This is a genomic window from Sphingobacterium arenae (assembly GCF_014692505.1).
In the GTDB taxonomy this organism is placed as follows: Bacteria; Bacteroidota; Bacteroidia; order Sphingobacteriales; family Sphingobacteriaceae; genus Sphingobacterium; species Sphingobacterium arenae.
The window spans coordinates 173,014-230,684 of the sequence record NZ_JACNYK010000006.1 but is presented as its reverse complement, the minus strand read 5'-3'; the positions used below and the strand labels follow the sequence as shown (position 1 = coordinate 230,684).

46 protein-coding genes and 3 tRNA genes (2 of these 49 only partly in view) are annotated in these 57,671 nt (G+C 42.7%); 12 read left to right on the top strand and 37 right to left on the bottom strand.

Features of this window, described 5'->3' with window-relative positions; translation table 11 throughout:
* From H8B17_RS17885 to nagA, 21 genes are all read right to left on the bottom strand, one after another.
* Positions 1–1,259: the 5' portion of a PKD domain-containing protein gene (locus tag H8B17_RS17885; protein WP_190310601.1), read on the bottom strand. The gene continues 244 nt to the left of window position 1, outside the view; only the first 1,259 of its 1,503 coding nucleotides appear in the window; its start codon is at positions 1,257–1,259; the stop codon falls past the left edge of the window.
* Between the two features lie 28 nt (positions 1,260–1,287).
* Positions 1,288–2,484: a sialidase family protein gene (locus tag H8B17_RS17880; protein ID WP_190310600.1), complete on the bottom strand. Its 1,197-nt coding sequence runs from the start codon at positions 2,482–2,484 to the stop codon at positions 1,288–1,290.
* 12 nt (positions 2,485–2,496) lie between these two features.
* Positions 2,497–3,942, bottom strand: coding sequence for a RagB/SusD family nutrient uptake outer membrane protein (locus tag H8B17_RS17875; RefSeq protein ID WP_190310599.1), 1,446 nt, complete (start codon positions 3,940–3,942; stop codon positions 2,497–2,499).
* A gap of 26 nt (positions 3,943–3,968) precedes the next feature.
* Positions 3,969–7,208, bottom strand: a complete 3,240-nt coding sequence (locus tag H8B17_RS17870; protein ID WP_190310598.1) for a SusC/RagA family TonB-linked outer membrane protein — start codon at positions 7,206–7,208, stop codon at positions 3,969–3,971.
* Between the two features lie 125 nt (positions 7,209–7,333).
* Positions 7,334–8,026: a FadR/GntR family transcriptional regulator gene (locus tag H8B17_RS17865; protein WP_190310597.1), complete on the bottom strand. Its 693-nt coding sequence runs from the start codon at positions 8,024–8,026 to the stop codon at positions 7,334–7,336.
* Positions 8,027–8,248: 222 nt separating this feature from the next.
* Positions 8,249–8,323: transfer RNA gene (locus H8B17_RS17860), tRNA-Val, on the bottom strand.
* Between the two features lie 10 nt (positions 8,324–8,333).
* Positions 8,334–8,411, bottom strand: a tRNA-Val gene (locus H8B17_RS17855).
* 128 nt (positions 8,412–8,539) lie between these two features.
* Positions 8,540–10,540 (bottom strand): putative porin, encoded by a 2,001-nt coding sequence (locus H8B17_RS17850; RefSeq protein ID WP_190310596.1) that lies wholly within the window; start codon positions 10,538–10,540, stop codon positions 8,540–8,542.
* A 184-nt stretch (positions 10,541–10,724) separates the two neighbouring features.
* Positions 10,725–10,799 (bottom strand) — tRNA-Val (locus tag H8B17_RS17845).
* Between the two features lie 55 nt (positions 10,800–10,854).
* Positions 10,855–12,342, bottom strand: a complete 1,488-nt coding sequence (locus H8B17_RS17840) for a sodium:solute symporter (RefSeq protein ID WP_190310595.1) — start codon at positions 12,340–12,342, stop codon at positions 10,855–10,857.
* 10 nt (positions 12,343–12,352) lie between these two features.
* The gene (gene murQ, locus H8B17_RS17835; protein WP_190310594.1) at positions 12,353–13,171 is read right to left on the bottom strand and encodes an N-acetylmuramic acid 6-phosphate etherase; all 819 of its coding nucleotides are present in this window, start codon (positions 13,169–13,171) and stop codon (positions 12,353–12,355) included.
* A 101-nt stretch (positions 13,172–13,272) separates the two neighbouring features.
* A complete protein-coding gene (locus tag H8B17_RS17830) occupies positions 13,273–15,138 on the bottom strand; it encodes an outer membrane protein assembly factor BamB family protein (RefSeq protein WP_190310593.1) in 1,866 nt (621 codons plus the stop codon).
* A 19-nt stretch (positions 15,139–15,157) separates the two neighbouring features.
* Positions 15,158–16,627, bottom strand: a complete 1,470-nt coding sequence (locus tag H8B17_RS17825) for a glycoside hydrolase family 10 protein (RefSeq protein ID WP_190310592.1) — start codon at positions 16,625–16,627, stop codon at positions 15,158–15,160.
* Positions 16,628–16,693: 66 nt separating this feature from the next.
* The gene (locus H8B17_RS17820) at positions 16,694–18,124 is read right to left on the bottom strand and encodes a DUF4623 domain-containing protein (protein WP_190310591.1); all 1,431 of its coding nucleotides are present in this window, start codon (positions 18,122–18,124) and stop codon (positions 16,694–16,696) included.
* A 31-nt stretch (positions 18,125–18,155) separates the two neighbouring features.
* Positions 18,156–19,970 (bottom strand): RagB/SusD family nutrient uptake outer membrane protein, encoded by a 1,815-nt coding sequence (locus tag H8B17_RS17815; RefSeq protein ID WP_190310590.1) that lies wholly within the window; start codon positions 19,968–19,970, stop codon positions 18,156–18,158.
* Between the two features lie 21 nt (positions 19,971–19,991).
* Positions 19,992–23,456, bottom strand: coding sequence for a SusC/RagA family TonB-linked outer membrane protein (locus tag H8B17_RS17810; RefSeq protein WP_190310589.1), 3,465 nt, complete (start codon positions 23,454–23,456; stop codon positions 19,992–19,994).
* Positions 23,457–23,675: 219 nt separating this feature from the next.
* Positions 23,676–25,439 (bottom strand): RagB/SusD family nutrient uptake outer membrane protein, encoded by a 1,764-nt coding sequence (locus H8B17_RS17805; protein ID WP_190310588.1) that lies wholly within the window; start codon positions 25,437–25,439, stop codon positions 23,676–23,678.
* A 2-nt stretch (positions 25,440–25,441) separates the two neighbouring features.
* The gene (locus H8B17_RS17800; RefSeq protein WP_190310587.1) at positions 25,442–28,765 is read right to left on the bottom strand and encodes a SusC/RagA family TonB-linked outer membrane protein; all 3,324 of its coding nucleotides are present in this window, start codon (positions 28,763–28,765) and stop codon (positions 25,442–25,444) included.
* A gap of 57 nt (positions 28,766–28,822) precedes the next feature.
* Positions 28,823–30,049, bottom strand: coding sequence for an exo-beta-N-acetylmuramidase NamZ family protein (locus tag H8B17_RS17795; protein ID WP_190310586.1), 1,227 nt, complete (start codon positions 30,047–30,049; stop codon positions 28,823–28,825).
* A gap of 122 nt (positions 30,050–30,171) precedes the next feature.
* Entirely contained in the window at positions 30,172–31,827 is a 1,656-nt protein-coding gene (locus H8B17_RS17790) for a glycoside hydrolase family 10 protein (RefSeq protein WP_190310585.1), read from the bottom strand.
* 61 nt (positions 31,828–31,888) lie between these two features.
* Positions 31,889–33,007, bottom strand: coding sequence for an N-acetylglucosamine-6-phosphate deacetylase (gene nagA, locus H8B17_RS17785; protein WP_190310584.1), 1,119 nt, complete (start codon positions 33,005–33,007; stop codon positions 31,889–31,891).
* Positions 33,008–33,260: 253 nt separating this feature from the next.
* Between nagA and H8B17_RS17780 the strand changes: the two genes are divergently transcribed.
* The 5 genes from H8B17_RS17780 (at position 33,261) to recG (ending at position 38,052) form a co-directional block, all read left to right on the top strand.
* Complete coding sequence (locus H8B17_RS17780; protein ID WP_190310583.1) at positions 33,261–33,647, top strand: RidA family protein; 387 nt, start codon at positions 33,261–33,263, stop codon at positions 33,645–33,647.
* Between the two features lie 3 nt (positions 33,648–33,650).
* Positions 33,651–34,583, top strand: a complete 933-nt coding sequence (locus tag H8B17_RS20840) for an EamA family transporter (RefSeq protein ID WP_317171061.1) — start codon at positions 33,651–33,653, stop codon at positions 34,581–34,583.
* Positions 34,584–34,669: 86 nt separating this feature from the next.
* A complete protein-coding gene (locus tag H8B17_RS17770; protein WP_190310582.1) occupies positions 34,670–35,389 on the top strand; it encodes a hypothetical protein in 720 nt (239 codons plus the stop codon).
* A 120-nt stretch (positions 35,390–35,509) separates the two neighbouring features.
* Complete coding sequence (locus tag H8B17_RS17765) at positions 35,510–35,914, top strand: hypothetical protein (RefSeq protein WP_190310581.1); 405 nt, start codon at positions 35,510–35,512, stop codon at positions 35,912–35,914.
* Positions 35,915–35,946: 32 nt separating this feature from the next.
* Positions 35,947–38,052, top strand: coding sequence for an ATP-dependent DNA helicase RecG (gene recG / locus H8B17_RS17760; RefSeq protein ID WP_190310580.1), 2,106 nt, complete (start codon positions 35,947–35,949; stop codon positions 38,050–38,052).
* Positions 38,053–38,061: 9 nt separating this feature from the next.
* On the opposite strand, the gene H8B17_RS17755 is transcribed toward recG, so the two are convergent.
* The 3 genes from H8B17_RS17755 to H8B17_RS17745 are packed head-to-tail and all read right to left on the bottom strand — an operon-like array spanning position 38,062 to position 41,055.
* Positions 38,062–38,655: a hypothetical protein gene (locus tag H8B17_RS17755; protein ID WP_190310579.1), complete on the bottom strand. Its 594-nt coding sequence runs from the start codon at positions 38,653–38,655 to the stop codon at positions 38,062–38,064.
* A 48-nt stretch (positions 38,656–38,703) separates the two neighbouring features.
* The gene (locus tag H8B17_RS17750; RefSeq protein ID WP_190310578.1) at positions 38,704–40,428 is read right to left on the bottom strand and encodes a HEPN domain-containing protein; all 1,725 of its coding nucleotides are present in this window, start codon (positions 40,426–40,428) and stop codon (positions 38,704–38,706) included.
* Positions 40,429–40,431: 3 nt separating this feature from the next.
* Positions 40,432–41,055, bottom strand: coding sequence for a hypothetical protein (locus H8B17_RS17745; protein WP_190310577.1), 624 nt, complete (start codon positions 41,053–41,055; stop codon positions 40,432–40,434).
* Positions 41,056–41,151: 96 nt separating this feature from the next.
* On the opposite strand from H8B17_RS17745, the gene H8B17_RS17740 reads away from it, so the two are divergent.
* The 4 genes from H8B17_RS17740 to H8B17_RS17725 all read left to right on the top strand — a co-directional run bounded on the left by H8B17_RS17740 (position 41,152) and on the right by H8B17_RS17725 (position 44,104).
* On the top strand, positions 41,152–41,550 hold the full coding sequence (locus H8B17_RS17740; RefSeq protein ID WP_190310576.1) for a hypothetical protein: 399 nt from the start codon (positions 41,152–41,154) through the stop codon (positions 41,548–41,550).
* A gap of 147 nt (positions 41,551–41,697) precedes the next feature.
* Complete coding sequence (gene hflX, locus H8B17_RS17735) at positions 41,698–42,888, top strand: GTPase HflX (RefSeq protein WP_190310575.1); 1,191 nt, start codon at positions 41,698–41,700, stop codon at positions 42,886–42,888.
* Positions 42,889–42,890: 2 nt separating this feature from the next.
* Positions 42,891–43,586, top strand: a complete 696-nt coding sequence (gene lipB / locus H8B17_RS17730) for a lipoyl(octanoyl) transferase LipB (RefSeq protein ID WP_190310574.1) — start codon at positions 42,891–42,893, stop codon at positions 43,584–43,586.
* A gap of 98 nt (positions 43,587–43,684) precedes the next feature.
* Positions 43,685–44,104 carry a 6-pyruvoyl trahydropterin synthase family protein gene (locus H8B17_RS17725; protein WP_190310573.1) on the top strand — a complete coding sequence of 140 codons (420 nt, stop codon included), beginning with the start codon at positions 43,685–43,687 and terminating at the stop codon, positions 44,102–44,104.
* 1 nt (position 44,105) lies between these two features.
* On the opposite strand, the gene H8B17_RS17720 is transcribed toward H8B17_RS17725, so the two are convergent.
* The 6 genes from H8B17_RS17720 to H8B17_RS17695 are packed head-to-tail and all read right to left on the bottom strand — an operon-like array spanning position 44,106 to position 50,318.
* Positions 44,106–45,434, bottom strand: a complete 1,329-nt coding sequence (locus tag H8B17_RS17720; RefSeq protein WP_190310572.1) for a DUF58 domain-containing protein — start codon at positions 45,432–45,434, stop codon at positions 44,106–44,108.
* Positions 45,434–46,429 carry an AAA family ATPase gene (locus H8B17_RS17715; RefSeq protein ID WP_190310571.1) on the bottom strand — a complete coding sequence of 332 codons (996 nt, stop codon included), beginning with the start codon at positions 46,427–46,429 and terminating at the stop codon, positions 45,434–45,436. Before H8B17_RS17715 ends, H8B17_RS17720 begins: the two co-directional genes overlap by 1 nt.
* Entirely contained in the window at positions 46,426–47,634 is a 1,209-nt protein-coding gene (locus tag H8B17_RS17710; RefSeq protein ID WP_190310570.1) for a DUF4350 domain-containing protein, read from the bottom strand. Before H8B17_RS17710 ends, H8B17_RS17715 begins: the two co-directional genes overlap by 4 nt.
* On the bottom strand, positions 47,631–48,491 hold the full coding sequence (locus tag H8B17_RS17705) for a DUF4129 domain-containing protein (RefSeq protein ID WP_190310569.1): 861 nt from the start codon (positions 48,489–48,491) through the stop codon (positions 47,631–47,633). Before H8B17_RS17705 ends, H8B17_RS17710 begins: the two co-directional genes overlap by 4 nt.
* A complete protein-coding gene (locus H8B17_RS17700; protein WP_190310568.1) occupies positions 48,448–49,365 on the bottom strand; it encodes an ABC transporter permease in 918 nt (305 codons plus the stop codon). The genes H8B17_RS17705 and H8B17_RS17700 overlap by 44 nt, the downstream gene beginning before the upstream one ends.
* Positions 49,356–50,318, bottom strand: a complete 963-nt coding sequence (locus tag H8B17_RS17695) for a stage II sporulation protein M (protein WP_190310567.1) — start codon at positions 50,316–50,318, stop codon at positions 49,356–49,358. The genes H8B17_RS17700 and H8B17_RS17695 overlap by 10 nt, the downstream gene beginning before the upstream one ends.
* Before the next feature lie 177 nt (positions 50,319–50,495).
* Between H8B17_RS17695 and H8B17_RS17690 the strand changes: the two genes are divergently transcribed.
* Complete coding sequence (locus H8B17_RS17690; protein WP_190310566.1) at positions 50,496–51,224, top strand: RDD family protein; 729 nt, start codon at positions 50,496–50,498, stop codon at positions 51,222–51,224.
* 3 nt (positions 51,225–51,227) lie between these two features.
* Here H8B17_RS17690 and trmB read toward each other — a convergent pair whose 3' ends face one another.
* Positions 51,228–51,875 carry a tRNA (guanosine(46)-N7)-methyltransferase TrmB gene (trmB, locus tag H8B17_RS17685; protein ID WP_190310565.1) on the bottom strand — a complete coding sequence of 216 codons (648 nt, stop codon included), beginning with the start codon at positions 51,873–51,875 and terminating at the stop codon, positions 51,228–51,230.
* Between the two features lie 46 nt (positions 51,876–51,921).
* Here trmB and fcl point away from each other — a divergent pair, with 46 nt between their 5' ends.
* Positions 51,922–52,857, top strand: a complete 936-nt coding sequence (fcl, locus tag H8B17_RS17680; RefSeq protein ID WP_190310564.1) for a GDP-L-fucose synthase — start codon at positions 51,922–51,924, stop codon at positions 52,855–52,857.
* Here the strand turns inward: fcl and H8B17_RS17675 are convergent.
* The 3 genes from H8B17_RS17675 to H8B17_RS17665 are packed head-to-tail and all read right to left on the bottom strand — an operon-like array spanning position 52,854 to position 54,088.
* Positions 52,854–53,381, bottom strand: coding sequence for a hypothetical protein (locus H8B17_RS17675; protein WP_190310563.1), 528 nt, complete (start codon positions 53,379–53,381; stop codon positions 52,854–52,856). The genes fcl and H8B17_RS17675 overlap by 4 nt on opposite strands.
* Positions 53,356–53,787 (bottom strand): hypothetical protein, encoded by a 432-nt coding sequence (locus H8B17_RS17670; RefSeq protein WP_223816655.1) that lies wholly within the window; start codon positions 53,785–53,787, stop codon positions 53,356–53,358. The genes H8B17_RS17675 and H8B17_RS17670 overlap by 26 nt, the downstream gene beginning before the upstream one ends.
* Before the next feature lie 31 nt (positions 53,788–53,818).
* Complete coding sequence (locus H8B17_RS17665) at positions 53,819–54,088, bottom strand: YtxH domain-containing protein (protein WP_190310561.1); 270 nt, start codon at positions 54,086–54,088, stop codon at positions 53,819–53,821.
* A gap of 223 nt (positions 54,089–54,311) precedes the next feature.
* Here H8B17_RS17665 and H8B17_RS17660 point away from each other — a divergent pair, with 223 nt between their 5' ends.
* Entirely contained in the window at positions 54,312–55,850 is a 1,539-nt protein-coding gene (locus tag H8B17_RS17660; RefSeq protein WP_190310560.1) for a YifB family Mg chelatase-like AAA ATPase, read from the top strand.
* 6 nt (positions 55,851–55,856) lie between these two features.
* On the opposite strand, the gene H8B17_RS17655 is transcribed toward H8B17_RS17660, so the two are convergent.
* The 3 genes from H8B17_RS17655 to ftsH form a co-directional block, all read right to left on the bottom strand.
* On the bottom strand, positions 55,857–56,486 hold the full coding sequence (locus tag H8B17_RS17655) for a rhomboid family intramembrane serine protease (RefSeq protein WP_190310559.1): 630 nt from the start codon (positions 56,484–56,486) through the stop codon (positions 55,857–55,859).
* A 13-nt stretch (positions 56,487–56,499) separates the two neighbouring features.
* Positions 56,500–57,147, bottom strand: a complete 648-nt coding sequence (locus H8B17_RS17650; RefSeq protein WP_190310558.1) for a LutC/YkgG family protein — start codon at positions 57,145–57,147, stop codon at positions 56,500–56,502.
* A 69-nt stretch (positions 57,148–57,216) separates the two neighbouring features.
* Positions 57,217–57,671 carry the final stretch of an ATP-dependent zinc metalloprotease FtsH gene (ftsH, locus tag H8B17_RS17645; RefSeq protein WP_190310557.1) on the bottom strand. 1,600 nt of this gene lie beyond the right edge of the window, so only the last 455 of its 2,055 coding nucleotides appear in the window; the start codon falls outside the window, past its right edge; its stop codon occupies positions 57,217–57,219.

Here is a 57,671-nt window from a genome sequence, read left to right as displayed (position 1 = left end):
ACATTATCATAGAGTTTACCTTTCTCTGCTTCGCTCATACCGAGGAATGATCCCCCATCACTATCCTCCGTAGCAAATCCGACGAGCTGACTAGTTGTGTTTGCGCCTAGACGTAGCCACGTCTGATTATCTCCACTACCTTGATCACCACTTTCCTGCCAGATCATCATGCGCCTAGTCAACGTTGTTTTCACCCAGACAGAGACAGAATAATCATTTGTTCCAAAATTCATAGCTGCATGATCCGCCACAACCAATCCACTACTTCCATTAAACACAGCTGCATTATTCTCATATGTTTTTCTATCAATCCCGGCGCTCGTAACCGTGCCCTTTACGGTAGGGACGAACTTATGGGGTCCCACATCATTCAAATTACCTCCGAATGGGAAATAAGCAGCTAGTTGATCGCCGGGTACAACCGAAATGTATCCTTCTCTGACCTTCTCTTTCGTTACGGCGATATTCGTTCCGCTTAACTTCACTTTATATCTACCAGGCCGAGAATACGTAACGGTAGGATTTTCATCCGTACTAGTGGCTGGTGATCCGCCTTCAAACTCCCATAGCCAATTGTTTACTGACCCTACCGAAGATGCTGTAAACGTTATGCTCTGACCCTCGTAGGTGCCCGTTGCGCTCGATGTGAAATCCACACTTAAATTGCTAGCATCTAATACTTCGATAAAGTTCTCCTTAATTTCCACGTCCGAGAAATCAGGATTAGTTACCGTCAACTTTGCCTGATAGATGCCGATTTCATTAAAATGAAGTTTCGGATGCTGTTCGGTCGATGTCATTACGACACCTTCGGCCGAAGTAAATTCCCATTTCCAGTTTTCAATCAATCCGACCGATAAATCTGTAAAGCTAACCTCGTCGCCCTGTATAATTATGGTTTGATCAGCTTCAAATAGGGCCTCAATGCTGTTGTAACCAACAGCAATCTCTTTCGTAAGAAGTGAAGTCCCTCTACCATCCGATATTTCTAGCGATACCTCGTAATTCCCGGGTTGTTCGAACACCACCGTTGGGCTCGAAAGAACAGATTCTTCGATGTTACCACCTTCAAACTTCCAGTTCCACTTGGTAATTTTCCCTGTCGAGATATCTGAAAAAGTAACAGGCTCTCCCACCCGAACAACCTCCGATTCAGCAACGAAGTCCGCCTGCAATCGTTCTATATCATTTTCTTTTTTACAGGAATAAAATATTCCCAGTAATGCAATATAGATAACTAGTGAAAATTTAGTTGTCATAGTTTATAATTGTTAATTAGTACATTTATTACTTAAAATCACTTAGTACCAACAGTTTAAACGCAATTCCTTCGTATGGTCTGCCAGTACCTCCTTCATAAACGAGCGCTAGGTTACCATCTTTTGTCCCCGTCATATCCGAGTAGGCTGAAGGGCCTGCGTGGACCTGTGCCTTTTTCGCCCAGCTTGATCCACCGTCAGTACTGAGTTTTACGGTCATATTTTTCCGTTCTACACTCGCTGCATTTGCAAAAAATAAATGATGCTTATTATCGAAGAGATCGGAAAAGAGGCTTCCTTGACAAATAGCATCTACTAAAGAGTAGTCGGTTTTCATCTCACCCCAAGTTTCCCCACCATCGTCACTTATACAATATTTCCGCACATTTCCTGAACTTACTCTATGATTCATGATCAGCCGTCCATCCGACAGTTCTGCCACCGTACATTCGCCTACTTTATCCGCCGTTGTCCGAGCGCCCGGTTTCCAAGTAAGGCCGTTATCATCCGAATAAATGGCGTGAGAATAGTCCTTCCGTTGACCATCCACGCGTACGGTATAATAATTAGGCGCTACTAATCGCCCCTTGTAGGTTCCTTTTGTAATCTGGATACCATGGACTGGGCCGGTCCCGTACCAGTCCCATTCAGGAGCTTTGACACTCGATGTAATTTCTACAGGCGCGCTCCAAGTCATTCCGTCATCGTCGGAAGACGTGTAATACGCCCTTCTGGTATCCTCACCCTGCCCGGTAGTCAGGTCACCCCAATCATCATTACCATGGTTCCAAGTCATCAATAAATGGATTTTCCCCGTCACTTTGTCAACAATAGGAACCGGATTCCCACACGTATTCGTGCCATCATCCCAAATTGTGATCATACTTCCCCATGTTTTACCGTTATCCTCCGATATCTTCAAAACCATATCAATATCACCCGTATCCCCGTTGCTTCGCAACTTTCTGGCTTCGGCGAAAACCAAAAGCTTACCGCTGTTTGTTTTGACGATAGCAGGAATACGATACACCTGAAAGCCACCTGTATTCTCTTTGAAAATATAATTAAATGTATCTTCCGAATCGTCATCGTCGTCTTCCCCTTTGTTATCGCCTGGTTTGACGACAGGTTGAGGTGTTTCCGATTTACAAGCAACAAAGGCTCCGACCATCGTTAGACAAAATAATAGAATAATACTCGCTGCTAATTTTTTTCTTAAAATCATCTTTTCTCGTTTTTATTTTTCGTAACCATCCGTCTGTTTCAATTCAGGGTTCCTATCAATTTGTATTTTCGGAATAGGAGAATATAAAGGAATGGTCGTCCCGCTCAAATTAGGAATCTCCCCATATACATCGATTGTACCACCAAAATGAAATCGTAATAAATCAGGCCAACGCTTGAGCTCCAGATAGAATTCCCTAAACCGCTCCCGAAGAATAGCTCTCTCCACCGCAATCTTATCCGTTGCACCTGTATAGTCTCCAATTTTGGCCCGGGCTCTTATTTTATTCAATTCGTCTATCGCTTCGCCAGTACGATTCAAGGCCGCCAAAGCTTCAGCCTTAAATAGGATCATTTCGGCCAAACGATAAACCACGATGTCCGAATCATAGTAGCGGTTTCCTGCATTTACACTTCCTCGCATCTTGTTATCAAACCAACCGATAGATACGTCGCCGGGTGCAACAGCTTCTATAATAGACTTTGACCGACGGATATCCGAGGCATATTCTTTAAAAACGCTCTGCAATTTCGGAGACGGTGCATATTGGCTGCGGGCTCCACTTCGGGCAAAAGCAATATCACCTACATTGACAGCATTCTGTACAAACACATCTCGTGGTTTCAACTGACTACTGTAATGATCACCTTTCTCATCCCGATGCATATAGATCGAAAAGATAATCTCTCTCCCATTTTTACTCTCATTGTCAAATATTTTTTCAAAATCTTCTTCCAAACTTGTTCCAGCGCTTGCAGCATCCGCAGCCACAATTACCTCCAGTAGATCCGTATCCGTACCATTTAATACCTTCGCCTTCCACAATAGAACATCTGCTTTTAAGGCATAAGCAGCTGGTTTGGAAGCTCTGCTCTTATTTTTAAATCCGCTTTCTGGAAATAATTCAATCGCTCTGTTTATATCACTTAGCACCTGAACCATGACATCTTCCTTGGGTGCTCTGGGAAGTTGCGGCTTGCTGTCACTTTCTGTAGGTTCCAGTTCTAAAGGTACATCACCCCAGATACGCAGTAAACTAAAATAGGTATGCGCTCGCATGAAGTAAGTTTCGGCTAAAATACGATCCTTATCTGCCTGTATTCCGAAATTAATTTGTTCGGAATACTTCAATAATAAATTGCAATGTTGGATGACACCGTAAAAACTAAGCCAGTTGGGAGCATTTTGGTCGGTCAGATTTTGATTCCAAGCATTTGAAGGACCGCCCTCCATACCGGGGACGAAAGAATCCCCTCGATCCTCAAAATAATTGGTATTATTGTTCACATTTCTAAATTGATCATAGATTCCAAAGAGATAACTTTCCATATCACCTTGGCTTTGCCAATAGTCATTGTTCGTAATATCAGAGACGGTATCCACCTCTAATAAGCTATCACAGCTGGAGCACACTAAAATGCCGATAATAAGCGTGTATATGTTAATGTAATGTCTCATTTCAGTTGAATTAAATTATTTGATTTTTAAAAAGTAGCGCGCATTCCAAAGTTAATCTGTCTTGGTCTTGGATATGTACCATAATCAGCACCATCAAATATCTCCGGCATCATACCATCGTACTTCGTTATATAACCAAGATTATAAACCCCGCCAAAAACTTCTAACCCCTGCACTCTTGCTTTTTTCAAAAACTCATTTTTCATCCGGTAACTTAAAGACACTTCGCGAAAAGCGAGGTAATCTCCCTTGCCATAATAGCGACTGTTATTGCTCCCCCCACTTGTATTTCCAAGCCCATTATCCCAACGCATATGATTCCTAAAGTTATAATCGTAATCACTTTGCACCGTATATTTTGGGTACTTCGCATCATGCCCTTCTGTTTGCCAGCTTTCGGTCATCGCTTCCTTAAAAGCATTGTTATTGTTCCGGCTACTTCCCATGACGTTTCCTTTAAAGCCGTTGTCAATAACATGACCGATAGACCAGTCTAAGACGAAACGTAACGACAACCCTTTATAAGAGAAATTATTGACCATACCTCCCATTTTATCCGGGCGGATATACCCCATAAAGACCATATCGTTGTTGTCTAACACACCATCACCATCCAAATCTTCGAAAATTGCATCGCCTGCTGTTTTCGTTCTTCCCGAAGCATTTCGATCCAATGGCGCATTGGCAGCCTCGGCATCCGTTTGATAAACGCCGAGGTAATGATATGCCCATCTTCCGCCGACACGTTCCCCTTCCGCAAGACCACCTACCTTTTTATAGTCTCCTAAGACAGGATCGTAAACGAAGTTACCGTTTATCCTATTTTTATCCTCTTCATTTTCAGGCAGTTTAATTACCGAAGCGCGGTTAAAAGAGAACGTCGTGCTCAAATCCCATGTAAAATTCTCATTTCGGATCGGAGTGGCTTGCAATTCCACTTCGAAACCACGATTACGGATAGATCCATAATTACTTTTGATAGAACCAAAACCGAGCTGCGATGAAAGTGGCTTATCAAATAGTCGATGATCGGTTACTTTATTATAGTAGTCTACCAAGATCGAAACTCTGTCACCAAACAATCCTACATCCAAACCTGCGTCAAAAGATGTTGTACGCTCCCATACTAGGGTATTATTCATCAGAATAGTATTCAATATACCCACATTACCCATATAACTATATCCGGTCTGATAACGTCCACGAGAGTCTAAAGGATTGATATTATTGTTCCCTGTTCTTCCCCAACTACTGCGAAGTTTTAGACGTGACACGCCTGTATTGGAAAGGGACTGGAAGAACTCTTCACGATGCACATTCCATGCGGCTGACATGCCCGGGAAATAACCCCATAGTTTATCTTTGGCGAACCTAGAAGAGCCATCCATCCGCATACTAGCAGATAGTATATATTTCCGGTCGTAGTCATAGTTAACCCTACCATAGTAACTCAACATGGCTTCATAGCCTTTGCTTGTAGTTACACGCTGTGTCAATTCCGAAGTAGCGTTTAATGTCGGAATATGATCTGTCAATGCTTCTCGACCACTCCCACTCATACGGTAGCTGTAATCATGGTAATAACTCCCCCCTAAAATTGCACTGAAATTATGTAAACCTGCGAATTGTTTATCGTAAGATAGTAATCCATCCGCCTGAAGATGTCTGTCTAAGTTATGTCGCGCCGAAGCCGGTCTGTTTGTTACGGTCTCGTTATATGCCTCGAAGTAGTTTTCGACGCCTTCCGCGCTAAAATAATATATGGAAGGTTTAAACGAGAGTCCAGGGATGATATCCCAATTGGCACCTACTTGGAAACTCGTTCGATATACCTCGGCATCGTTATATTTCGTTTTATAGTAGATCTCGTGCAGGCGATTTCTGAACGACGAAACACCTTCTCCTGGCGCCGGCAAACCATCCTCATAATAAAGGCGATAGGTAGGCGGCATCAACACACTTCTTGACAACACCCACTCATAGTTATTAGGTGTATTGGCATCCCGCAGTTGATAAGTAAACTTCGTATTTACACTCCATTGGTCACTCAATTTAAAATCACCATTGAATAAAGCACTGTAATTTTTGTAATTGGTGCCCCGTACAATTCCGTCTTGATTTAAATACCCCAAGCCAAAATAATACCTTGCTTTCTCGGTACCCCCGCTGATATCAAAATCGACTTCTTGCTTCCCTCCTACCTGAAAAGTAGCATCTTGAAAATCGTTATTTTGAAAAATCAATTTCTTACCGGTAGCGGGATCCGTCATTGTTTCCCAGCCTTGATTACCTAATAAGTCAGCTACATAATCCTGACCGTAATTTTGAAGATATACGTCCAGAAACTCCAATGTATTTTTTGAATTTCTCGGATTACCTGTTGACATGCCATATCGACCACCGGTAAGATAGAAATCCGGATTTGATTTATTAAAATCCATCGTATTCTTACGCGTCAGATATACGTAGTCCCGCGCATTCAACAACGGTAAACGACTCAGCTGTTCTTCAATCCCGTGTGTATACCGTACATTAATTGCTGGCTTGCCAATTTTACCCGTTTTCGTCGTCACGATAATAATTCCATTTGCTGCCCGTGCACCGTAGATAGCCGTCGAGGCTGCATCTTTTAAGACGGTAATCGATTCAATATCATCCGGATTCAGGTCACTTATGCTACGGGTACCCTGAGAGACCAGTCCATCCACAATAAATAAAGGAACATCACTTTCAGGAGACGTCGAACTACCACCTCGTATAAAGATCTGCGGGCTAGAACCAGGTTGACCATCAGAAACTTGCAAAGACAAGCCGGCGACTTTACCCTGAAGTTGAAGCATCGGGTTTTGCCCAGGTGCTTTGTCAAACTCTTCTTCGCCGATGCGAGTCACTGAAGTAGCCACCGTTTCCCGACTCTGCACGCCATAACCGATTACTACAACCTCGTCTAAAGATTCCGATTCCGGCTCTAGAGATACATCTACCCGACTCTCCTGACTAATGGCTACTTCATAAGTATGGAAACCTACATAGCTAAAAACGAGCGCGCCGCCATCTGATGGCACATCAATCGTATATTCTCCATTGCTATCGGTCGTCGAGCTGATCGACAGGTTTTTCAACCGAACACTGACTCCAGGCAGCGCAAGTCCGTCATTCTTCGAAACAACTTTACCTGTAATCCTGAAATTAGTTTGTTGGCCAAATGCGACAGAAGAAAGCAAAAAAAACACAAGAAATAGGGTGCTTAAAACGTTTGTTTTCATCTTAATTTAGTTTATAATTTAATGTTTATATGTTCTACATATCAAATGTAGACATTTAAACTATAAACAAAAAATTTTTTTGATTAAATTTTCATTAAATAGTTAGGCAATTGGTTTTTTGAGACTTAAAAATCCTTTAAACGGTTGAAGTGTGGCGCCAGATGTTCGAGCATAGCTTTACTAAAATCTTCTTTGGTACCCCCTTTTAAAATTTCTACCAAGTCTAAATGGTTAGTTTTCCCTTGAATAGGCTGTTCTTCCATAGCCGTTACGTAGCCAAAGATAGGAAGCAACATAATTTGAAAACGCTTTAATGTTTCGTTGCCGGTCATCTCATAGAGTTTTCCATGAAAGGCTATTTCCTGCTTGATCCGAAACGTATTATCCCCCGTATCTTGTGTTTTAGCGATTCTTTCGAGTTCGATGATATCTTTTTCCGTTTTCTTTAGATAAAGTAGTTCCGAAAGTCCCATTTCTAAAACGAGCCTGAGTTCGAATATATCTTTTAGCGTGGTATCATCCATTATGATCGGATCCAAGACCTTCTCTAAAGAGCCCAGAATATCCGGATGAACAAATACCATACCTCTCTTTTTCCGTGATTCAATCAAGCCTAGCATCTTCAAACGGCTAAGTCCTTCGCGAACTACATTTCGGCTCACGCCTAAAGCCTCAGCCATCTCAAGCTCCTTTGGCAATGCATCACCTGGCTGAAAAGCCTTCTTTTTCAAAAATTCAATTAACTTAACTTCCACAATATCGGCCATTGTGGGAGTCGTTATTTTCTGCAGGTCGTTATTTAATCCTTTAATATCCATATCACAAATATATGGCAATATTTTATATTGTTTATATGTAGAACAAAATAAGCCGCCAAGAACTCGAAAATCAGCATCGCAATACGGGCATCCTAAAAAACAACATAATTTGCTTTAGATTAAATTACATATCCACTTGGAAACTTCTGTACATGATCCATGGCTTCGCTATTTTTACACAAAAAAAGTCCTTTTTTTGTGTAAAAAGGACTTTCTTATGTGTGGGAGATACTGGGTTCGAACCAGTGACCCCCTGCTTGTAAGGCAGGTGCTCTGAACCAGCTGAGCTAATCTCCCTTTGATATATTGGTGGAGAATACTGGGTTCGAACCAGTGACCCCCTGCTTGTAAGGCAGGTGCTCTGAACCAGCTGAGCTAATTCTCCAAGGCTTTTGCTTATAGCGTGTGCAAATATAGGGGTAAAATCTGATTTGCAAAATTATTTTTTTATTTTTTTAAGCACAAAACAGCAACCTGCTAATGCTCAACGATATTAAAATAAAACCCCTTTCTCTAATCATAAAACTTCCACGACACGCCGAACCGTAGGTTCGCGTCCTGCATGGGATACCGGCGCACGGTATAATACCCTTTCGGATACACAAACTGATTTACAAAATTATAGGAAATAAATAAATTTACACGATCAATATTACCCGTAAACCATAAATCCACAATGGGATAGGTCGAATATTCGATACCCACGTTATCATTGTAAAATTGCCCAACATTGATCGCATAAGACGGCGAACGAAATGGCGTGTTGAAACGTACATCCGTTCCTAACCGAAAGTCCATCACGTTATACAGCTTATTGGCATAATAGAAACTATGCCAGGTATACAATTCCGGAACAGCCAGTATATTTTTTGCATCTGTTTTCTGGTATACTGCGAGATTATCAAAATGGAAACGTCCTAAACGGAAATTTTGACCGACGGACACCTTCAATAGATTCATATTGCCCGATTGTTCCGGCGTAATCTGCCTCAAGAAAAGTTCGTCATTATCTGGATTATCGACCTCGCGAAAATAAAGGTAATTATCCATTAAAAAGTATTCTGCCTTACCCGAAAATCCGATTTTATTATTGGTATAAGCAAAAGAAAGGTTTTGGGTCTTGGTTTTTTCCCAGCTATGATCCCACTGGTGATATGTATAGTTCATCAAATTAAACACCATCTCCGGCGATTTATTTTGAGAATAAGCCCCCAAGCTTACCTTACCCGCGTTCTCGCTCAACAGAATATCGGCGTTCGCTTCATACAGAAAATCTCCTGCATTACGCCCTACAGCAATCTGGTTCACCTTACCCTGCAGCTGTATACGGTCACTGAACTGATAGCTTAACGCACCTTTTAGCATGCTATTTTGGAAGAAATCCTTCGTCAAACTATCTGTGTACCAGATCAGATCGTTCTGAAAACCCAGTTCCAGTTTAGCTTCGTTTTTGAACACACCCTTACCTCGTAGATAAAAGCTGTACGTAAACTCATTCGTTATGTTCGTTACGGAGGTGGTATCTTCAACACGGGAAAAATCACCATAAGGGAATGCGCCTTCCAGATCTTCTTCATTTTTGAAAAAAGTAAATCGTCGTTGTCGCAATGATGTATTGTGTGCGACTGTGTTTGTAGGACGAACCTCCATCTCTTGTGTCCCTGCTTGCAGGGTATCTAACCGACCTAAATAGTAAGACTGTCTTAAAAAGATGCCGTTGTCCTTCCACTTATGATGCGGGCGGTTGGCTTGCCGACCACTCAATCTGACCGGATATCCCATATTGGACATACTGGAAGTATCTTTAAACACATCCTGCATGTACACGTTCCGATCGACAACCGATCCGTTTTCGGGTGAGTTTAGATTATTGAAGGTGGCGTTCATCAACAAGTTATAACGTAAACTCTTGGATTCATACCAGGTAAAGACTGCCGCTTTCCGATCATTATAATCCTGATTCACATAATATCCATCGGTATTGGTGGCGTAATACTCCGCACCGATATTCCATTGCGGATTAATATTTTGCGCAATCCGAGCCCGAAAAACTTGATCGTTGAAAAAAAAGCCTACAGCATACAACTCCGAATAACGTGCTCTAGCACGAAAATACTGGATAGAGTCAGATTGTAATAAATACCTTTCCAGCGCGTGGAATCCGGGCTGAAAACCAATGCTCTTGTTCGGATTAAATAACAGGTCGCGGGAGGCTAAGCCATAAGAACCTAGATTAATACTGGGGTTCCAAGGTATATTTTGTTTGTTGTAATATTGAAAATTGACATGCGTTGTATCAATCTGCACAGTACGCGTGCTTTGTTTGAGCATATCCAATGTTGCGTAACGAACGTACTTCGCGGTAAAAACGACAGAGTCCTGTTTATTATCCTCTTTGGCACGCGCCGAATCCAACGCACTGCTAAATTCCTCTTCCACCTGTGCAGAAACGGACATCGTACTTACGATGGTAAAAACGAAAAAAAGTAGGAGTTGCTTCAAGTGCCTGTTCATCAATACCAGTTTGTTCTAAATTTTATGCCAAAAATAAGGCTAAAATTTTCATCCGCGTAATTATTTATGAGTATAAGTATTTATTTGAATGCTAAAATAATCGTTTTCTTTATTCATTGATACACCTAGGCTTAAAGGTAAAAAGTAAAAAACAAAAAAGAGACTATCAAAGTCTCTCTTTTTGTGGGAAATACTGGGTTCGAACCAGTGACCCCTACCTTGTCGAGGTAGTGCTCTAAACCAGCTGAGCTAATTTCCCTTTATTGTTATACTATTTGAGGAACGCACAAAGATAAAAAATATAAATATAAAAACTAGGATGATTGCATAGTTTTCGACACCTTTCCTGGCGAAGTAATCCACATCATTAAAACAGTTGTCAAGCCATTATAAACAATCAACTCAAAACCTATACGGTAACTGGTATGAGGGACAATAAAATAGGTGTTCAATACGTACCATATAATCGGCGACAAGATGCAAAAATAAGGCACCAGATTATCATTTACTTTCTTCGCAGTTAATATACCAAAGGCAAATAGTCCCAACAGCGGACCATAGGTATAACTTGCCGCCGTAAAAATAGCCGTTACAACCGAGTCATCATTTAATAGTCGGAATATCAAGATAACCACCAGCATCACAACACTAAAGGCAAAATGTACCATATTCCGTTTCCGTACCAAGCTCTTCGCATTTGGATCTTCAGCTTTATTAAAGCCTAGAAAATCCACACAATAAGAGGTAGTCAGCGCTGTAAGTGCCGAGTCGGTCGTTGCGAAGGTTGCTGCCGTCAGCCCCATCATAAAAATAACGCCCGCAGCGATGGATAGGTGGTTGAGCGCAATTTCTGGATAAAGGTAATCCGGTGTGCGGAGCATGCTGATATCAATCCCCTTTTCGGCGACATAGATGTAGAGTAACGCACCGACGGCCAAAAAGAATAGGTTAATAACAACAAATACCCCCGTAAAAGTAAGCATATTTTTCTGCGCTTCGCCGATGGTTTTCATGCTCAGGTTTTTCTGCATAAGATCTTGATCAAGTCCGGTCATGGCGATCGTTACAAAGGCTCCGCCGATCAGATGCTTCCAAAAATGATTTCGGTCGCCCAATAGATCCTCCCACACAACGATCTGCGAATACGAGCTATCTTTGACCCGCTCAAAAGCTTCCAAAACAGAGATTCCAAGTCCGTCTGCCATAAAATAAATTGACAGGACGACAGCTAGTACCAAGCAAAACGTTTGGAGCATATCTGTAATAATGATCGTCTTTAGCCCGCCTTTATTCGTATATAACCATATTAAAAGCAAACATCCGGCTACTGTTATTCCGAAGGGTACGCTCCAGGCATCAAAAATGAATTTCTGAAGAATAATCGCTACCAAATATAACCGAAAAGCGGATCCAATCGTTCTAGATATTAAAAAGATCATCGCTCCAGTCTTGTAACTTTTATGCCCTAATCGCTCTTCTAGATAGGTGTAAATGGATGTGAGATTCATCCGATAATAAAGCGGCAACAAAACGTAGGCAATCACCAAAAACCCGAGGGCATTCCCCAAAACAAATTGAAAATAGCTAAAATTTGAAACACCTACAGCCCCTGGAACAGAAATGAAAGTGACACCAGACAATGCCACGCCGATCATCCCAAAGGCTACCATGTACCATTTGGAATTTTTGTTTGCTACAAAAAACGTTGCATTATCTGCTGTTTTACGGGAGGTGAAGTAAGATACGCTCAGAAGTATGCCGAAGTATACAAATAAGAACGTCAAGAGGGTGATTGGCGACATGGGTATTTTTTTAAGATTTTGATGAAGATTGGTAATTCTCGATAGCCTTGCGCACGTTGCCATAACGCTCCAGTAAATTGGAAGCCGCTTCCTGGTCGAGTCCTGTCTCTTCCATGACCATGCGCACGCCTCTAGCAACCAACTTTATATTCGACAATTGCATATCGACCATCTTATTCCCTTTTACCCGACCGAGCTGGATCATAACGGAAGTGCTCAGCATATTGAGCACCAACTTTTGTGCTGTACCTGATTTCATTCGCGTGGAACCGGTGACAAACTCGGGGCCGACAATAACTTCTACCGGATATTGCGCTTCCTCTGCAATTGGTGAGCTGTCATTACATACTATACAGCCTGTCACCAAACCTTCGGCATTTGCTCTTCGCAACCCACCGATAACGTAAGGTGTTGTTCCAGAAGCCGCAATACCAATAATGACATCATGCTTATCTATATCATATTCTTCCATGTCCTTCCAAGCCTGCTCCATATCATCTTCGGCAAACTCCACGGCTTTACGAATCGCCGTATCTCCACCGGCTATTAATCCGATTACCCAATCAAAAGGAACACCAAAAGTCGGCGGACACTCCGAAGCATCCAAAATCCCCAAACGGCCGCTCGTTCCTGCTCCTATATAAAATAGACGTCCACCCTTTTTCATCTTTTCGACTGTGACGTTCACCAGCGCTTCCAACTGAGGGATTGCCTGCTCTACGGCTAATGGCACTGTTTTATCTTCTTTATTCATGTTGGTCAATAATTCGCTGACCGACATTTTATCTAAGTCCTGATAATTTGACTCCTTTTCCGTAACTCTTACCATTTTAATCATAAAATCTTCTTCACTACAAAGGTGCAAATTCTAAACCAAAACACGCACAAACATGCACCAATACTTTAAAAAATATCCGCCTCGTTTATATTTTATTCGCTTCCGAGGTAAAGTTTCATCATCATACCATCCATCGTTGAGATAATAACATGGTTAGAACTCAAAACAAATATAGGATTTATCATCGCATTTGAGCATTTATACTGCCATAAAACTTCTCCATCGTTGACATCGACACCGGAAATCAGACCTGAATGGCTCGGCACAAACACTTGTTTGCCATTTGTGGCTACGGCAGAGGGCGTTAATTCATAGGGTAACTGTAAGGCTGAACGCCAAGCAACATCCATACTATCCGCTGCAGTAGATACACCCAGCAAATTGCCATCCATCGTTTTTACATACACATAACGCCCATCTTCTGAGAGTCCCATCGATTCACGAACACGGATGGTATCCTGTCTCTCCCGCCAAATCACATCTCCCGTCGTCGCATCCAAGCAAGTCATGTAGCGATCTGGGGCAACAATGAAAATACGGTTGTTTGTCGCGACCGGATAACATGCAGCAGCCGAGAGCATACGGTTTTTATGTCCATTATCCCAAGACCATTGCAACTTCCCTGTCTTTTTAGACAACGCGTAGAATCCGTTGCCCCAATCACCAAATACCACTTTATCTTTATACAGTGTTGGTCTACCGGAAACATATCCTTGAAGCTGATCAAATGCCCATTTGATTTTTCCTTTTTTTATATCTATGGCGCGGAATGACCCATCGGAGCCACCGATAAAAGCGGTTCCTCCTTCGATGGCCGCACTACCCAGCACCGCCTTATCTGTTTTTATCTGCCATTGCAATTGACCGTTTCCCGCGTTCAGACCATATATTGTTCCATCGGAAGAGCCAACAACCACGGTGTTTTTCCAGACCGCAGGTGTAGCATAAACTTTACCTCCTGTTTGATGGACCCACACTTTCTTCCCTGTGTATATATCGAGTGCAAAAACTTGTCCGGCGGTATTGCCTGTCAAAATCAAGTCACGATAGCTTGCCATTCCTGCTCCCAAATCTGCATCATCTTGAAATCGCCACACCTCCTGTACCTGGTCGGCGTATTTCTCATTTATGGAGAAATCGGGTCGTTTATAGGAGGTGCTCGTTTGATCAAAGCGATGGCTTTTCAGTAGAACCTGTGTCCAACTTTCTTCTGTTTTCCATAACGGTCTACGTACGGTATAAGTAGCCTTTCCATTTTCAATAGAAATAATATTATAACCGCCAACGGAATCCTTCGCGCGCAAATTAGAACGCCCCATGACACCCGGGATTCCTTCCCAATCGTAGACGCTGTTGTTATGTCCATGTCCACACATCGCCAGTTGCACGTTTCTTTGTTTTAAACGGTCAATTGCTTCATACCAGTTATTCAAGGAAGAATCTAACGGATAATGGTTAATAAAGACTAGTGGGGTCTCCTTATCCGGATTCGCCTTAAATACCGAGTCCATCCACACTAAGTTCTCCCGGGGTATCTGTCCCGGACTCATACGCATGTTCGGCCCCGACGTCGTTCCCATAAATAGATAGCCTTTATGGCGGAAGAAGAACGTTTCATCGCCAAATACTTTTCGGAATGAATTGGCTCCGCTTTCTGACCAGTTGCTGTCATGGTTGCCGGGTAATACGTATAGCGGTAGAGACAGACTATCTAAAATCTGCTTAGCCAAGGCAAGCTCTTCGTCCGACCCAAACTCGGTTACGTCTCCCGATAGGATGACAAAATCGATATCGCTTTGTTGGTTAAGATCCCGAACAGTACGTCTTAAATCCTCGGCACCGGTTGCACCGCCTACGTGAGTATCGGTTACTTGGGCAAATTTGAAGGGTTGTTGGGCAAGGCAGTGCCCGCATACACTCCCAAATATGCAAACCAGCATAGTGATTATCGTCCTCATTGTTGGATGTTGTCGTTCTTTAATGTTCCACTGTTTCAGATGTCGCACTTTCTTTATTATCCTTGTTCAATGCCGTGACACAATAATAGCCATTCATCGATAGCGTTAAGCTGTTCTCATCAGTAACAACGACCACCCGGCCGGCTTTCTTCAGATCGTCCGTATAGTAAACGACAAAACGTTCATTATTATTTTTATCCCATTTCAATATATTACCTTCCACCTTCACATTGGCAACCATCGTTGGATCAGCAGCAGAACCCCTCCCTATAAAAGGCATCACGGCAGGATTACTGTATAAAGCGGCTATCTTATTCGTTATCCCGATTTTATTATCCATCACAGACTTTGCACTATACAATACACTCCCCACAGCTTTTGTATCTTTTCGGGTTAGTTCAAACTGCCGTTCCAGTTCGTCGGCAGACTGAAAAGCTGCTGGTTGTGCTGCATCACCGAATTTATAAATGGCGTGGCCAATGACCAACGCTGCGTCATAACTATTCTGCGACCAGTCCGCCAGGTTCGCCTTGAAGTCGTTCGAGCTGTTTCCAATCTCTTGATACAGCTGTGGGATGAGCAGATCCAGCCATCCCTGCTGACACCATTTTGCTACATCCGCATACAATGTATTGTAATTGTAGTTCTTACTGGCTGCAGGTGAAACAGAAAACACAACGGCCGGCTTTGTAGCGACAATAGCCTCGTGTACCCCCTGGATAGCCTTATCGACATTGCCTCGACGAAAAGCTTCTATCGACGAGTATTCCGCTCCGTATTGCGCATAATCGGCAGCATCAGAAACCATCGTTCCGGCACTTGTAGGATCCGGATAAAAGTAATCATCAAAGTGGATACCGTCGACATCGTATTTAGCCAAAATATCCCGGATAATATCCACCAGGCGTGTCCGCACTGCCGGTACAGCCGGATTATATATCTGGATTTTTTCGTGGCTCACAACCCAGTCTGCTTCGATAGAACTGTGCAGTGCCGGATAATTCGCGGTGGCATTTGCCCTCGTAGCGATACGGTAGGGATTCATCCAGGCATGAAATTCCATACCACGATTATGCGCCTCATCAATCAGAAATTTCATTATATCATAACCCGGGTCTTTTCCTCTTGTACCCGTAATTGATGCAGCCCAAGGTTCGTAAGGCGAATCATAGAATGCATCGCCCATGGCTTTCACCTGAAAGAATATGCTATTCACCTTTAACTCTTGAAATTTATCCAACAGGGTAATATAAGCTTGTTTCTGCTGAGCCTCTCCATAAACACCGCTCGGCCAATCTAACCCCCATGCGGTGGCAATCCAAACTGCCCGCATTTCGTTCTTGGGCAATATTATTTCTGTTGCGGGATCGCCGTCATCATCCCCAGGTTTGGGTGTTGGTTTTGAAGGCTCCGGACGGTCTTTGTTACAGCTATGCAACAATAGCGCAAAGCTCAAAGCCAAAATACTTAAAATTCTACTCTTTTTCATTCGTATATTTTTAAAATAGCAAGAGGCTTACCTACGCTGAGTAGGCAAACCCTTTTGCAGGCATCTCTATTCTTCTTCCTCCAGTTGTTTTTTTGGCACTTCTATAATCACAAAACCAGCATCCGCAGCTGCGGCGAATAATTGCAGTACACTGTCGTTCCCTTCTCCATCCTTAATGACTTTAAAACCGGTTTGGGAAGCTGGAGCCCCATTGGGAATAGTTGACAAGTTATATTGATATATCGGTTGCTTATCGCTTTCTTCAAAACTAGACAGTGCGTCCGTGATGCTGTTTCCTTTTGTTATGTTATACAGATAGAGCGTGGAGACATCACCTGGCCCACGCGCCACAGATATCATCATCAAGTAGCGTTCGCCATTGAACTCAATCACACGGGCATCCGAGCCTTTTGGAATAGAGGATGCTCCCAAGGAGTAGGATATCGAACCACTCGAGCTGATTACGGAAACCGGCTGCGTATAACTGGTAATGAGATAGGACTCGGTATTCCCTATTTGAAGGTAAGAAGACCATTGTCCGTAGGTGAATGGGACCGAAAGTACCGTTGGTTCTGTAATCTGCGAATAATTAGAAACCTTCAGTCGTAAAACCGGACCGGTGTCACTGTTGTAGAAAATATAACCGTTTCCATTCTGATCCAAATTGAATGACACATTGTCTCCATGTCTCGTGCCGGCTCCAGGAACAGTAGCCATATTAATCTGCGTTACCTCCGGTAATTGGGTCGGATCTGTCCAATGATAAATCTTCAATGGCGAAGCGGCCGCACCAGAAATATTTGCGACATATGTATGACCATTAATCTGCGCTCCTCCAGAAACAACAAGCGAACCGGCGGCAACATTTCCGACATTCAGATTAATCCGGTTAATGGTATTATTTTTCAGATCACTGACTTTCAACAGGTGCGCATCGGTGACCGAGAAAGCTGATCTGCTGACTATGAGCACATGCTCTCCGTCAAAGCCGGTACCCCGGGTTAGCTGACCCGTAAAGGTAGCATATATCGGATTTCCTAGCGGGTTAGATGAATAATCGTATATTATCGGCGTGCTGAATTCAGCACCAAATACCGGTACGTTCAGACGCAGTTTCACCAAGTATTCGCGATAGCGCGGATCGTTCTGTACTTTCAACACGATAACTTTTTCCGTTTTCCCTTCTTCGAACACAACGGAATACGTTTCCTGATCCAGTTTTGCGCCGTCCGAAAGCAAAGCTTCAAAACGCAGGTGTTCAAAATCCGTTAGCGTATCCAATCGTGGGAAAGAAACTTCTTTTGTTACCTCATTGATGGTTCCTTCTACAACCCCATTACCAGCCTCGCCAACATTGACGATCTTAATTGCTTTCAGCTCCGTCATCTGCGATGTAGTATCCATCACACCGGGTAAATCATCCTCACAAGAGAACAAAACGCTCAGCAACAAGGAACACAGTGACCCGATTGCTGCTATTTTATATAGTGATTTCATACGGTACATTTTTATTGATTAAACTTTAAAATTAGTTCTGTGGCCACCCTTCTGTCTGTGTCAGCACATAACCTTTTAACTCATATTCGTCCATTTGTACGAGCCCTACCGGAGTAAGATAGGGATTGATATTGGCTTGGTTCAAGAATGGTAAACGTGGGTTATTATTCTGATGTTTGTAGAAGCCTTTCATTTCAGCATCGTTAGTACCATTGTAGACCGTTTCTGTACCATCTTTATCCACGACCGCGAATACACCGATATTTTTTGCATCCAACTCGTTTGGAAGCTCCACTGGAAAATCAACCCAACCTCCAGACAACAAATCCGTATTCTGTTCGTTGTCCATATACTCTAACTTCGACCAACGACGGAGATCAGCCAAACGATTTGTTTCGAAAACAAATTCCAGACGACGTTCCCGACGGATCTCCCACAGTAAAGGAGATACGCTGGGGTCTCGATCCGGATCAGTCGGTAAAGCATTGAGCAATAAATCCGGTAGATTTTCTACCCCTCGGGATTTCGCCTCCGCTGCCACCGGGCGCTGACGGATCTTGTTGATTGACTTGTTAATATCATCCTGCGTTACTGCAGCGCCCCCCATACTAGCCAATTCCGCTTTCGCCTCAATCCAATTCAGCAATACCTCTGAATAACGCAATATCGGTGCATCGGTTTCATTCCTATTCGACGAAAACTCGGTAGGCAGCCCGTTACCTGTTACAACAGATTCTTCCGCCTCCCGTGAAAAATACTTGGTCACGTAAAACAGCGCCGATCTGTTCAGTAGATTAGGTTTGCTGAAAAAAGTAGCTTCAAAGCGAGGGTCACGCGACTGGATCATACTGGTCAAATCAAATTCGGACGCATTCGCTACGGCCGAATTTCCCCAAGTCTTACCATCGGTACACAGATAGGTTTTCAATAAATCTGTCGTTGGACCATTGTTGGTCGACTCCGACAGGTTACATTGGGAGGCAATAGCATGTGTCACCCCCAAAGCTGCATCGTAACCTCTGTATAACACCATATCTTTATTACCTTTTAAATCTTTGGAGGTAAATAAAGATTTATAATCGGTCACGATATCGTATTTACCGCTGCTCATATCGATCTGAGCCGCCTCTATCGCCAATTCATAGAACTTCTTTGCTTGCCCGGGGTTATTGTAGTAATATTTTTGCCAGGAAGCCTCCGTTAGTGCCAGCTTGGAAATAAACCCTGCAGCGATATATCTATTCAGTTTTTGATCGTCTCCATCATTCGTTCGAATATTTTCCAGCACATATAGCCAGTCATCATAAACATGATTCATTACTTCATTGCGTGCTGTCCGAGGTTTATAAAGCTCCTCTAAATCGGTATCAAACAGCTCAAAATCATAATACGGCACATCACCATAGCTCTGCACCAGTTCGCAATAACGGAAGGCCCGGAAAAACTTACCGACAGCTGTCCAGTGCGCCTTTGCTTCCTCACTAAGGATACCGTTCATACGGGTTTCAATGCGATCCAACATAATATTTAAAGATCGAATATTCGTGTAGCTCCATATCCCCGAATTGGGCACGGATCTGGCAAAATTGGCTTGATTCCCTAGACTTACCACGTCATCTGTGTTCGTAGATGACGCCATGGGAGCCGTTCCGTAATTGAACGCAATACCATAACCATTAAAAAAATCAGTGTAATATTTATCGGCATACATCCGCAGCTTCTCTTCACTTGTCCAACCATTGGTATTATCATCCAGTGCCGTCAGCGGTGGTCGGTCTAAAAACTTATCGCAGCCAGAGAATAATAATATCAGGACTGCATATACCGCTATATAATTCGTTTTCATAACTTTCATCAATTTAAATCATTAAATACCTATTTGAATACCAAAAGAAGCCGATCTAAACGTTGGGTTTGACGTGCCTGTCCGACCTAGATTGTAGTTATTATTGCCATCATCTTTCAACATCGAATATCCCGATATTGCTTCCGGGTCGATAGGTAATCCACGGAGTTTGTCGAACGTGAACATATTTTCCAGCGAAATAAACAGCCTTGCGCTAGATAGCTTCGCTTTTTGTAAGAAAGATTGCGGCACCGTATAACCAAAGGTGATGTTTTTGATACGGAAATAGGCCATATTCAGCATATAACGGGATTGTGCGCGCATCACATATCCTTCATTAGCACCGTTTAGGTTCCAGGCTCTCGGATAGAACGCATCCGTACGATCCGGCCGCCAGTAATCCTCTGCAATGGCTTTCGGCATAGCGCCCTCTTTAGCAAAATAACCCGGAATAGCTAACTGGCCGGAACCCCAAATCTTCCGTTGCCCTACACCTTGCGCAAATACCGAAAGATCGAAACCTTTCCAGTCGGCACCTACACGAAAGCCATACTGATAGCGCGGTGTAATATTGCCGATAACAACACGATCTCCCGGATCACCGTTTGTATTCTTTCCAGCATCGATATAACCATCGCCATTCACATCCACGAATTTGATATCGCCCGGACTGATCAGCATGGTTTGATTGCCATCTTCAAAGTAAGTCTGGTAAACCGGATTGTCACCGGCCAACACATTGGTCATCTTACCGGTACCATTGTATATGATATTCGTCTGTACAAAATCACCGTTTCCATCATACACAAAATCCTCGGCCTGGAACAAGCGGTCGGTTACAAAACCGTAGACATCCCCATAGCGTCTACCTGTGGAATAGGTGGTTCCCAACAATCGGTCTTCCCAAGCATCATTCCAATCCGCACCTTTGGTGGTAAACGATGTTGCATCCGAGATATTGGCCATGACATTCAGTCCGATACCATTTGTAAAGCGATGATTAAAATCCAATTCCAGCTCCCAGCCTCGGGTACGCAGATTGCCATAATTTCCTAGTGGTGATCCTGTGCCTAATGTTGCAGGCGAAATCACCCCCGATACGATCATATCCTTTGTCTCCCGCTGAAACCATTCAGCCGTAACGCCCAATCTATTCTCGAAAAAACGTAAATCTGCACCGACGTTCAGATGCTCAATACGCTGCCAGGTCAGTCCACTGCCTACCAGACGCGGGGTACCAATGGTGGTCAGCTTATTTCCGCCAGCAAGCCAGTTCGATTGTCCAGGCGCCATCTCTGGCATATATAGACCATTATCAATAGATTGATCCCCGATAGAACCCCAGGAAGCCCGAATCTTAGCGAAGCTCAACACCGGATCAAGGGGCTGCATAAACTCTTCTTGCGATAGCACCCAGCCTCCCGAGAACGAGGGGTACCAGCTCCAACGCATGTAGTCTGGAAACAGGGATGACGCATCATAGCGAAGATTAGCCTCCAACAGGTATCTATCCCGGAAAGCATAGTTTATCCGACCGAACATGCCGATCTGCGAATCCCATCCACGGTCACCACCAGTTGTCATCACACCATTGGTATATGTGAAGTTCGGATTATCACTATTGAAGACACCAGTTCTATTAGACCAGTGAGATTTAAAATTGTAGGCAGTTAAATTCGTTCCTAACATAAACTTGAATTGATGATCCTCCGAAAGCTCCAAATTATAGGTGGAATAGGCATTCAACGTATGTTTTCTGCGGAAATTAGAGTTTTGGTAGAAGTAACTGGCAGACGGCAGCACATAATCCGTCATCGGAAACTCATAAGCGATCATGCCATCGCCTGGATTAGCGACCGGATTTCCAGACTCATCTACATAGATCGTCCTGCCATCAGCGTCTTTCATTTCGTTTACACCGTACCAGTGTGTTCTGGCTTGAAGCGGCACCGTTGCAGATTCAAAATCATAGTTTTCCGTACTATGCGAATAATCTGCCTGTACATCCCAGTTCTTTGTCAGATTGATCGTTGTCCCTATATTAAGATTTAAGTACTTTTTATTATCGATGGCGTCTTTAGATGTTTTCGCCGCCCAAGCGGGGTCAATCATGTCATGCCCATTTTGCTGCACACCTATCGGGAACAATAGGCTCCACCTGTAGAGGTATAACCAAGGATCCGCCCCGAAGCCAGCCGAATTATTGGAATTCGGGTAACGTTTTGTTCCGTCAGAGTATATCAGGCCGCCGCGCATCGTGATCGCCTCATTGACTTTAGTGGACACGTTGAGCGTACCATTGTAGCGTCTGAAATCGTCGTGATTGGCAGGTTTCATCATTCCCTGCTGTCCGAGATACCCCATATTAATATTGTAATTGGTATTACCTGTTTTACCACTCAACCCTAGGTTATGTAAATTCGAAAACGGATTGTCTTTTACCATTGCCGTCACCGGATCATAGATTCGGTAACCGAATTTCTGGCTTCCATCCCACCACCAGTCGCGACCATACACCACCGGGTCATCGTTACCCACAACATCGCCATATTTCGTTTGCCACTCGCGGATTTTTTCGAGACTGTTACGGTCTACACGCCAGAAGCCACCCGCAGCACCGGCTGCATTCATATTCTCATGAGCATCGACAGTATATTCCAATCCCGCAATTCCAGCCATTTCAATATCCTTAAAAGGCTTTTGCCAGGAAAGGTTATTGGAATAGGTTATGGTGTTCCTATCGGTTTTCGCACCTTTCTTCATGGTAATCAAAATGACACCAAAGGCTGCTTTTGCTCCATAAATCGAGGCCGAAGCCGCATCTTTGAGCACCGATATGCTTTCGATATCACTTGGATTAATCATTTGAATACTGGGTACCTCAACGTTATCGACTAAAATCAATGGATTGCTTCCACCATACTGGGAACCCACTTGCCCACGGATTTTCATGATCGGGTCAGACCCCACTTCTCCACTGGGGACAACCACCGAGAGTCCGGGAACAACTCCCTGTAATCCTCGGCCGGCGTCAGAAATCGGACGACCACCCATGGCTTTTTCCACATCCACGGAAGAGACAGCACCCGTCAAATGGGCTTTTTTCTGCTGACCATATCCCACCACCACGACTTCTTCTAGTGAGTTATCCTCCACTTGCAGCACCACATTAACCGTACCGCTTGACACCACAATGTCTCTGGGTTGATACCCGACATAGCTGAAACGCAATGTTGCACCTATTGGAGCCTTGATCGAAAAATTTCCGTTGTCGTCCGTAAAAACAGAGGCTGCTCCTCCCACGATACTTACGGTAGCTCCACTGATTGCCCCCTCAGCGCCGGTGACCCTTCCCTTAATCACGTTTTGAATCACGTTAGCCAGTGGCAAGGAACGCATCCTCCCAGCCGGAGAGCCCTCCCCCGCGACAGTTCCCGTCGAAGCAATCAATCCTAAAGCAACAGAAAATAGTAAAGATTTTCTCATAGCCAGTTAGTTAGTTTGTTTAAATAATGTTAGTTACACATAATGAGGTTATATGTTGCGTTTTTTCTTTTTTATAAAAGAAAAAACGCTAAAACCTGCACTAATATAAACAAAAACACAAAACAAACAAACTTTTTTGCTTTTTTTTAAGTGATTTTATCAAAATAAAAAAAAACACGCACAAAGGCGTGTTTTTTTATCTAATACAAAATGCAATAGCTATTTTCTTGGCCACCCGAAGTTTTGTTCCAACTCCACGCCATTACTTTCATAAAGTGAAATCTGGTCCAGCGGAATCGGATCTAGGTAAAACTTTTCCTGTACCGTCCTCTTAATAGAGGCTGAAGGTATAATATACCCTGCATTAGCCCCATCAACGGTAATACCATTTAACTGTTCGTCACTGTAATCCGCTTTCACGATATAAGCTCCTCTGTTGACCGTGGGATTTTCTTCTGAATCTGCATAATGAAGCTTTTTCCATCGGCGTAAATCGTTCAGCCGAAGTCCTTCGAACATGAGCTCGGATCGACGTTCACGTCTTATCTCCCAAAGAAGGCTAGGAACACTCGGGTCGCGGGCGGGATCGTCATACGGTGCCCCATTTACGGCAGGACGGCCACCTGATAACTCTAAACGCGGCAGGCCCACTCCGGTTCTATTTCGAAGAACATTGATGGTTTTGTCCAGATCGTCTTGTGTCAGTGTTCCCAACTCGGCCACGGCTTCTGCATAATTAACGAGCACTTCTCCGTAGCGGATAATCGGTGCGTCGGTAATATTCAAGGAACCGGTTCCCACGGTTTCATTCCGGAGGCTTACGTTCAGAAATTTCTGTACGGCGTATCCCGAAAGGGCAAAGTTGCTCCTCACATTCATCATGCGGAGTTCCGGTGCGATGGTTTGCACTAAGCGTCCGTCACGATCACGCAGCGCATTGGCTACCGTCCGGTCATTTTCGTAACGCGACGACAAACCGATAGGCAGTCCGTCTGACAATAGATAGCTATCTAGTGCATTTTTGGACATTCCGGCCTGCGGTTCCAGGTTGTTGTACGACATCGCACTATGCGACAAAATGCCTTCTGCATATTCTTTAAACAGGATAACTTCGGGGTTTCCTTTAAGTGACTCCGAAGCAAACAAATCGCGATAATTATTAGAAACCGAGAAAGCACCACTCGCGATCACCTGCTCAGCGGCCCATTTTGCGGCCTCTAGGTATTCTGTTGCTTTCGCTTCATCAATAGCATGGTATTTCAACCAGGTTCCTTCAAATAGAAATACCCGGGACATATAGGCCAACACCACATATTTGTTGATGGCTTGTTGTGCTGGTCCATCGCTGGCACGTACATGTTCGGCGGCAAACCTGAAATCTTCCAACACCTTGTCCATGACATAAACGCGCGAGTCACGTGGGCGATATAAGTCGGGGTCGTCCTCCGTTAACACGTGGTCAATATAGGGCACATCACCAAAAGCATTGACAAAATTTGCATATTCTAAACCGCGGAAGAATCGCCCGACACCCAGCCAGTGGTTCTGAACTTCTTCAGCGAGCTCTGCAATCGGCACACTATTAATAAAGTGATTGGCTTTGCGTATACGGGAGTAATAAGAGGTCACGCCCGTGGGGATCTGGTTTGCAGGTAAAACTGGCGACCAGCCTCCTCCCGAGGTGGGCACGTTGATCACAAACTCGTCCACAACGATTTCATTCGGGCTTATCGGTATAAAATCATCGTTGATAAACTGCCCGTCGTATAACGCTCCCCTACCAAAACCACTGCCATATCCTTTGAAATAAGAGTTATAAAAACCAAAGGTATAGGTTCGGATGTTGTTTTCGGATGACCAGAATGCTGGGTCCGTCAATTGATCTAGCGGATCTTTGGTCAAAAAATCATCGCCCAAAAAATCTTTAGAGCAGGATGTCATCGATAAAATACCTGCTATGGCTATATATTTAAGTAGTTTCATCTCTAAAAAGTTAATTGAAGCCCTAATGAAAATGTTCTGCGGTACGGGTAGACGCGACCGAATGTATTTAGATCATCACCTGATCGTCCAAAAGCATTGGAATCATCCCTTCCTGCCACGGTGTAATCTATTTCTGGATCGACCGGAACGTCTAAATTATCAAATTCCAACAGGTTTTCGCCCGAGAAGAATACCCGTAGCTTCGAAATTTTTGCCTTATCCATCACCGATGAAGGTAACGTATACCCAAATGTTAGATTTTTCAACCGTAGGTAAGACATATCCATAAGGTACCTCGTTTGCGGCATATGGTTAAGGGTTGTATTACTCTGATTCTGATTGGTTGGTCTATAATAAAAAGCACCGGTATTCTCTGGCGTCCAATAATCCATTTGGTGTGCGTACCAAGCCTCCGCCGGCCTCCATCCGGGCACGACAAAATCTCCTCCTGCCCAAATGTCGCGTGAGCCGACTCCTTGCAGGAAGAAGCCTAAATCAAATCCCTTATAGTCGAAATCTGCGCGGAAACCATATTGATACCGTGGGTTGGAATTACCGATGATTCTTCGATCACCTGGATTTTGTACCGTCCCGTCTCCTATACCAATTACGCCGTCACCATCCAAGTCTTTGTATTTCACATCACCAGGGCCGAATTTAAACGTTGCCGTTTCGTAATAGGCTTGTGAGGGTATCCCGTCTCGCAAGGTATAACTTCCATCTGGGTTAGCCGTGAAGTCGTCCAATTGGAAAAGTCGATCTGTTTCGTAACCCCAAATTTCGCCGATAAGTTTACCTTCGTAGTTGGTGGAGGTACCATTGACATTTACCTGAGCCTGTCCATCGAACTTGGTAATCGTTTCTTTGAAATCGGACAATTGCCCCGCCAGCCGCATATTCAAGCCGTTACTAAAGCTGTGGTTATAGGCTAGTTCCAATTCCCAACCGTTGGTCTGCATTTCCCCAAAGTTACGCAATGGAGAAAGAGCTCCAAAGCTTGATGGTAGCACCACACCGCCGGTAATCAGATCAGATACCGTCCTTCTGAAACGGTTGAACGTCACGTTAAATTTATTCTGGAAAAATGCCGCATCGACCCCAATCTCTTGTGTGGTCACTGTTTCCCATGTTAAATTTTGGGATACAATAGTAGGTGTGGCCATCGTATTCTGGTTCACCCCGTCGACCAACCAGCCCGTTGCGGCCTGGCTCAACGTAGAGAGGTATAATCCCGGTGGCACGGTCTGATTCCCAACACTACCCCAGGAAGCTCTTACTTTTAAGAAATCCAGGTAGGGTTTAGACCAATCCATAAACTCTTCTTGAGAAAGCACGTATCCGGCAGACATCGCCGGGAAAAAGCCCCAAACGTTTTCTTTATTGAATCGAGAGGAACCATCATACCGAGCCAGTACTTCGAAAAGGTATTTATTTTGGTAATCATAGTTAATACGCCCGAAAAAGCCGAGTGTGGACCAATGCGATGCACCCGAACTTGCTGTCTGATCGCCAGTTGCCAAACCTAGTTGTGGATAATTCTGATCCAACAGTCCTAGTCGTTGTCCCCAAACGTTGTCCGATTCGGCTAGCTCGGCATTCGCCCCAGCCATAAACTTAAAGTTGTGTGCGTCGTTAAAGCTTTTATCGTAGGTCGCGTACATATTCGCGACATGCCGGGTACTGATGCTACGGTCTTTTCTGGCTCGGTCGTGCGTCGCACCCGTATACGTTACGTAATCAAAATCTGTTTTGTTCCAAAAGTCCCAGCCCGTTACGCTACCACCATTGGTATCAAACCGATTGAGATACTGCGAATAGGTATAGTCGGCATCCAAGGTTAAGCCCTCCATGATGGTTGCTTGCCCTCCAAAGGACATACGGGTCATGTTCAGCGTTCTGACATTCATATTTGCTTGTTGCACGTCAGTAATTGTATTGCGCATGGGCAATCCGTCGATCGTTCCGTAAGGGAAATTTCTTGGCCAACGATACATGTAAAATATGGGCTCGTACACGTCGCCATTAAAGGAATAAGGCTTACTCGCATCCGAAGCCGAATACAAAACTTTTGCAAAACCTGTGAGCCAGTCATTTAGATCGGCATTTATGCCGAGATTAAAATTATATCGGTTGTATTTATCGGGGTTTTCTCTCAATATACCCGTTTGGGAGACCAATCCAAATCCCGCGTTGTAATTTACTTTATCCGATCCGCCGGTAATACTCAGGTTATGGTTTTGTTGCGGTGTAAAGTCGCGCATAAACATACTTTCTGCATCCCATGGCCGGTGGAAATAAAGAAATCCGTCTTTCACTTCCCAATCTCGTCCTTCCACCATCTCCAAACCTAGATTTTGCCCTCCGTATAGGCGTTCCCACTCTTCCATTTTCTCGATGGCGTAGTCATCGTAACGGGTGCCTAAATTGTTATAGCCCGTTAGCGAGGGGTTCGTCCGCTGTTGCGCGAGCAACCCTGCTCTCGCCCCTTCTGCACCTCCCGCAATAACAGGTGTTGTTGTCGGTTTCTGAAGGGCTATGTTATTGGAATAGTTGATGGATGTCTTTGTATTTCTTTTTCCAGATTTCGTTTTGATCAAGACAACACCCCATGCCGCTCTTGATCCATAAATGGCGGCCGAGGCATCTTTGACGACCGACATGGTTTCAATATCCGTAGGGTTGATCATGGACAGACTCGGTACTTCTACCCCATCCACCAGTATCAATGGCGACGCGCCGCCCTGTGTCTGCAACGATCCGCTGACACCGCGTAACCGAATAGTCGGGTCGCCTCCCAAATCTCCGCTTGGCGTCGAAACGGATAAACCGGAGACAGCACCTTGTAAAGCCCGCCCCACATCAGTAATCGGGCGCGTTTCAAATGTTTTCTCGGTATCCACGGTGGACACAGCTCCGGTAATATTCGAACGTCGCTGCGAGCCGTATCCTACGACGACCACTTCGTCCAATGTCGTGTCTTCGGCTTCCAAATTCACATCCAGTGTATTACCAGAAACGACAACATCTTGGGAATGATAGCCCAGATACGTAAACCGTAATGTTGCGCCGACCGGCGCTTGGATGGAATAGCCCCCCTCTGCATCGGTACTGGTGGAAGTTGTTCCACCAACCACAGCCACCGTTACACCAGCAAGAGGGCCCTCTGCCCCAGTCACACGACCGGTAACCGCATTTTGGATGTTGATATCGGAAACGGATACCGGAGGTTTACCCTCGCCGATAGGATACCCTGTCCCATAGGCCAACGGACCAAACGACACTGTTGTTAGCCCAAATGCAACAGAAAATAGTAAAGATTTTCGCATAGCAAGTTAGTTTATAGTATATAAAACACGCACAAAGGCGTGTTTTTGTTTTATTATTTATTCAAAATCAGCGTACATCAGATATTTTGCCCGCATTTCCTTATAGGCTTTTAAATCTTCTGCCCAACTGTCGCGAATTTCACTTTCCGTTTTACCGGCAAGAATTTGTTTCCGCAATTCATCGGTTCCGGCAAGTTTATCGAAAAACTCTGGACGTGCGAAAAACTGGCTTTTATCAGGCATTTTATTATAAAAATCCAACAAGTATTTCAAGGTAAATTTTTCGTTGACGGCATCTACATTGCGTAAATCGATTCCGTAACACAAATTATCTTGTTGTTCTACGTGTGCTGCCATTCCCGGCCGTGTACCCGGTGTAAAGGTAAATTCGCCGAATACCGGATCGGGATAACCCACTACTTGAAACGGCCAATCTGTACCCCGGCCTATACTGATATCCGTTCCTTCAAAAAGACAAAGCGACATGTATAATCTTACAGACGGATAATTTGGTAAGCTAGGTGATGGGACTACAGGGAGCTCATAAGGGGTGCTATGATCCCAGTTCTTTACGGGAATCACTTCCAAATCACAGGGTTTACCATCGTCCAACCAACCTTCTCCATTAATCATTTTCGCCAACTCACCTACCGTTAAGCCATGAATCATCGCGATTTTATGATAACTAATGTTCGCTTTAAATTTGTCGTCTTTCCGTACTGGGCCATCTACCTGATCTCCATTGGGATTTGGTCTATCTAGCACAATTACTTTTTTGCCCTGGTTTGCACAAAGCTGCATCACCCGATGCATAGAGGCTACATACGTATAAAACCGAGCACCTACATCCTGTAAATCGAAAATCATCACATCCACCGATCCCACGATAGAATCTGCCTTCGCATTTTCACCATACAACGTGTGCAGCGCAAGTCCCGTTTTTTTATCAACCGTATTATCTACCTTTTCCCCACGTTCGATATCCCCGCGAAATCCGTGCTCGGGTGCAAAGGCAAACTTCAAATCTACATTTTCCCGTAACAACACATCTACCAAATGTTCTTTCTCGTCTCCCACTATTGAAGTCTGATTCCCCATTAAACCAACTTTCTTCCCTTTTAACAAGGGTAAATAAGCAGAAAGCTGATCTGCCCCCGGAATTATTCGATTGTTTTCTTGAGCTTTATCAGCTTTTGCGTTTTTATCGTCGTTTTGCTTGTTTCCGCCGGCACATGCGGCCATAGCTACGGCTAAAAAAAGCAATAAAGGGGCAAATCTTTTCATATTTATGCGTTTTTATTTCAATAACAAACATAAACAAGAAAAATTAAAACAAGAAAAAAGACGCCACTTTTTTTATAATGCAGCGTCTTTTTTTTATATCTAATTATGAAATTTTAGGCGTGTTATTTCACCTTTTTAGCGATATAATCGCTTTCGTTGCTCAACCGGTCAACAGCTTTAACGGCAATGGTTTTTAACTTCCTTCCATTTTTTACCTTCGGGTAGCTTTTTTCTGTTTGTTGCCCCTCTATAATTTCATACTCCCAAACATCACCATACTGCGCATAGGCAATCCAGTGAAAGACTTCATTAGGTTGCTTATGTAACCACTTAGCAAATACGCTGCTGGTTTCTTCTGTTAACAACAGGCTTGGTGTCAGCAGTGGATTAGCACGAAGCCACGGCGATCGAGGAATCAAAGCTTGATGATTATACGGACCGGATTTCACAGCTTGTACCATTCCTGGACTATTCGTTAATCCCGCAATACTCCAATGGATCGCCCCTACACTATTAGGAATGAGTTTCCGCGTCTCTTCGATCTGTTTGACAATTTCTTGTGTTCGGTTTGGTGCCCTTACGGCAACCGTATTCAACCCTGGCCAAAGATGTCGCTTATGTGTGTTCTCCGATTCCCACCAACGTAAAAGGGCTGTAAAACTTTGTCTAGGCGGATCAATAGGCCAGTATAACTGGGGTGCAAAATAATCAATCCATCCTTTATTTAACCACAATTTAGCATCTGCATACAACTCGTCGTATTGGGAAGAGCCTGTTATGCCTGCGGGATAACCCGGCTTCCATATCCCGAACGGGCTCAATCCAAATTTCACAAAATTCTTTTCTGCTTTTATTTCCTTATATACACGCTCTATGAACCGATTCACGTTATCCCTGCGCCAATCTGGTCTCGACAATGTCCCTCCTGATTTACGATAAGCATTCCACGACGTATCATCGGGAAAATCTGCTCCTCCATTGTAACTCGCATAGGGATAAAAGTAATCATCAAAATGCACCCCATCGATATCATATCGCTTAACAATGTCCAATACGACGCGAGCAGCATGATCTTGCGTTTTTACATTTGCCGGATCAAACCAATACATACCATTTTTAAGCCGGACCATCATATCGGATGCTTTACGCACCATAGATTCACTGGTGACTGCTCCTCCCGTGGAATGGTGTGCACGGTAGGGATTCAACCATACATGAAGCTCCAGTCCGCGTTTGTGCGCTTCTTCCACCCAGAAGGTTAAAGGATCATAATACGGGTTCGGACGTTTACCAATTTCCCCTGTCAAAAAATAGGACCAGGGCTCGTGTGGACTATCGTACAATGCATCTGCAGAGGGCCTGACCTGAAATATCACGGCATTAAAATTGTTTTCTTTTAACAAGTCCAACAATTGTATGGCCTCCCGTTTTTGCGCCTCGGTCGAGTAATTTCCTTTTGTTGGCCAATTGATGTTGGCAACAGTTGCTACCCACGCACCTCTAAATTCTCGATCAACCGTCGGCAATTCTACGCGTAAAGGAATTTCCACAACTGGTTTCTTTTCCTGTACAATAGGCTTTTCAGCCGCAATAGTCTGTTGGTCTATTGGAACCGATTCTTTTTCCGCTTTTTGTGCCGCCTTCGCCTCATCGCTTTCCGCGACCACGACTTCTACATTCGGCGATTTCAATTCCTTTGCTGATCGTTTATTCTTGCGGGAAGCACAAGAGAACAACACCGTCGACAATATGACTGCAACTATTACTGGATATTTCATAGGATACAAAACTAATGCTTTTAAGTCAGAAGAAAATGTTAAATTGATTGCTTGCTATCCATTAGGCCGTCACCTTCGCTCCCTTGAAATACACCGAATGAACATTAAAATCAGCATCGAAAACTAAAACATTTGCTAATGTTCCTGCTTCGAGATTACCTATATCGGACCGTCCTATTAAAGTTGCTGGATAGCAGGTTGCCATACGAATAGCTTCGTCTAATGGTATATCTACATGTTGTACGCAGTTTCGGATAGCATGAAGTAAGGAAAGTGCAGAACCGCTCAGTGTTCCGTTGGGCAACACATAATGATCTGCATGAAGTACATGCTGATAAATTCCCTTGGTACATGTTGCTACCGCATCGGTGATCAAAAACAAACGTCTGCCCATCAATTCCTTCGCAATTTTTACCGCTTGAAAATCGACATGTATACCATCTACAATGATAGATGCCGCAACTTCGGGATGGCGAAACACAGCTCCAGGAAGTCCCGTATCACGATGATGAAACGCAGACATTGCGTTCCAAAGATGAGTAGCGGCTTTTATTCCTCGATTAAACCCTTGAATACCCTGTTCAAAGGTAGCCGCACTATGTCCTGCACTAAGCAGTATCGATCTTTCTAAAAGCACCGTCAGGCTATCCTCATCGACTTGTTCCGGAGCAATCGTCATCATTTTCACAGCACCGTGATCCTCCTCCAGCAAATTCGAAATGAGCTCCACCGACGACTGCACAATGAGCTCGGAGGGATGTGCGCCTCTTTTTTGGGGATGGAGAAAGGGGCCTTCCAAATGCAACCCGAGGACGGATTGCGACAGGTAATTGTTAAACACACGTATCGCCTCCTTAAATACCGGTATAGTATTCGTTGCCAGTGTCAACACAAAAGAAGTACATCCTTGCAACAACAGACGACGCTCAATCCGAGCAATACTTTCGGTTGTTAATTCGGCAGAGAACAAATCGTCACCGGAACCGTATACCTGTAGATCGACCAGCCCCGGGCAGATATTGGCTCCAGCAACATCGATTCGCTCGGCTTCTGCAGGGACAGCAGAGACAGGACATATTCCGCTAATCTTTTCACCCTCCATAACCAAAGCATGATTCGAGAAGCTATTGTCCGTATTAAAAATATGACCATTCACCAAAGCCACTTTCTTTTTTTCCATCTTGCGTATATTTTTGTGCAAAATTTTACCGGCATAAACATACGCAAAGTTTAAAAAGGATTCATATGTGTACTTTTGTTTTCTAAATTTTCCATCGTAAATTCGTACCATGGAACGAAACAATACGAAACCGAAACTTTCTAAATCTTCCCGATTTAACCGGAGAGCTATGCGGGTTATGAATATCATTGCCATTACGGTTTTTATTTTGGCCATTATCTATAAAATATTCTTTTCTAAATAACTTATCATCATGTCAAACAAACAAATACTGAACACCGAGAAGGCTCCGGCAGCAATCGGCCCTTATAACCAAGCAATCCAAGCAGGAAATACATTATATGTTTCTGGACAAATTCCTTTGATGCCCGAAACGATGGAATTAATTAACAGTGGCGTAGCAGATGAAACGCATCAGGTATTGAAAAACGTACAAGCGATTTTAACGCATGCTGGGTATACGCTTAACGATGTTGTAAAGGCGAGCATTTTTATTTCGAACATGGACGATTTCGCTACGATCAACGAAGTATATGCACAGTATTTCACAGAAAATCAACCGGCACGTGAGACCGTAGCCGTCAAGACACTTCCTAAAAATGTGAACGTAGAGATCTCTGTTATTGCCTGGAAAGCGTAATACGTGGAACAGCAGCCAGAAAAAACAGAAAGTCGCAGAAATCATTTTCTTGCGGCTTTTTTAGCCCCGCTAATATGGGGATTTATGGCCATCCCCGTCCGGTGGGTGAAAGCCTACCCCGCAGAAGATATTTTATATTATCGTATCCTCGTTGCCCTAGTTGTCATATGGCTCTTTATATTTCTGTTCCGATTCCAATTTTTAAAGCGAGATATAGCCATTTTTAAACAGCTAGCCGATCGGAATCGAAATCATACCATTAAGTTAACTTTATTGGCATCTGCACTGATTTTTGGAAATTGGTTCGCCTATATATATGCCGTCAACCACATCAGTGTGCAGTCAGCCGCATTTGCCTATCTTACTTGCCCGCTTATTACGGCTATTGCAGCCTTCTTTATCCTCAAAGAACAACTAAGCACACTTAAAAGGATTGCTCTTGGCATCGCTTTGATCAGCGCGGTTACAATGGCAACCGGCTCGCTTATTGATATACTCTGGTCGATGAGTATCGCCTCTTTATACGCCCTGTATTTAATCGTTCAACGTGCGTCACAAGGGTTTGACAAACTGAATATGCTGGCAGTTCAATTGATGTGCTGTTCTTTATTTGTTATCCCGAAGCTTTTTATTAATCAACATCCTTTCCCTAAAGAAGCGTTTTTTTGGTTTAGCATCCTGACAATAGCCGTTGTTTTCACGATCATTCCCTTATTTTTCAGCATGTATGCGTTGACGCGCATATCGTCTTCTACTACAGGCGTTCTGCTGTATGTAAATCCATTAATAGGTTTTTCTTTGGCAGTCACATATTTTGGAGAGACCGTTGATTCCCATAAATTTATAGCGTATGGTTTTATCGTAATCGCTATTGTTATTTTTAATTGGGAAACACTAAAAAATAATATCAAAAGTAAACGCGGAAGCTGTCTATAATCCAGCAAAATTAATTCATCGCCGTGTAGCAATATATATTTTCTCTACGTTTATGGAGTTAACAATTAACTAAAGCAATGTAAACGATGAAGGGAATCACCATTTTTATAACACTATCTATCCTATTATTCGGCTGCAAAAAGGAAGAGAAGACTGCAGACGAATGGTCTAAGTTAGCAATTGAAAAACGACTGGAAATTGATCATCTTATTGCCAGTACCCCCTGTAATGACATTAGTGAATGGTCTGTCTTTACTTACGGGGAACCATATAGCTGTGCACCTACATATTTTCCAACGCATCCTTCGATAAAAGATAAATTTGACAAGCTATGGGCGGACTATCTCTATTTCGATCAAGCACACACCAAGGCAATGATAGCGGAGGGAGTAATCATCGATCCATGCTGGGGAGGGGAATGGTTTCATCATGCACCTATCCGATTGGAGTGCCGAGACAATAAAGCTTCGTTAGTTTATATCAGCGAACTGGATGTGGAGGACAGCGAAGCTGAAATAGCCATAATCTATCCGCGTATTGAAAAATACTTATCCGAATTAACTTGTGAAAGCAATGAAGGCTGGACTTATGCTATGCTGCTCGATACAGACTGTGGTTATTCTTATATACCCTACAAATACGCAAACAACGATACGGCAATACAAGCTGATATTGCCTTATACAATACCCATCGCGCCAATATAATTAATAAGGAAAAACCAGATTGTAATAATCATAAAAACGAAGCTTTTGATAGTATTGTTTGTGAAGACGGTAAGCCTGTAGTGAAAACGAAAGGATATTAGGTTTACATCCGCAATCTTATGATAGCACAAAAAAATAATTATCAAGTAGCCGAACGAAAAGTAGCATTTCATATCATAGGTACGTTCTTTTTTATATGATAAACTAAATATGTATATGCCATGAAAAGATTTTTAATGTTATTGATGACACTCGGAATTGTATTAGCTTGTGAAAAGTCGGAAACTAGCAATGGCCAAGAATCCGATCGCGAAAGATTAATCGAGATGCGGCAAGAAATATTAGATCAGATAAATGCCATACCTTGTGAAAATGAGAAAGATTGGCGTCCACAGGCGTTAGGAAGCAAGGCGTGCGGTGGCCCCCAAGAATATATCCCCTACCCGGAAACAGTTGATGAATCGGGTGAATTACTTGATTTGATTGAAAAATATACCCGACGGGAGGAAGAATATAATAAAAAATACAATATTATTTCCGACTGTCGAGCTATCACGTCTCCGAAAGGAGTACGTTGCGAGGACGGCAAACCTGTCCTTTACAATGATGAGATGGGGCCTCATTAATAATATATTTCGTAAATTAGCCGTTCTTAGGAATGGCTAATTTATCTGTAATAACTCCGATAGAATACCTAAAAGGTGTTGGTCCGCAGAAGGCGGATGTGCTCAAAAAAGAGCTACAGATTTTTACTATTGGCAATTTACTATCCTATTATCCTTTCCGATACATAGACCGCACGCAGTTTTACAAAATCAGTCAATTGCACCCCGACATGATTGGTGCACAGGTTTTGGGACGTCTTATTTCTATGCAGGAAATTGGAGAAAAAAGAGCACGACGGCTGGTTGCACAGTTCAGAGACGATACCGGAAGCATCGAACTCGTGTGGTTTCAAAGCATCACTTGGCTTAAAAAAAGCCTGAAAGTGGGATCTGCCTACATCATTTATGGCAAACCCTCCGAATTTAACGGTCAGATTTCCATCACGCACCCCGAGATGGAATTATTCAATGCGCAAGAAAAGAAAGTCGGCAACCTCACTATGCAGCCGGTATATTCGTCTACCGAAAAACTCAAAAAATTTAATCTCGATACCCGTGGCATACAGCGATTGCAACAGGTAGCTTTAGAAACGGTTTTCGGTACTTTGCAAGAACCGCTTCCTCCTTATTTATTGGAAAAGCATCAATTGATGGATTATGCCCGGGCGATGCTTGCTATCCATTTCCCCCAAAATACCCAAGATTTAAATGCCGCCGTTCGGCGGTTGAAATTCGAAGAATTGTTTTTTATTCAGCTTCGGTTATTACGTAACAAACAACTCAATACACAAAAATATAAGGGACATCGGTTTGACAAAGTAGGTGATAAATTCAACATTTTTTTTAATGAGCGGCTTCCTTTTCCGTTAACTAATGCCCAAAAGCGCGTCATTAAGGAAATTCGACTAGATACGAATACGGGAGCGCAAATGAACCGGCTCGTACAGGGCGACGTGGGATCCGGCAAAACGGTTGTGGCATTGATGTCTATGCTCATAGCCATCGATAACGGTTACCAGGCTTGTATGATGGCACCTACGGAAATACTGGCACAACAGCATTTTGCTGGAATCGGCGCGCTACTTGGCGATGAACTCTGTACGGTTAAGTTGTTAACGGGGTCAACCCCCCTTAGAGAAAGGCGACTGATACATCAACAATTGGAAGATGGCTCGTTGGACATCCTCATTGGGACACATGCGCTCATTGAGGACAAAGTAAAGTTTAAAAATATCGGTTTTGTAGTCATTGATGAACAACACCGCTTTGGCGTAGAGCAACGGGCAAAACTATGGCGTAAGAACGTTGTCCCGCCGCACATGCTCGTGATGACCGCAACACCTATCCCCCGAACGTTGGCCATGACCATGTATGGCGATCTTGACATTTCGGTCATCGACGAACTTCCCGCTGGACGTAAGCCCATAAAAACCGTACATTTTTACGAGAACCAACGCCTGCGAGTATTTGGCTTTATGCGAGACGAAATTGCAAAAGGGAGACAGATTTATGTCGTATACCCGCTAATTAAGGAAAGCGAAAAGATGGATTTACTATATCTCGAGGCTGGTTTGGAAAACCTGCAACGGGAATTTCCACTACCGCAGTACAAAATCAGCATTGTGCACGGCAAGATGCCTGTTAAGGATAAGGATTTTGAGATGCAACGCTTCGTAAAAGGTGAAACACAAATCATGGTCGCTACGACTGTTATTGAAGTAGGGGTCAATGTGCCAAACGCCTCCGTAATGATCATCGAAAATGCAGAGCGTTTTGGGTTGTCGCAACTTCATCAGCTCCGCGGGCGCGTAGGCCGGGGGGCGGAGCAATCTTTCTGCATTTTACTGACAACACACAAGCTAAGCAAAGAAGGCAGTACGCGATTGGAGACCATGGTGCGCACGTCTGATGGCTTCGAGATTGCGGAAGTCGATTTGCAGCTTCGCGGTCCGGGCGATATTTCCGGCACTCAGCAGTCCGGCGTGCTTGAAATGAAAATTGCAAATCTGGCATCCGATCAAGCTATTCTTATGGAAGCGCGTCATCGTGTTATAGAAATATTCAAGGAAGACCCTTCACTTTCCTCAGAGAAAAACATACTGTTGGCACATTATCTTAATCAGCGGTCGCCCGGTATTTCGTGGGATAAGATTTCTTGATGTAGCAGTCTATAGGACGTCGTTCTGGCTGTGTAATTCTACATAAAACGGCACATCTAAAACAAGTTTCCCTTCTTTCTGAATGTTGTATAATGCATAAATCAATTCAACAATATACACGTAGTACACGACAGCATTCTCTCCGGGTTCGTATTCGTATCCCGTCCAACAAGCGAAAGCCTTATGTGTCATCCAATCAATTTCATTTTGCCATTGTTTGAGCGACTGGAATTTAAAAAATAGGTAAAGTATCTCCTCTGGCGTGTACATTCGTTCTTTCTGATGATGTTTTCCCCTATCTTGATTGCTTCTAAGAGCCGTAAAATCATGAAGTACCTCCTTTATTCTAGCCTGTCGATAAATGACATAGGCAATTTCGATATGCTTAATCAGTTCTTGTCCAATAGAAACGTATGGGTACCCTGTCATCGTTAACCTTTTATCTAGACTACTCTGCAGGAACGCCTTCACATCTCCTGACCAATACTTGATATTCGTTACATCACCAAAATAATTCTTTAGATAAGATAGCGGATCTTTTATCTCCTTTTTATCGAGATAGCGAAAATTCTTTTTAGAAAGGGTTTTAGTAATTGTTTTCATTTATTTATTTTTATGGCTGATTTTGTACGTAGTTAAAACCGTTTCTCATCATTTCTCCACTTCTTCTAGAACCTCTTCACTTCCATTTTTTGATGTCGCATCAGCCGGCCTGTCCCCTTCCTTTTCGAAATACACGTCCACATGCTTTTTGATTACTGCATTAAAAGCACCAACCCTGTCGGATAACGTTTGCAGATGTTGTCCTTCTGTACGATAGTTTACATTATGTCGAAATTGATGTTGTGCTTCCACTAATAGTTTGAAAATTGGGCTTTCTATTGGACTGTCCAGTAGAAACACCGAAGTTGCTTCGGGACAAATCAATTCACAGAGTTGCATAAGGTGATTTAGCCCAGTAGACTGCGGCTGAAACTGCCAGAAAACGCGCAGCAACCCTAAACAACTCTGCTCGAGCGATAACGCCAAACCGTGGCAAACAACCTCTTCCGAGCCTAAATACATGTTATCAGTATGGACATCATAGAGATGCTCTGCTCTTTGTTGCCCTTTCAACCACTGAACTTTCTGATCGACTAGCGTGATCTCCGGCTCTGTCTCATCCTTAACTGTCTTTATAAGCTTTTCTTTATTCTCATACCAGACTTCACTTTGTTGCATCAATGCCAGATAAAACCCGTCTTGCTTTTCGCATCTCTTCTGGAAGTAATCTTGCTCGAATGGCAGAAGGGTAATATCGACAAAATCGGGCAACGTATTTTTTATGGCACTCTGTAGATGCTGGATTGATATTTTTGCTTCCGAGACGACTAACATCAGGTAATAATGATGTTTTTCTTGATGTAACCGAGTTTCATCAAGAAGATTAACGACACTTGATGAAGTATAGCGATAGGCAAAACAGCGGACATTTGCTGGCACACAATATAATTCTAACGCGTTCAAAATTAAATCCCGATGGTTGGTGTTGATTGGTGTATTCATTGTTGTAGGGTTTAAAGGGTTAATCACTATTTTGTATTTGGGGCCAAGCTTTTCTTGGATTTCCTGAAGGAGAAAAAGACCGTAGCGAGCCAGCCATTTCGAGATATCATCCGCAAGCTTTGCAGCTTCATGAAGTTGTTCTTTTTCGATCTCGTAATCTTGATCATAACGAATCGATGAATAGGCTTCATCCAACTTATCTACAATAATCTCCCTTTCGTTTCTACGAAACAAGTCGTCTAGATCGGGAGCATAGGCTCCCAAATAGTTCTGATGAGTTTTGAGACAGTGTGTCCTTCTCTCATCGCCCACTAACAGATGCTCAGCAGTTCGACAGGATAATTCGATGACTTGATGAAGCATAAACGCCGCATGAGAAAAATCATTTTTATCAAGGTAAAATCGATAACCATCTAAAAATGCCTCTACCTTTCGAATCTCTTTCTGCAAATAATTTTCTGTTTTGTTAGCAATTTTATTAACATCTAAAATGGGAACTTTTACCTTTTCCTTTGCTTTAGGATGCTGATAGATGAGATTGTCAGGTTGGCAAACCAACACTGCTCTTCCTAAACCTTGCTTAACCTTCTTCTGCATCTCATGAGGGTAGCACACTACATAATCAAGTTTATGCTCTCGCTTAATGACAGTACGCATATAAATATGAGCATCCGTAAACGTTTGTCCGCTCCCTTTGCGGATCAATATCTGCAACATATGTCGGGATTCATTTTCCCAATAAAATGTCCAGAGGAAAACTTCGTCAATAATAAAGATCTCCGTAAGCGTAGAAAGGATACCTTTCAGTTGGGGCTGGTCTAACTTTTCCATGATCTAATCGGCTATCTTCCTTTGAATCCGCTCTCCACCCCTTATCTCATCTATCCCCCCTGCATAAGTTTCCAAACAAAATTGTAAACCTCCCCTATCGTATATTTCCCTTAAAACCTTTGGGAGTTTGACCAGGAATTCGCGGACGGCGATATATTCGGAATCGAGTTGAATGCCGTCCATATCAGACGCCCCACAGACCCGATACTGCAAAAGATCATCCAAAACCATCCACCATTGTTTGAGATTCTTAAATCCAAAGAATGTCCGCAGCGCTTTCTCCGGAAAAATTCTACCGCCTTCAATTTCGGCATCGAACATCTCTTGACAACTGTAATGGAATAGACGATCACTTTGGATAGGTCTTAGCTCGCATTTTTTAAAAATCACATACGCCACTTCAAGCATCTGTGCGAGATGATTATATACAAATCCATATTCAAAAGCTAAATCCGTACGCATAGGCGGATAAATAGAACTATTAATAAGGTAGTTGAAATTGTTCGACCAATCTAGTCCCCATTGATGTACGACCTCTTTGAGAAAGCGATCGGGGTCTTTAACATATTCCCTGCTTAAGTAGCGAAAATGTTTTGCTTTTAACTTCTTTTGTGTATTTTTCATCATAAATCAGTTTACAAAAGGTGTTTTAGATATTTTTATATACTTAACAAGTCAAATATAAGGCAATAAAATATCTTTTTAAAATTTTTAGATAAAAAAATGTCTAACATTAAGGGGAGAGTATTGCAAATAGCGGAAAGTAAAAAGATCCGCAAGACAGATTTTTTCAAGGAGTTAGGGTTATCCTATGCCAATTTCAAGGGTATGCAAAAGAATACGGGGCTAAACTCCGATGCCGTGGTTACTATTTTATCTAAACATACAGATATCAATCCGACGTGGCTAATTATCGGAGAGGGTAGAATGTATCGTCATGATGAGACGATCGCTCGCGATGATGGGGAATTCTACAATGAGCCGATAGTCGTAAATGAAATCGAACATACATTAATCGATGCCCTTAAGTTGGTTATATCATCACAGGAAAAAACTATATTTTCGTTGGAAAAACAAGTTATTATCTTGGAGCAGGAAGTACAGCATCTTAAGAAAAAGTAATCGTCAACCAACCTATCAAGAAATGTTTTTTCAATAGAGGTGAACCATACTGCTATCTTGCCGAGCATCACCGTTACGTTAGGACAAAAACCATTATCTTTGTAGGCTTGTTCTATTTACAACAAGCTATTGAATACGTAATAATACATGGGAAAAACAAAAATATACGATACAGCGCATAAATCCGAAACAGCCTTACTTGTTTCCGTAATCACTCCTGATATTTCAGAACAAACGGCAAAAGATTACCTACAGGAGCTGGAGTTCCTCGTGCAGACAGCCGGGGGTGAGGTCAAAGGTGTTTTCACACAGAAATTGGCCAAACCGGAACATGCCACCTTTGTCGGATCGGGTAAGCTGGAAGAAATCCGGCAGTATGCGGATGCCGAGGAGATTGACATGATTGTGTTTGACGATGAACTATCGCCTTCACAGCTCCGCAACGTAGAGCGCGAACTCAAACGTAAGATTTTGGATCGCTCTAACCTCATTCTGGATATTTTCGCCAAGCATGCGCAAACCGCACAGGCCAAGACACAAGTAGAATTGGCACAGCTGCAATACCTGTTACCGCGGCTAACCCGCATGTGGACGCACTTGGAGCGCCAGCGTGGGGGTATCGGTATGCGCGGTCCGGGAGAGTCCCAGATTGAAACGGATAGACGGATTATACTCAACAAGATATCACTGTTGAAAGAACGCTTAAGGATCATCGATAAGCAGAATGAAACCCAGCGTAAAAACCGAGGTGAACTCATACGTGTAGCGCTTGTGGGCTATACCAACGTGGGAAAGTCTACCATATTGAACATGATCTCGAAGTCGGATGTGCTCATGGAGAACAAACTGTTTGCCACGCTCGATACAACCGTACGGAAGGTAGTCATTGACAATCTACCTTTTCTGCTTTCGGATACGGTTGGTTTTATTCGCAAGCTGCCTCACCATCTGGTGGAATCCTTTAAATCCACGTTGGACGAGGTGCGCGAAGCAGATGTACTTATACACGTCGTCGATATATCTCATCCTAATTTTGAAGACCATATTGCTGCAGTAAATGAAACGCTGAAAGATATTGATGCCCTGGACAAACCTGTTATCACGGTATTTAACAAAATAGATGCGTATAAAGCTCCCGTGGAGGTCGATGAGGATGGTGAAGAAATTAAAGTTACGCTTGAAGATTTCAAAAACTCTTGGATGGCAAAAAATGCTGATCCGGCAATTTTCCTATCTGCCACGGAGAAAACCAATGTCGAGGAATTCAAGCAGAAATTATATGAGATTATCTCTCAAATGCATATTGTCCGATATCCTTATAATAATTTATTGTATTAACCATGAACAAACAGGTACAATTTGTAGACTGGGGATTGGTCGATTATCAGGATGCTTGGGATCGCCAAGAAGAGATATTTACGAAAACAGTGGCCGCTAAGAACGATAACCGGACAAATGGCACAGCTCATCCGACCCCCAATCATCTTATCTTCACGGAGCATCCCCATGTATACACACTGGGAAAAAGCGGGCATGAAGAATATTTGTTATTAGATGAAGCAGGATTGAAGGAAAAAAATGCCACTTTTTATAAAATTAACCGCGGTGGGGATATCACCTACCACGGTCCCGGACAACTTGTGGGTTACCCCATCTTGGATTTGGATAATTTCTTCACCGACATACATTTGTATTTACGCACACTAGAAGAAGCCATTATCCGAACCTGTAGCGACTACGGGATACCCACAGGACGATACGACGGGTATACAGGTGTCTGGCTGGACGCGGATAATGACAAAGCACGCAAAATATGCGCTTTGGGTGTAAGAGCCTCGCGATGGGTGACCATGCACGGGTTTGCTTTCAATGTCAATGCAGATCTTAGTTATTTCGGAAATATCGTTCCCTGTGGCATAGAAGACAAAGATGTGACTTCGTTGGAGCGCGAACTGGGACGCAAACTGGATATGGAGGAGGTAAAAAGTAAACTCAAAGGTCATATTGCAGCATTATTTCAAATGGAGTTGGTATAGTGATGCGTGAAGGTTAGATAACTATATAGTTACTGATCACTGATTAGATGAATTGAAAACCGAGCGAAGCGAGTTCAACGAAGTTAATTAAAAAACATATGATTCTTGCAGAAAGATACCATGATATATCCTGTGGACACCGCGTGGTGGGACATGAGGGTAAATGTCGGTTTTTACACGGACACAATTACCGTATACACTTTACGGTAGCAGCTGATCAACTGGACGAAATAGGTCGGGTGGTTGATTTCTCTGTTATTAAAATTACGCTTTGCCAATGGCTAGAAGAACACTTTGATCACAAGTTCTTAATCTGGGCGGATGATGAGTTGCTACTCCCTTTGCAAGAAATAGCTGGCGACAGCCTCGTCATTGTACCTTTTAACCCGACGGCGGAAAACATCGCGCAGTATTTGGTAGAACATATCGGGCCACAACAGTTAAGTGGTTACCCCGTTCGACTGGTGGCCTGTAAGGTGGAAGAAACAGCGAAGTGTTCTGCTACGTATAGCCTATGACTTACAATAGCCCTCTCGCTTTAATTTCTAAATATTTGTTAATGGCGTTAATGGTCAGGTTTTCCGGCGACGTGTAAATGGTCTGGATTCCCTGTCTATGTAATTCTTGGATAACCAGATGCTTTTCGTATACAAATTTCTGCGCAATGATTTGGTTATACACGTCAATGGTTTTCTTACCTTCTTCTTTCGCCATATCGATCAACTCCGTATTCTTGAATACAACCACGACTACAATGTGCGTCTTGGCGAGCATACGCAAATAAGCCATTTGCCGTGACAAAGCATCTATCGTTTCGAAATTCGTATACAACATCAATAAGGAACGCTTGTTGATATGTTTATTACAGAAAGCGTACAGATTTCCAAACTCCGACTCTTCGAAAGCAGTTGTTATACTGTAAAGTTTTTCGGAAATGAGTTGCATTTGGTTATTACGCTTCTCCGCCATTATATGGTTGGAAACCGTTTTGGAGAACGTCAGCATACCTGCTCGGTCTTGCTTCAGGATAGCGGCGTTTGCCAAAACCAACGTTGAATTAATCGCGTAATCTAGTAATGTCAAACCGTTGAAAGGCATGCGCATCGCCCGACCTGCATCGATAAGCGCATAGATAGGTTGTGATTTTTCTTCTTGGTATTGATTAACCAACAGTTTCTTATGTTTAGCTGTTGCTTTCCAGTTAAGATTGCGATATTCATCTCCTCGTACATATTCCCGAATATGATCGAACTCTAGCGTTGCACCAATTTTTCGAATACGTTTAATCCCCAATTCCACCAGTCTATCTGTAGTCGCCAACAGCTGATATTTACGCATCTGAACAAAAGAAGCATAACAAGCTAGTTCAAGGGATTCATTCAATGTAAACTTTCTTGCAAATAAACCAAGTCGTTGTACTAACGCATGGCATCTGCCAAAAGCATACACTCCTCGAGAGGTTGGACGGATCTGGTAGCCGATCGCTTTGGTTTGTCTTGAGGATATCGTGGATTCCAACTCTACGTTCCGAAGCTGCAGCTGTTCAGGGAACTCTTCCAACAAACGGATATACACTTTCGCAGGATAACTACTGGTCAATTGAATCTCCATGTCATTCTCATCGCCATTAGATAGCTTTTCCGGGTAGTTTCGCTGTACAATTATTTTACTTTTCCGGTAGTATAGAAACAGTATATCCCATACTGATGCTGCCACAAACAACCAAAGAAGAACGATCACAAAGGAGAATAACGCTTTGATAAAAAAGGACAGTACAAAACATATCGCTAATAGGAGTAGCGCGTAAAAGAATCTATTGGTTACATACAGACTACGGATAAAACGCATTATCTCGGAATTTCGATACTGTCTACAATCTGTTTGATGATATAATCACTCGTAAATCCTTCCATCTCCTTTTCTGGAGTCAATAGCACGCGGTGACCCAATATAGCCGGAGCGACATACTTCACATCATCCGGTGTAATAAAGTCCCTTCCTTGAAGTGCTGCACTTGCTTTTGAAGCTTCCAGCAGGGCAATCGAAGCACGGGGCGAAGCGCCCAACGTCAAATTTGGATTGGAACGGGTGTGATAAACCACTTGTGCAATATAGGTCAACACATCCTCGTGTACATAAATCGACTTGATCAACTGCTGAAAGCGGATTAATTCATCGATATGCAATACAGGCTGCACCAGGTCTTCTTTATTGTTTGCTTTTTGGGCATGATGCTCGCGCAATATATCCAATTCCTGCTCTATCGCCGGATAGTCAATGTTAATTTTGAACAGGAAGCGGTCTAACTGCGCTTCAGGCAAACGATAGGTTCCTTCATGCTCAATAGGGTTCTGTGTAGCAAATACCACAAACGGTGTTGGCACAGGGTACGTAATACCATCTACCGTAACTTGTCTTTCGGACATACACTCGAACAAAGATGATTGTGTTTTTGCTGGCGCACGATTTATTTCGTCAATTAAGACGATATGACCGAAAATAGGGCCTTTCTTAAATTCAAATTCGTTGGTCTTTAAGTCAAACACAGAAGATCCTGTTACATCTGAAGGCATCAAGTCGGGCGTAAACTGTATGCGTTTAAACTCGCCCTTAACCGCCTTTGCAATCAGTTTTGCCGTTAGTGTTTTTGCAACACCCGGCATACCCTCTATCAGTGAATGACCTGTTGCCAGAATAGCTATCAACAGCTTATGAACAACTTCATCTTGACCAATAATGACCTTTTTAACTTCTCGCTTTACCGCTCCCATCTTCTCTTTTAGCTCGGTCAGATCTATCCTATTTTCAAAACTAGGTTCGTATTTATTTTCTAATTCACTCATAGCATGTTCGCTTTATGTTTAAAATCCTCTATTCTTTTATTGAGCGCGATCAATTCGGCATCTGTAGACGTGCGCACTTTTCTATAGCTAAGAAGTACCCTTATCAAGTCTTCGCATTCTTCTAGCGAAACTCCCGTTTTTTGCGATAATTGCTTGGCGAAAACGTCGTCTTCCAGTTGCAAAATATCGAGTTGGAAATGCGTTCTTATATCATACAGAAAATATTCTATTTTCTTTTGAATGAGATTACCGGAGTTTCCACTTTCATAATATAAACTAGCGATCGTACGTGCAAACTCCTTGGATAAATTTGGTTCCGGTTCTATTACCGAGATTGCCCGCTGTTCTCGCTTACTTTTAAACAATAAAAACAGGATAAGACAAAAAAGTAGAATATACCAAGCCTGACGCAGACCATCATTTTGAAGGAGAACCCGTAGGGGCGTCTTTGCTTCCGCCGTTTCCTTAAAGGTACTATCAAACCAATAGATCTCCTTGTTGGAAAGCAATTTCAACGCAGCTGCTCCGTATATAAAATTCTCCTCTTTTAACATGTAGTAATTGGTAAACATCAGCGGCTCCAAATGCAAAAGAAAACGGCCTTGCCCCCTTTTCACCTCAATGAAATTGGGTATTTCCTTATCTTCCACGTCATAGTAGCCAATTATACGTGTGTTAGTCGTATCCAAATTACAGAACAGGCCCGGATAGTCCAAATCCTTATAATAAGCGGTTTTACCATCCTCCAAGGAAAACGGGCGATCTTCCACATGGATGACCTCATTAAAGTTATTGGGATAGTGAAATTGTTGCCTTATTCCCAAGGTGTCCATGAGGTAAGTGGGAAAGTTATTGGTAGAAATAAATACTTCTCCTCCCCTTTCAACAAAATTCATTAATTCCCTCGTAACCTCTTTACCTTCATAAAATCCATTGACGATGTAAATCAAACTACTGTGCTCTTTCCCAGTTAAAAATGTTTTTAGAAAATCATAATTGGTGGAGGTGAAGTCTTCGAGCTGTATCGGTCTCTCCATGATCTCAGGCAGCTCTTCGCGAGTTACATACAAACCATAAGGAATTTTATCCCGCTGATCATACGTTTTTGACCAATCGATCTGCTTATCGCTTGCTAGGTCAATAAAAGCAATGATCAGGACGGTGATACCGAGCAGTATGAGGCCAAATCTCGCAGAATTTCTCATCGCCATTTGGATTGAAAGGTTAAGAAATAAGAGGCATATTCCTCATATTTAGCTTTATCTACAGGCAAGTTCCCGTACCACACCCGGTTATATATATTTACATTTCGACCAAAATCTTTCTTCAACTCCTCGCTTTCTATTTCTTCAATAAGCTCCACATGGGTTTTCGTGTGTTTCCAATGAATTAACTCGCGCTTTGCTAATAGTTGTATATTCATCAGATTGAGATAGCGTATGGCTAACGCAAAATCACCTTCTTTTTGCGCTTTATCAATAAAACTAGCTAGATCAATATCCAACAGGTTTTTCTCGACAAACTTTATTTCGGCGGAAACATCTTCATCGTCTTTATCTTTAGTCAACAACCGTTTACCTGAAAATAACACACGATAAATAATCCAGAGAAAAATAACCAATGCCACCACGGCCAGCACTTTATACACCAGATCGGCAAATTGAAAATACTCGCTCGCAGGAAATAGATTGTCCAACATTCGCCCTAGCCTGTTCAATATTTTTTTGAATAAACCAATACGATTGGGACTATTTTTGTCGTAGTCAAACTCCTCGCCTTGATAGCGTCCAATTAATTTGGTATACGTTGCTGTATCTACCTGCGGAATCTGGCTCATACGGGGGATGGTGTCGTAATAGCCATCTTGCATATAATCTATCCAATCCGGCGGCGCATATTCCGGAGCTTTCATGGAGATACTATCTTCTGGTAAAGGAGGGGATAGGGTCTCCATCGTATCCGTTTCCTGTCCGTGGGAAATAGATATAAAGCTCATGACAAACATGACAAAAAATAGTCTACTGCCCATCTTCCTCCTTTCCAAGATTTTGTATCTTTTCATAGACGTCTTCGCCGTATGTCACTTCTTTCGCTGTCTCATAAATAATTCCCGACACCAAAACCGTAAACATATAATATACGATATAAAGTAAAACCAACACCGTAGCACCAATAGAAGTAAACATGCGTCCAACTAGGCTATCGAAAAATGTCGTTTCAAACCCAATCGTGTTGTAAGCGATAATCCCAATAATAAGAGAAGGTATTAGGGTAAGCATCACTAGAAGTGTCTGGAAAACCAAACTGACCACATAAGACGACACGCTATAATCGATTATTTTCTTCTTTAAGACGAAAAAGCTTTGTTGTATGGCATTGCTGGCGGGCATATATCCCTCCCGATAGAACAGGAATGCGCAGAAAAACCAAACGCCTAAGAAAGATGCTAAAATTCCGGCCGCAAAACTTCCTACAAGTGGAATAAACATCAGGATAATCATGGCGAACATCATGGGAATAAACAGAATAAGAGAGGCTAGAATACCAACAAGCAAAAATTTAAAATATTTACTTAGGTTCGCGACAAATGCCTGCCACACATCATTAGAATCAAAGTCAGTTCCCCGCTTATTCTTTAGCAAAAGAAAATATTCAATGGCCAACCCAAAGAATACCATACTCACCACCAGCAGAGCAAATAGCGCAGCAATCGCAATAAATACGAGATCCAATGATTCTGTCCAGCTTTGCGTTGTTGTTAAATTAATCTTGGTCGTTCCATAATAGATAAGAATCACCATGAGACATAATGGAACAACAGCAAGTTTCAAGATAGTTTGAAAGAAATGTCGTAACACCAGCCGCAAGAGGTTGATGAAATCTTGAACAATTTCACTTAGTTTCCGTTCTTTCCGAAATTCGAAGTCTATTTCCATCCGTTAATTCTTGCCAGTTGATAAGGTCTGATGATATAGAAATAGATAATAGCCATAAACGAGGCTACAATAACACTGATACACAGCCAAATGGAGATCTGATAATGTCTTGTTACAAAGCCCTCTAAAAAGCCCGCTACGATAAAGAACGGAACAGTGCTTATTAAGACCTTGGAAGCGGTTTTCATCGCTCTTTTGAACGATTCAAGCCTTGTATAGGATTTCGGAAACAATATACTGTTTCCGATGGCAAGACCGCAGCCCCCAGCAATGACAATGACCGACAGTTCAATAGCCCCGTGAATCCAAATAGCCGACATGGCTTCCTGCATGACGCCATATTGAAAAAATAAATGATGAAAAGCGCCGACCATGATGCCGTTACTGAATAAGATATAACCTGTACCTATACTGTAAAATACTCCTAGTACAAAAGCCAAGAAAGCGACTCGAACATTATTAATCGTAATCGCCAAAGCGGAGCCTACCTCACTCCCTCCTTGATAAACGCCGGCAGGGTTTCCGTCCTCAATGTTGGCTATGCTCATGTCTACGTAATAATCGCCTAAGATTAACCGTACAAAATCCAAGTCGTATTGAGCTGAAATAAATCCGATAGCAATAGCTAGGCAGAAAATCAGTAAAGAATAGAGCAGCGGACGGCGCAACTGCCATATTGCTTCTGGAATCTCCTGTTTTACAAAACGCTTGAACTGGTTCTCCGATGATTTTTGATCGCGATACAATTGTTGATGGGCCAATATCGCCAGCTCATTCAGATAATCTTTCGTCTTTGATCGGGGATAAAAGGTTTGTGCATACGCTAGATCATTCGTTAATTCGATATAATCGGAAGCTAGAACATCGGGATCTACATTGATCTTATTTCTCAAATTATTTTCAATTAAGATCCATTTTTCTTTATTTCGTTCAATAAAGGATGCTTCTCTCATTATTTCTTTCTAATTTTCTATTTTTAACAAATTAAGGAGAAGAAACTAGAAAAGTAGCGCCTACTCGAAGCTAATATAGGAAATATTAACGTTTCAAAAAATAGCGATATATAGGGATTTTATATTTCATTCAGACAATATAAATTTCGATCGATAAAAAAGACAAGGACTGTAAATATGCATAAATTAGCCATTAATACGCCGCAAAATGTAAAATTTGAATACAATTTGGCTTCACTTGGGTCGCGGATCATCGCCTTTGCAATCGACTATTTCATTATCACGTGTTACGCTATTATGGTGTATTACTTGGTCTCACGGATCGGCCTGTTTAATACAGGCGACCCCTGGTTGACAGGGGGTGTTTATATGCTTATTTTGCTTCCTGCATTTTTTTATCCTTTCCTTATGGAGACCTTCTTTAACGGACAAACCATCGGAAAAATGATCATGCGCACTAAAGTCGTAAAAATTGACGGCACGCGTGCGTCGATGTATCAATATTTTATTCGCTGGATATGTTCTATTGTGGATATTTTTTTATGTGCAGGTGCCTTAGGAATTAGCAGTATCATCGCGACAAAACATGCGCAACGGATTGGTGATATTGCTGCTGACACAACCGTCATCAGTATGAAACAAAACATGGCCCTCCAACAAACACTATTTGCAGAAATTACACAAGAATATACGGTAACCTTTCCGCAAGTGATGCAATTGTCGGATAAAGATGCCAATACCATTAAAGATGTATATAAAATGGGTTACGAACGCAAAGATTACAACATCATTTTGGCATTAAGTAATAAGCTCGTCGAACTGCTGGATGTCAAACCGCAGATGCGTCCCGAAGAATTTATTGACGTAGTAATTAAGGATTATTATTACACGTTTAGGGATCGATAACACTTAAAACCGCCATTGCACATAATTGATGTTTTTATTATCGGCAAGATACTTTCTCTCGTAATACGTTTTGATCGATAGAACCTCATCCACGAAGTCCGAGTGATACAAGTTGGTGGTTTCTTTTATTTTAGGGAGATTCAACAATGCAATCTGTTCCAGAGTATAGGCATAGAAGCCGTCGTTGTCCGTTTTCAAATGCAGAATGCCATCATCGTTCAAAATTGCTTTATACTTTTCCAAAAACTTAGGATTAGTCAAACGCTTCTTCTCTCGGCTATCTTGGGGTTGAGGGTCAGGAAAGGTAATCCAAATTTCATCTATTTCGTTTTCTGCAAAATATTCCAATATGGTTTCAATCTGAATCCGGAGGAACCCTACATTGGAGACCTCTTCTTCCAACGCTGTTTTCGCCCCTCTCCATATCCGGTTTCCCTTATAGTCAATACCGATAAAATTGATGTGGGGAAACATTTTCGCTAAGTTAACGGTATATTCTCCCTTGCCACAGGCTAGTTCCAATACAACCGGGTTATTATTTCCAAAGAACTTCTTTGCCCATTTTCCTTTATAGTCTTTTCCAGCATCCAACTGAACAACATTCTTAAATGTAGCCACTTCGGCAAATTTCCGTAACTTATCCTTACCCATTTTTAGCAATTTGTCCGCAAAAATAACCTTATATTTGTAGGAATCAATGGAAAAAGAAGCTAAAATATATGTTGCGGGTCATCGTGGGATGGTGGGTTCAGCGATTGTCAGAGCATTAGAAAAAGAAGGATATCATCGCCTTATCAAACGCAGCTCAAAAGAGCTCGATTTGCGAAACCAATCTGCTGTGGCAGACTTTTTCGCTGAAGAACAACCAGAATATGTATTCCTAGCGGCTGCAAAAGTCGGGGGTATTGTCGCAAACAACACCTATCGCGCCGATTTTCTCTACGAGAACGTCATGATCCAAACCAACGTGATCCATCAGGCGTATGTTCAAAATATCAAAAAACTATTATTCTTAGGCTCTAGCTGTATCTATCCAAAACTTGCCCCACAACCTCTCCAAGAGGATTATTTATTGACGGGCACATTGGAACCTACCAATGAGCCTTATGCCATTGCAAAGATTGCTGGAATTAAAATGTGTGAAGCCTACCGTTCGCAATACGGGTGCAATTTCATCTCGGCAATGCCTACCAATCTGTATGGTATCAATGACAATTATCACCCACAAAACTCCCATGTATTGCCCGCGCTAATACGTCGTTTCCACGAGGCGAAAATAGCTGGAGTAAATGAAGTGAGTATCTGGGGAACCGGCTCACCACTTCGGGAATTTCTATATGCGGATGATTTGGGCGAGGCCTGTGTTTTTTTAATGCAAAACTATAATGAGGCGCAATTTATTAACGTAGGTGTTGGTGAAGATATCAGTATTCGCGATCTTGCTTTTCTCGTGCGCGAAGTTGTGGGGTACACCGGCGAACTTAGCTTCGACAGAAGTAAGCCTGACGGCACCCCTCGCAAACTTATGAACATTGATAAGCTGCACGCATTGGGTTGGAAACATACAACCTCTTTAAAAGAAGGGATCACGCTAGCCTATACAGATTTTCTAAGCAAACCTATTGAAGATTAATAAGCATCGCCAGTTAATCGTTCGTCTTCCGGAATCGCAGACTGTCGCTCGATAAGCACCTCTTTCTCTACAACATCTTCGTCAATATTTCTCTTCCTTTTTTTCTTTTTTGGTTTTATAAAAGATGTAACTTTATTAACCAACCCACTTATTTTATCTTGATTAACTTGCCCTATAGCCGTTTCCGAAACCAACAAAAATATTGCCTTTTTTAACCAGCCAGCCTTTCGAAGCACTGTTGAATTTAACACAATAGGCGCCCCCACTTGCAAGATCCTCGTTAACCAATCGGCATCTTTACTTTGTACAGCTTTAGCAACACCTGATGAAAAACCCTTTAACATACCTACACCAGGTACGTGCGAAGACAATCGTCGAAAAAACCGAAAAGGTGTATCTACCTTTACTTTTAACAGCTCATATTGATCCGTCAAATAAGCTTCCTGCTCTCTCCGTCTCAAATTGAGTCGAGCAATCTCCGCTTTTAAATCATGTAAATTATTTATTTTCTGTGAACTCTTCATTTATGCTTGATTTGATTTTCTCATCCATGACATCCTCATCGATATCATCATCCTCCTCCCCCTGCCATTTGCTTGTCACCTTACGGATAGTAAAATTCATAAAGATTCTTTCCAGACTCGGCTCAAATACGCGGATAAGTAACACGAGTACAAAAAAGATAACACCCGTTAATAAAAAACCAAGCGCATTACTTTCCAACACTTCTCCAAGATAAAAGCCTAGAGCCAATGAACAGAAAAAAACAATGAATAAAGTAAATACTATCCTGACTACATCCAACACCAAAGACCCCATTATACGAGATCCTTTAGCTAGACCTTTCAATTGTAATAGTTTTAGCTGTGTGTCCACATATTCTTTCCCCTTTTGAAAGGTGCCACTAAGCGAAAATTTTTCCTCTTCCATCAAATGTTTTTTTATGCTATTAGTCCAAATGCTAGGCGTGTTCTTCTATTTCGTCATCTACAATAGATTCCATTTCTGACACCTTCGATGTTACTAAACCTATTAGCTTATCTTTAAGTTCACTAAGTTGTCCAAACTGTTCTTCGGCACGTTCCTTAATGGCGTCTCCCAAATCAGACAAGGATTCATTTATCTTATCTCTCGTCTCGGACCCTTTATCGGGAGCAAACAATAACCCTACAATCGCTCCTGCTGCAAACCCTGCTAATAATGCCGTTACTATTTTACTGTTATCATTCATATGTATATAATTATTTCGTGAGCTCGCAAGCTCGGTTTGTTTGTTTTTTGTTGTTTAATTAATTCTCGATTTCACCTAATTGAAGACTAAATAAGTTATACAAGTAACAAATAATCCTTGTAAACGTTTTAAAATTACAAAAGTATTTTGGGCTTCATTACCTCTTTTTTGCTTTCTTCCTTTTTTTGTCTAATTTTAGGCAACCATTTTAACATTTTTAGCTATGCTCGTCAAAACCTTTAGTAGTGCCTTATATGGTATAAATGCGACAACTATTACAGTAGAAACCCTTGTTTGCCCTGGAATACACTATTATATAGTCGGGTTGCCAGACAGTGCTATCAAGGAAAGTCTGCACCGTATTGAAAGTGCTATTACGAGTGCCGGACATCGTATGCCACGTCAGAAAATCGTCATCAATTTAGCTCCCGCAGACATTCGCAAAGAAGGCTCTGTCTACGATTTGTCTATGGCTATCGGTATTCTCGCAGCATCCGGCCAGATAGAAGAGAACCTGTTAGTGAATTATGTCATGTTAGGCGAATTATCCTTGGACGGCGATATTCAACCCATCAAAGGTGTTTTACCAATAGCCTTACAGGCCAAACAGGATGGGTTTAAGGGTGTTATTTTGCCCGTTTCCAATGGTCGAGAAGCTGCAGTCGTTCAAGATATGGAGGTACTGACGGCAAATAACCTCCAGGAGGTCATTCTGTTCCTTAATGGCCAACAGAAGCTACCGAGCGTACATATTGATATCGAAGACGAATTCCGTCATTATACAAACAGCTATACCGTTGATTTTTCCGATGTAAAAGGACAAGAAAATATCAAAAGAGCATTAGAAATAGCCGCTTCCGGCGGGCATAATGTCATTTTAATCGGCCCTCCCGGCTCAGGCAAAACGATGCTTGCCAAATGTTTGCCAACTATTCTTCCTCCACTTCTTTTAGATGAATCTCTGGAGACAACCAAAATCCATTCTGTTTCCGGTCAACTTCATGCGCGTTCCTCCCTCCTGACAGCTCGGCCCTTCCGGGCTCCGCACCATACCATCTCCGACGTTGCGCTCGTTGGTGGCGGTGCCTCACCGCAACCCGGAGAAATCTCACTGGCCCATCACGGTGTACTGTTTCTGGATGAACTCCCAGAGTTTAAAAGGTCTGTCTTGGAGGTTATGCGACAACCGTTAGAGTCTCGTAATATCACCATTTCACGTGCAAAGTTCTCGGTTAATTACCCGGCGAGTTTCATGCTAATTACGGCGATGAACCCTTGTCCGTGTGGATATTATAACCATCCGGAAAAGGAATGTATCTGTGGGAGCGCTACGGTACACCGCTATCTGCGTAAAATTTCCGGACCTCTATTGGACCGTATAGATCTACACGTTGAAGTGACACCTGTCACATTTAGCGAACTCGCTACCACCAGGAATACCGAAACCAGCGAAATTATCCGAAAGCGAGTTGTACAGTCCCGAAAAATTCAAGCACTACGCTTCGCAAATTTTGATGATATTCATATCAATGCACAAATGAATACACCAACCGTCCGCCAGGTATGTCAAGTGAGCAACTCCGGCAAGCAGCTTCTACAAGCCGCCGTAGAACGTCTTGGACTTTCTGCACGAGCCTATGATCGTATATTAAAAGTATCACGTACCATAGCCGATATGGACGGCTCAGAAAAAATTGAAAGCCACCATCTAGCAGAAGCCATCCACTTTAGAAGTTTAGATCGGGAGAACTGGGCTGGGTAGTGTGGTTTAAAAAAATTGACGAATAATATGGCTAATAGACCACGGATAAAGCAGTACCGTCAATCCTATACCTGCAAGTGCACCAAATAAATGAGCGTCATGATTGATATTATCGTATGCTTTTTTAGATGCCCAAATACAATATCCTAAAAAGAGGAATGCAAACAAATAAGCGGGTATTGGAATAACCATAAAGAGCCCGAGCATCGCTTTTGGTTGAAACATGATAAAGCTAAACAGAACGGCACAAATAGCACCGGATGCCCCTAAACTATAATAGCCGGGGTTATTTTTCTGCCGGATCAACGTGGGGATATCGCTCAGGATTAAACTAACAAGGTAAAGTCCGGCAAAAAGTACATGTCCCCAGACACCACTAAACTGAACAAACATATTCTCTAGACCAAACCCAAAATAGTAGAAAGTCATCATATTAAAAATGAGATGCATCCAATCTTTATGGATCAAGCCACTCGTAAAAACCATATACCATTTTGACTTATCCCTATGAAGCGCATATGGATGGAGCATTAATTTTGTATACCACTGCGGATTGGAAAAAACATACAAGCTCACCCCTATTGTCAAGGCGAAAATTACAGAGGCAACAGGGGTAGCGTAAAGGTAGTATAACATAAAATTCTGTAGATTAAAATCTGTCTTCGATCAAAAAGACATATAGTTCTTTGGGTCCATGTGCACCTAGCACCAACTTCTTCTCAATGTCTGCTGTTCGGCTGGGCCCAGTAATCGTTGAAATCATAGAGGGAAGATGATCACCATATTTCTCTTTCACACGCTGCAGTCCATGTCTAATATCCATAACGAGTTGGGAGGCTTTGGCTACCACAATATGAATAGGTGGATAAATACTTAGTCGACGGCCTGCTCCATTTCCATTGGTCAGCATGATGCTTCCATTGCGGGCGATAAGGGCCTCGCACGTTGTAATCCCTGCATCTGCCCCATCCAGCTGTTGATCGGTTGTATAAATCGGAAAACCATATTGTCCTAACAACTTTTGTATTTCAAGCTCCCAGGCTAAAATCTTTTTTATTTCTAGCTTTTCTGCTAAAAGTATTAAATTCTCAATAAGCGAAATCTCCCCGTCACAATACACAAAATTACCTGCTACCTGTGTGAACTCCCGCGCGAAGGTGACATCTAACGGTTCTTCCTCATCTTTGTAGAGCGGAGAATCTTCAAAGTCATTATGCGGATTCTCTCGCTTTTGCAACAAAGCTTGACGAATCTTTTTCAGCATCCGCTCCTTAGCGGTGGTGTTTCGAATATTCATGTATGTAACCCTTATGAAGAAGCGTCGTGTTGTCCGCTTCAATCATTATTGGGCGCATGCGATGCGTCCTTATTCTTCTGATTTTGTATCGTTGTTATTACTATCTTGAGGGAGATCCAACGGCAAATCCGTTTGCGGAACACCCCCTCCGTCAGCACCACCATTTACAAATTCGTCATACGCCGTACGGTTTTCGAACGGACGTTTACCTAAAATTTCTTCCAGATCACTCTGGAACAGGATTTCTTTCTCCAACAGCTTCTCTGCGATTTTGATAAGGCCGTCTTGCTTATCCAACAGAAGCTGTTTCGTTCTATCATACACCGCTGCGATTAAGTTTCGTACCTCTTGGTCGATTAACTCTGCAGTTTGATCAGAATAGGGTTTTTGGAACTGCGTTTCTCCAGCACTATCACGGAAAGAAACATTTCCTACCTTATCATTCATACCATACACGGCGGTCATTGCATAAGCTAGTTTAGTGATTCTTTCCAAATCATTTTGTGCGCCTGTACTGATGCGGC

Bases quoted from the DNA above. Each gene is read 5' to 3' on its own strand.
- H8B17_RS17880 (WP_190310600.1), bottom strand. From the start codon at position 2,484: ATGATTTTAAGAAAAAAATTAGCAGCGAGTATTATTCTATTATTTTGT.
- H8B17_RS17875 (WP_190310599.1), bottom strand. From the start codon at position 3,942: ATGAGACATTACATTAACATATACACGCTTATTATCGGCATTTTAGTG.
- H8B17_RS17870 (WP_190310598.1), bottom strand. From the start codon at position 7,208: ATGAAAACAAACGTTTTAAGCACCCTATTTCTTGTGTTTTTTTTGCTT.
- H8B17_RS17865 (WP_190310597.1), bottom strand. From the start codon at position 8,026: ATGGATATTAAAGGATTAAATAACGACCTGCAGAAAATAACGACTCCC.
- H8B17_RS17850 (WP_190310596.1), bottom strand. From the start codon at position 10,540: ATGAACAGGCACTTGAAGCAACTCCTACTTTTTTTCGTTTTTACCATC.
- H8B17_RS17840 (WP_190310595.1), bottom strand. From the start codon at position 12,342: ATGTCGCCAATCACCCTCTTGACGTTCTTATTTGTATACTTCGGCATA.
- murQ (WP_190310594.1), bottom strand. From the start codon at position 13,171: ATGGTAAGAGTTACGGAAAAGGAGTCAAATTATCAGGACTTAGATAAA.
- H8B17_RS17830 (WP_190310593.1), bottom strand. From the start codon at position 15,138: ATGAGGACGATAATCACTATGCTGGTTTGCATATTTGGGAGTGTATGC.
- H8B17_RS17825 (WP_190310592.1), bottom strand. From the start codon at position 16,627: ATGAAAAAGAGTAGAATTTTAAGTATTTTGGCTTTGAGCTTTGCGCTA.
- H8B17_RS17820 (WP_190310591.1), bottom strand. From the start codon at position 18,124: ATGAAATCACTATATAAAATAGCAGCAATCGGGTCACTGTGTTCCTTG.
- H8B17_RS17815 (WP_190310590.1), bottom strand. From the start codon at position 19,970: ATGAAAACGAATTATATAGCGGTATATGCAGTCCTGATATTATTATTC.
- H8B17_RS17810 (WP_190310589.1), bottom strand. From the start codon at position 23,456: ATGAGAAAATCTTTACTATTTTCTGTTGCTTTAGGATTGATTGCTTCG.
- H8B17_RS17805 (WP_190310588.1), bottom strand. From the start codon at position 25,439: ATGAAACTACTTAAATATATAGCCATAGCAGGTATTTTATCGATGACA.
- H8B17_RS17800 (WP_190310587.1), bottom strand. From the start codon at position 28,765: ATGCGAAAATCTTTACTATTTTCTGTTGCATTTGGGCTAACAACAGTG.
- H8B17_RS17795 (WP_190310586.1), bottom strand. From the start codon at position 30,049: ATGAAAAGATTTGCCCCTTTATTGCTTTTTTTAGCCGTAGCTATGGCC.
- H8B17_RS17790 (WP_190310585.1), bottom strand. From the start codon at position 31,827: ATGAAATATCCAGTAATAGTTGCAGTCATATTGTCGACGGTGTTGTTC.
- nagA (WP_190310584.1), bottom strand. From the start codon at position 33,007: ATGGAAAAAAAGAAAGTGGCTTTGGTGAATGGTCATATTTTTAATACG.
- H8B17_RS17780 (WP_190310583.1), top strand. From the start codon at position 33,261: ATGTCAAACAAACAAATACTGAACACCGAGAAGGCTCCGGCAGCAATC.
- H8B17_RS17770 (WP_190310582.1), top strand. From the start codon at position 34,670: ATGAAGGGAATCACCATTTTTATAACACTATCTATCCTATTATTCGGC.
- H8B17_RS17765 (WP_190310581.1), top strand. From the start codon at position 35,510: ATGAAAAGATTTTTAATGTTATTGATGACACTCGGAATTGTATTAGCT.
- recG (WP_190310580.1), top strand. From the start codon at position 35,947: ATGGCTAATTTATCTGTAATAACTCCGATAGAATACCTAAAAGGTGTT.
- H8B17_RS17755 (WP_190310579.1), bottom strand. From the start codon at position 38,655: ATGAAAACAATTACTAAAACCCTTTCTAAAAAGAATTTTCGCTATCTC.
- H8B17_RS17750 (WP_190310578.1), bottom strand. From the start codon at position 40,428: ATGGAAAAGTTAGACCAGCCCCAACTGAAAGGTATCCTTTCTACGCTT.
- H8B17_RS17745 (WP_190310577.1), bottom strand. From the start codon at position 41,055: ATGATGAAAAATACACAAAAGAAGTTAAAAGCAAAACATTTTCGCTAC.
- H8B17_RS17740 (WP_190310576.1), top strand. From the start codon at position 41,152: ATGTCTAACATTAAGGGGAGAGTATTGCAAATAGCGGAAAGTAAAAAG.
- hflX (WP_190310575.1), top strand. From the start codon at position 41,698: ATGGGAAAAACAAAAATATACGATACAGCGCATAAATCCGAAACAGCC.
- lipB (WP_190310574.1), top strand. From the start codon at position 42,891: ATGAACAAACAGGTACAATTTGTAGACTGGGGATTGGTCGATTATCAG.
- H8B17_RS17725 (WP_190310573.1), top strand. From the start codon at position 43,685: ATGATTCTTGCAGAAAGATACCATGATATATCCTGTGGACACCGCGTG.
- H8B17_RS17720 (WP_190310572.1), bottom strand. From the start codon at position 45,434: ATGCGTTTTATCCGTAGTCTGTATGTAACCAATAGATTCTTTTACGCG.
- H8B17_RS17715 (WP_190310571.1), bottom strand. From the start codon at position 46,429: ATGAGTGAATTAGAAAATAAATACGAACCTAGTTTTGAAAATAGGATA.
- H8B17_RS17710 (WP_190310570.1), bottom strand. From the start codon at position 47,634: ATGAGAAATTCTGCGAGATTTGGCCTCATACTGCTCGGTATCACCGTC.
- H8B17_RS17705 (WP_190310569.1), bottom strand. From the start codon at position 48,491: ATGAAAAGATACAAAATCTTGGAAAGGAGGAAGATGGGCAGTAGACTA.
- H8B17_RS17700 (WP_190310568.1), bottom strand. From the start codon at position 49,365: ATGGAAATAGACTTCGAATTTCGGAAAGAACGGAAACTAAGTGAAATT.
- H8B17_RS17695 (WP_190310567.1), bottom strand. From the start codon at position 50,318: ATGAGAGAAGCATCCTTTATTGAACGAAATAAAGAAAAATGGATCTTA.
- H8B17_RS17690 (WP_190310566.1), top strand. From the start codon at position 50,496: ATGCATAAATTAGCCATTAATACGCCGCAAAATGTAAAATTTGAATAC.
- trmB (WP_190310565.1), bottom strand. From the start codon at position 51,875: ATGGGTAAGGATAAGTTACGGAAATTTGCCGAAGTGGCTACATTTAAG.
- fcl (WP_190310564.1), top strand. From the start codon at position 51,922: ATGGAAAAAGAAGCTAAAATATATGTTGCGGGTCATCGTGGGATGGTG.
- H8B17_RS17675 (WP_190310563.1), bottom strand. From the start codon at position 53,381: ATGAAGAGTTCACAGAAAATAAATAATTTACATGATTTAAAAGCGGAG.
- H8B17_RS17670 (WP_223816655.1), bottom strand. From the start codon at position 53,787: ATGGAAGAGGAAAAATTTTCGCTTAGTGGCACCTTTCAAAAGGGGAAA.
- H8B17_RS17665 (WP_190310561.1), bottom strand. From the start codon at position 54,088: ATGAATGATAACAGTAAAATAGTAACGGCATTATTAGCAGGGTTTGCA.
- H8B17_RS17660 (WP_190310560.1), top strand. From the start codon at position 54,312: ATGCTCGTCAAAACCTTTAGTAGTGCCTTATATGGTATAAATGCGACA.
- H8B17_RS17655 (WP_190310559.1), bottom strand. From the start codon at position 56,486: ATGTTATACTACCTTTACGCTACCCCTGTTGCCTCTGTAATTTTCGCC.
- H8B17_RS17650 (WP_190310558.1), bottom strand. From the start codon at position 57,147: ATGAATATTCGAAACACCACCGCTAAGGAGCGGATGCTGAAAAAGATT.